This window comes from Neolewinella marina (assembly GCF_002631205.1).
Lineage (GTDB): Bacteria > Bacteroidota > Bacteroidia > Chitinophagales > Saprospiraceae > Neolewinella > Neolewinella marina.
Genome location: NZ_PDLO01000010.1, coordinates 57,181 through 114,851, shown reverse-complemented (window position 1 = coordinate 114,851; position 57,671 = coordinate 57,181). Strand labels below are relative to the sequence as shown.

The window sequence follows — 57,671 nt, the reverse complement described above, 5'->3', positions numbered from 1 at the left end:
TATTGGTGAAACGAGCAAGCTGCTAAAGGTAAGCATTTGCCCACACTGCCGCTCACCGAAGGTGAAGAAAGGTGGCTTTCCGCCCTGCGGCAGGCACAAGTGTACGCTTCCCCGGGGTGCAACCGCTTGAAAGTAGAGATCCTCGTTCGCTTTTCTCGTCTATCGCTACGCGACCGGCAAGTGGAGGGAGCCCTTACACACAACTGAAACGGGATGCTGACTCGGCTGACTTTCCTGTACCACGACCGGTGGCAGTTGGCCATGTGAGCCGGGCCCCACCAAAACCCCAATCATAAATGATCCTTGGATCGACTACAGTTTGCTAATACTATCCCGTAAATCCTTTAGGTGCTTCGTAGCAATAACATAAATTACCACATCATCGACCTCGTCGTATCCGTGGATTATCTTATTCCGGGTAGCTATTATTTTTCTTGCATCGGGTATTTTGATATCTGGGTATACTCTCAGGATTCGATTCATCGCCTCACCGATGATTTCAATCTCCCGTTCGATAGCCCTGCGAAGCATTTTGTGCTTAAGATATTCATCGAAGGAGTTCACCTCCTTCATGAACTCACCCACCGTTTCAATGGAATTTTCAATGTCAAATAGCGATTGCTTAATCTTGTTATCCATCAATCTTTTCTGAAAGTTGAAAGATACTTTGCTTCGTCCTATTCAGTTCCTCCTTGAAAAATGGATTTTTCAAGCTCCTTTTGGTCGTTATGTCGACGGGTCTGTCGAGAATATTTTCTAGCTCTGCGTGCAGGGCAAAATAGCAATCCGCATACCGCTCCAGGCTCATGTTACTTTCGTCGAAATCGACATACACATCCACGTCACTGCTGGCAGCAAACCGTTTTTCCTCGAGAACCGATCCAAAAACGGATAGCTCTTTGACAGCGTATTTTCTACACGCCGCGGCAATTTGACCAATGTTATCTTTTATCAGCGTATGCATGGTTAATGTCGGTGCGCCAATCGCTTGACGATGATGGTAGCTTTTTAGGTAACGCTTTTGACAAGAAAAAGGCTGTTTGCTGATGACTACCGTACGTCTCCCCTTAGCCGCAAACCGCTCGAAAGCTGATCCCCCGTTGACTTCCAGACCTCGGTAGCCAAGGCCCTTGTACCGCCGGCCGAATTTGCACACCACAACTGAAACGGGATCCTGACTCTGCTGGACATCCTGTACGACGACCGGTGGCGGCGGGGCGCGGGTGCCAAGGACCACTCTTAAATCCATCCCCCGATCAACTCCTGCCAAACTCCCGTCACCCCCTAGTTCAGCTTATACTTTTCCCGGTACTCCGAAGGGCTGACCCCCTCCTTCTTCTTGAACAGCCGGGAGAAATACTGGGGGTACTCAAACCCCAGTTCGTACGCCACCTCGGCGATGCTCTTGTTGGGCTGCAGGAGGATGTTCTTCGCCTCGTCGATTAGGTAGAGCTGCAGGTGCTCGGTGGTCGTTTTACCCGTTTCCTTCTTGAGGGTGTCGCTGAGGTAGCGCTGGGAGACCGACAGGTGGTCGGCCAGTTGTTCGATACTCGGGATGCCCTCATCCTGTAGCTTTCCGGACTCGAAGTATTCGTCCAGCAGTTGGTTGAACTGCTCCAGCAGGTCGTTGGAGAGTTCCTTCCGGTGCAGGAACTGCCTTTCGTAGAAGCGGTTTGCGTACTTCAGCAGGGTGCTCAGCTGGGATACGATGATGTCCTTGCTGAACGCGTCCTGGTTGTTGCGGTATTCAACGTCGATATTGTGGGCGATGGATTCGATGAGCCTTTCCTCGCTGGGCGAAAGGTGGAGGGCTTCGTTGGCGGAGTAGGAAAAGAAGCCATACTTCTTGATCTGCTGGGCCAGCTCCGTCCCCTTGAGGAAGTCCTCGTGGAAGTTGATGGAGAAGCCCTGTTGCTCGTACACGATGCTGCTGTCCCACTGTACCACCTGGCGGGGGGCCAGGAAGATCATCGCTCCGTTCGTGAAGTCGTACGCCGTGCGGCCATAGTTCAGGTTGCCCTCGACGATCTTCTTCAGGCTGATGGAGTAGCAGTCGGTGGAGATCGGCGGCGAGCTCTCCCGGGGGCACGGCAGGGGACTGTCGCCCAGGGCCAGCATGACGCTCAGCATGGGGTGCTCCGGGGCCGGCAGCTGCATGTAGTCCAGGTAGGCGGACAGGGTTTTGAAGTGTTGCATATCCGCTAGCTTTTGAGTTGTACCAGGGCCATCTCCAACTGCCCGTGGTACGCTTCGATCCGGGCGTGGGCGTTGGTGTCGATCAATAAAATTACCGCCATCATGGCAATGCAGGTGATGCTGATGGCCCGCCAGTTCGGCTGGTCGAGGAAGACGATCAACAGGGCCGCCACCACGATGATCAGGGGGATCACCTTCAGCACTACGAGCTGGTACTCCTTCAGGGTGCGCTCGGTCCGGGCAATTTCAGCCTCCACAAAGGCCGAGGCATCGCTGTCGTACGCCGCCGCGAAATTTGTGAGCCGGGACTGGTTCGTGAAGTACAGCCCCAGTCCGATGACCAGGAGCAGTACCCCCGCGACCAGCACAGGGACGACATACGCCCGGGCCAGGTCGGTTTTCCCCAGCTGCCAGAACCCCGCGCTGGCCAGCAGGAACAGGACGCCGAACAGGATGAAGAACTGGGCGGAGAAGACTTCGGCCTTCCCCCAGTCCGTTGCCGCTTTCAGGATATCCATGGCTTTATACTTTGTTGGTGGTCTGTAAATTACCGGTTCCCTGACTGGCAGCGCGGCGAATACTCCCCGGCTTGCCGACCGGCAAGTCCCACTGGCACCCGGTTTCCGCCTCGGAGACCTCCCATAGCCGGCGGGCAATATCCCGGTCCAGTACGAAGGGCTCCATGTCACACGCGCCCACCGGACCTACCCAGTTCATCCTGCCGGTCGGCCCGTAGTAGGCATCCTGCGGGAGCCCCTCCTCGGTGGCGCACATCACTTCCGGGTAGGCGCCCTTCTCCGCCGACTGCACCATGGGCGACAGCGCCATCAGGGAAAAGGTGATGCGAGTGAGCAGGGGAGTATTTTCGTTGATGAGGGAGGTATTGGAAGCTCCGGGGTGGCAAACGTACACCTCACCTTCCGGTTGGCCTCCGCGATCCGCCGTTGCAGTTCGTAGGCAAACATCATCTGGGCGAGCTTGCTGTGGCAGTAGGTCGTATTCGGGTGGTAGTTCGCGTCGAAGTTCATGTCGTCGAACTGGATGGTCTTCAGTCCCATCTTGTACCCCTCGCTCGATACGACCACGATGCGGCCCCGGGATTCCTCCACCCGCGCAAACAGCAGGTTGGTCAGGAGAAAGTGACCGTAATGGTTGATGCCCAACTGGCTCTCGAAGCCATCAACGGTAAAGGACTGCTTCGCCACCTGGGCCACCGCCGCGTTGCAAATCAAGGCGTCGATCCGGGGTACCGTCCGCAGGACCTCCGCGACCGCCTCGCGGACGGAGGAAAGATCGGCCAGGTCCATCCGGATAAAGGAAACCCTGGCGTTCGCGCCGAGCTCTTTCCGCAAATCCGCCATCGCCCACTCGGATTTCTGTCGGCTCCGGTTCAGCATCACCACCGCGGCACCCTTCCTCAGCAGTATCCGCGCCGCTGCAAAGCCCGCCCCCGTATTCGCTCCGGTGATGAGGTAGGTCTTACCGGCCAATTTTCCCAGCCCTTCGGGGGTCCACCCCTCCTTGCCAAATCCTGTAGTATTCATGGTTATTCCTGTTTGGTTTTAAGAACACCACAAAATTAGGCGGGCCTCCAGCCGGCCATCTTATACGGATTTTCGTATGGTGGATAGATTTTGGTTTGGGGGGTGGGGGGCTGTTGAGGATTTTGGTTTTCGTTTTCTTCACTGTGCTCGGGCAGTAGCGTTGATCACCTGCTCTTTTTTGTTTCGCGGGGCGTGACTGGCAGGTGGAACAAGCAATGGCACTACTGGACATGCAGTAATACTTAAGGTAAATTCGCTTATGACATAGGGGATCATCCTTTATAGTGCCCTATGAGGCTAGACTTATAGGCCAACCGCCCGCACCCTTCCCCTTCTTTTCTAGTCACTAACTCTAATAATAACCCTTGACACATCTAAAGCAATACTCCCTAAGCAACCGTAGTTAAACACCATATTTAGTACTCGTTGATTTTAGATTCAGCTTGGTCAATTCGCTTGTGGAACTTTGTTCTCTGATTATCAGAGTAGGGGTATTTGTCTCCAAACTTTTCTAAAAAATCTAAGGTTTTATAATATTCTCCATAATGATTTGTTAGCATAGTAATCTTGTCAATTGGAGGCACAAAAGTTTTGGCATTAACCCCCAATTGTTTTATCCTTTCATTATATAACACTATTTCATCACAAAGCTTTTCCAAATTGTTGAAATCTAAATAAGCTTTTGTTTCTTTGAAATGTTTATAGTTTGCATTAAACTCTTTTAGCTGCATTTTGATCTTTTCCTTATCAATAGATATTATTCTTATTTCTCTTAATTTATTTTTTTCATTCGCAAGCTCCTCTTTACTAAATCCTACATAAACTAAAATTTCCAATTTATATACTGGTCTTTTGTATTTCTGGCAATAATAGCCATTTACATATTTAATCGTTGCAAAATTGCAGGGGTTTTGATCTAAAGTTTTAATTAATTTCCTTTGGTTCTTTTCAATGTAGCCTAGCTTTACTCCTTCTTTTGTCTTGACAGCTAATGCATTTTCATCATAGGCATTGTCCGGTTCAAATTCCAGTATCAAGACATCGTTTTGATCAAGTTTATTAAAAGCTCTTATCCTAGCTTCTTCAGCCCATATACCCTTGACATCATAGCTTATTTTCGCAGACTTATATACACCTACATTTTTATAATTTCTTTTATTTCTACGCCTTACTGAACCATTCCAAGGGTGGCTCTGGTTCTTCTGATTTGTTTCTGGCTTTGACTTAGGCCTGCTCCTTGCGGATGAACCCACTTCTTGACAAAGCCCGGCAACAAAGACTACAATGATGATAACCACAAGAATTGACATTCGTATAGGTATTATTAATACACTATTTCCCGGGAACAACCCTATTGATTACATAATACTCCAGTGTTATCAAGCGTGCTTCGGAGTTGATCCGAGACGATAAGCATAGTTATTAGCCCATTTGAAACGGTGACTGAAGTGAGCAATATGATGGAATGGCGCCACAAGCCCGACCAACTACAAATGGAAAGTTCTACATCAATTTATGAAAGTAGAAGGAAATGTAAAAGGGAAATTGAGAAAGCTAGCCGCGAGAAAAGCGTTTCACCTCGGAAATGAGACTTCACCAGCCCAAGCTACATCACGAAAACCATCGAAGCCATCCATCTCTAATAGCCATCAGTGCTCTGCAAGGCAGCTTTTTCACCTCTCATGACCGTTGCAGGCAGTAGGGCATCTCACCTGCCGTTCTTCGTTTAGCGTGACGTGACCGGTGAGTAACGGAAGCCCATGCACAACTGGGCACGAAGTACTGCCCAGCAAACCTGGATCCTGGCCCAGCTGGTCATCCTCTACGACGACTGATTGCGCCTGGACTTCTGAGCCGGTGGCGCAAGCCTTCCCGGCCCTGGTTCTAGAACCAGGGCCGGGAAGGCTTGACTTCACTCTTATTTTCTCCTAATCTTTAATCCTAAGAATTACTCTTGACACTCTTTATTCAATACTCCCCTGATATGGTCAACCGGCGGCTGTGCGTTGTAGGCGGTGTTAGCGGCATTTATTTAAAGTATGTGCCTGCCATTCATAGATTCGTGTATAGCTTTTATAGATGATATCGCGACATGAACATACTCTTTGGATGTAGACTCGGAGATCTGCCATGCTGCTCCTATTGCTCCATCGATACCATGATCACACGCATTTCGAACATGCCCTAGATAGTTGACCATGTTCTTATGTTTGTCTGATAGGTGATTGGCTTGGGTAATACGATTAATCTTTGCATTAATACCATGTGCCCCTGCCATATTCACACCATAATGAGCTCCGACCGCGCTGAGATATGTTTCTACAGCGTTACCCGCATGGACGATAGGTGCCCTGAAATCGTTTTGTTGATTTCCCACTAGCATTAAAGCATCTACCAGCGGAATAAAAACATCTGGCCGATTCAGTGATTGGTATAACTCTTCTGATAGCCTAGTTATTAAGGAGTGTTCAACCACTTGTCTATCATCTGCAAGAGAGCGGATTACTCTGATGTCATCTTGACTTAACTTTGTTGAGCTTGTCAAATACTGACCGCCCCCCTGGGTCTGAAGGCTATTCGTATATGTTCCTAAGCTGATTAGAGTATTAGCAATCTCATTCCGATGCTGGGGAATACAGTAAATGGCTTTCACCTGATTAGCTGCATCTTGAAAAGTTGGCGCAATTGCTAAGCGGTATTTAAACAATGCGTAAGGATCGTACTCTTCGAGCACCATCCTTAAAATGCTAGCCCTTTGATCTAAAGAAGCAGTTACCAAGTAATTGGATAACAAACTGGCTTTAGAATATACATTATTAACATCTCTTTGGACTAAACCCAATTGCTCAGATAGAACCGCAGCATTTCCAGCATTCGCTAACGTTGTTCCAATAAAATCTGCAATTATTTGATCAGTGGCAGTACCATTTGACAACACAATGCAATCGGTCGCACCAACTATTTCTTCTGCTGTTGTTTGCGGTATAGTATGCGCCATTATTCATTTACCTCATCTATGATCTGTTTGATCCGTTTTCCTAATCCTTCAAGTTCTTCGGGGCCTGCCTTGATTAATAATTCAATCTTCAGCGATACTTGGCCTATTTCTTTCTTGTAGATTTGTTGTGTGTTTTTCTCATCGTAGTGCGGCTCAGTGATAATTTCGGGCTCTGTGACGTCTTCAGAGTTGTTTATGTTCGAACGACTTCCAGGATGTGGCGATTCATTAAGTCCTGGTACATGATCGTTTACAATAAGTTTCTCACCATCTTGAACAAGAGCTCCGGCCGATAAGAAAATATCAATAACGGCGCGAGCGCCAGTCATAACCTTGCTGTTCTTAGACTCACCTGAACTAAAAGCGATATGATTTTCAAGTTGAGCGTACTCCATTCCTCTTCTGACTTTGACTGCCTGAATCATTTTAGTCAAAAACTCATTATCAGAAATTATTTCCGACCATAGTTTCTGAACTTCAATAATGATCTCGTGCTCTATTGCTCTAGCTAGCCTTGACCCTGTTTCAGTTAAGGATTTCTTGTTGGCACCCTCTACTACTCCTATATATAATAGGAAAGCATTGTTACTACTAATTGTAGTCCGTGCCATACCTGTGGTTTGGGCCAGTTCTTGTAACCCAGATGGCTTACCAATATAATGATAACCCAGAATCAGCTTCCGTAGTTCTTCATAGCTGTTTCTAGGGAGCTTTACTTTTTCTGACATAGGAACAAGTTCAATTTTATCTAATGTACAAGTTAAATATTGAGTTGGCTATTTGATTGCCGCAATCACATAAAACCGCATTGCGTATAAATACACCGTAGTCCCGAACTACTAACTCAACCACCAAAGGTATCAGTCGCACGCTAACCAGATTGCGGAGGTGACCGCGCGCGTTGGTTGACGTGATTGTGCTCTCACGAGAGCCGTAAAACCGCTACACCATGACCGGCCTAAAATTCTTTACACATCATCAAGCGGAGGAATAGCACGCCCCATGCTTTGGTCTGGCATCAGGTGTAATTTTAGCTGGTTCCGTATCCACTTTGGGCCGGCAACTCCCGCACGTGATGCAGCTTCTCCTCTCTCGCCCCAGTATGAGGGTGACAGGGGGGTTACATACACAAGCGTGTAGAATAGCAGGACCCATCATGGTTCATAAATCTTCCGTAAGTATAATGATAAATATAATTCAAAAGCAGCTTAGCTTGACACCAATAAACATTTAAGTGCGGTTCATGATGGCCAGGTCAACCCGCCTGCTCTCCTGACCAAACCACCACACTCATCTCAATGTCAGACAGAATCTTCGGTGAAATCCCAGGAATAGCAGAAGGCCAAACCTTCGCCAACAGGATTGAGCTTTCCCTTTCATTGGTCCATCGCCCAAGGCAGGCAGGAATATCGGGTTCTCAGCTGGAGGGGGCGGACTGCATTGTTTTAAGTGGAGGCTACGAGGACGACGTGGATTATGAGAACGTCATTGTCTATACCGGGCACGGGGGCAGGGATATTTCGTCCGGAAAGCAAGTCACGGATCAGGATATGATTAGGGGTAATCTGGCACTGGCCCTCAGCTGTCAACGGGGGCTACCCGTGCGGGTGATTCGTGGGTATACCAATCTATCCAGTCATGCGCCTCAGGAAGGGTATCGGTACGATGGACTCTTCCGCGTAGAAGAATACTGGAAGGAGAAGGGGAGGAGCGGGGCTTGGTTTGGCGCTTCAGACTGAGGAAACTGGACTATTTCTCCGGCGCCAACTTCGAAATACAGGATAACGAACTGAGCGATCGTGAATCAACGTACGGCTCACCCAAGCGGGTACTGACACAGGTTTCCAGGATCATCCGGGATACGGTGGCTTCGCGAAAGCTAAAGGAACTGTACAGTTATGAGTGTCAGGTGTGCCGGACTAGCATTCAGACGAACGCGGGATTGTACATCGAGGCGGCCCACATCCAGCCCCTGGGTACACCCCACAACGGGCCGGATGTCATCTCCAATATTCTTTGCCTGTGCCCGAATCACCACGTGCGGTTTGACTATGGTGGGTTCACGGTATCCGATACCCTGGAGTTGATCGGAGAAAAGGGGAGGCTGTTCGTTCATCCGAAACACGCGCTGGGTCAGTCTTTTCTGGCGTACCATCGGGCGCATCGGTACGATGCGGGCTGGTAGCAACCCTTATTTGAGCTCGTACCGATTGAACTGATCATTGCTCATCTACTCATAAAACTCCAATTTATCCCCTTGGTAGAGGGCGATAGTACTGGTGGCTGTCCCTCTGGTTTACTCGTAGAAAATACGCCTACCGGGCTTAATCGGCTTCCACGGTCAAACCCCAGGCACCAGCGCCCCGCCGCCCGTCCACCCCTTGCGCCACCCCAATCCTCCCCCTACCTTAAGGATCAAGGCAGTGGCCAAGAACGTATCTACTACTTCAAACACGGGCCCACAGCAGAAGACGACACCCAAAGCAGCAAGAAATGAAGGATCCTCTACACCCCTATAGATACAAGGTCAACAATGATATACACTGGCTCTTCCGCGGAAGAGTGTATACAGCCGCACTCTGCCTCCTCCTGGTCAACATCCTAACCTGCCAGCGCCCAGAACCCCTGAAAGGCGACGTCCTGATCACCAACGTAAACGTAATCGACGTAGAAAGGGGAGTGGTAGTATCCTCCCAGCAAGTATTACTCCGGGGAGACACCATCCACGCCATCCTGGACGCCGATCAGGACCGGCCACTTGAGGCCACCACCGTCATCGAAGGGGAGGGGAGGTACCTCATGCCCGGCCTGTGGGACATGCACGTGCACAACACCGGTGACGAACTGATGCGGACGGCCTTCTTGCCGCTCTACATCGCCCACGGGATTACCGGGATACGGGAGATGTCGGGCCTGCCGGAGGATTTTCTGATGAAGGACAGCGTCGACCAGGAGCTCCTCGTAGGGCCCACCATCGTCATGGGCAGCCCCCTGGTGGACGGACTGAGCACCTGGAACGTGGGCGACCACCACCTGACCATCCCCGACGAAGCGGCGGCCCGCGCCATCGTCGACACCATCAAGGCCCAGGGCTACGACTTCGTCAAGACCTACTCCTTCCTCTCCCGCGACAACTATCTCGCGATAATGCAGCGCGCCCGCGAGCTGGACATCGAGGTCAACGGCCACATCCCCAATGAGGTGAGCGCCTTCGAAGCGATCGAGGCCGGCCACCGCACGATCGAGCACATGATCGGTCTGGAGCTGTCCGCCGCCAGCAACGAAGGCGAACTGCGGGAGCGATTGCAGCAAAGGATACGGGCCATCCAACCCGACTCCCCCGCAGACGTAAGCCGGGAAACCTTCCTGGCCATCGAATACGAACCCGTCCCCCACGTGGATCCCGCGAAGGAGGATTCCCTCTTTGCGCTGTTGGCCGACCGCGATACCTGGGTGGTCCCGACCCTGGTCCTCCAGCGGATAATTTCTTATCCGGAGGACGAGCAGTTCTGGGACGACGACTTCCAACGGTATATCGACATCCATAACCGGGATACCTTGCTCGAGCGCGACTATCAAGCGCGCGGTCGCCTGAAGCCCACCATCGACTACCGGATGCGCTCCCTCAAGCGACTGCATGACCGGGGCGGCAAGATCCTGGCCGGCTCCGACATGAATGGAGGCATACCGCTCCACGTGGAACTTCAGCTGATGGTCGAAAGCGGCCTCACTCCCGCCGCAGCCCTCAGGACCGCTACGCTCAATCCCGCTGAATATCTCGGCCATACCGCGGAAACGGGGACGGTGGAAGCCGGAAAGCGGGCCAACCTGGTCCTGTTGGAGGAGAATCCACTGGATGACATCCGGAATACCCTCACCATCGCAGCGGTGATCAACCGGGGCCGGGTATACGACCGCGCACAACTGGATGCGCTGAAATCCCGAGCGGTGGCGGTACTCGACCGGGTGGAAGCTCAGGTGCTTGCCGAAAATGGAGAGTAGATAGGGTAGGGGCTCAATGGAAAAACTCGAGGACGCCTTTTCCCCTCAGGAACCAACCGGCTCCGGACTGTCATCGTCCTCCCCGTCGTCGTTCTCCTCTTCCTCGTTGGCGCCGTCGTTCTGCTTGCCGATGACGGAGAAGCCGCCGTCGGATTCCAGGATGATGAGGTCGATGTCGCTCAGGTCGCGGTGGCCATGGGAGCGGGCTACGGCCAAGAGCTCGCGTTTGGTGAGGCGGGCGTCGTGGATGGCCTGGATGAGCATCTCGCCGTGACGCACCAGGAGGACGGGTTCGGAACGGACCAGTTTAGCGAACCAACGGGAGCGGACGGACAGGAAGGCCAGGGCGTACTGCAGAAAACACAGCAGGGCGATGGCCAGCATGCCTTCGGCCAGGGCCACGTCTTCCGAGAGCAGCATGGAAGCGAAGGTGGAGCCGAAGGCCACGGAGATGGCCAGGTCGAAGGCGTTGAGTTTGGAGAGGGTGCGGTTGCCGGAGATGCGCAGGGAGAAGACGATGAAGATGTACCCCAGCGTCCCCACGATAAGGGTGCGCAGCAGACCGGTCCAGTCCTGGTAGAACATCTCGGAGAAATCCATGGCTAGCGGTTGCTTTGTTGGGCATAACGCCCCGAGGAAATCGATGTTCCCCCCGAAACCGCGCGGCTCCCGTGGCCGTTCTCAGCCTATGGATACGGCCCGGCCCCCTTTACCCTACCACGACCTTTTGGCGCAGCAGCGTTCCCGGGCACCCGCGCTCGCCCGCAGCAGCGTGGACGAACGGAAGGCGAAGCTGGAAAGGATAGCCACCTACCTCGGGAACGACGACCACCGGCAGCGGCTCGTCCGGGCCCTGTCCAGCGACCTCGGCAAACCGGCGGTGGAGAGCCTCCTCAGCGAGGTCGGTGCCGTACACGGCCACATCAAGTACATCTGCCAACACCTCCAGCGGTGGATGGAGCCCCGCCGCGTGGCCACCCCCCTGAGCATGGCGGGCACGGTGAACTACATCTACTACGAGCCCAAGGGCTGCGTGCTGATCCTCTCGCCCTGGAACTACCCCTTCAACCTGGCCGTGGTACCCCTGCTCTACGCCATGGCGGCGGGCTGTCCGGTGGTACTGAAGCCTTCGGAGGCCAGTCCGGCCACCACGGCCTACCTGAAACGCATGGTGGAGGAACTCTACGACCCCCACGAGGTGACGGTAGTGGAGGGGGAGGCCGATACCGCCGCCGCCCTGACGCGGCTGCCCTTCGACCACATCTTCTTCACCGGCAGTCCGGCCGTGGGCAAGAAAGTGATGGCCGCCGCCGCGGAAAACCTGAGCAGCGTGACCCTGGAGCTCGGCGGCAAATCGCCCTGCGTGGTGGCCCCGGACGTGGACATCCATAAGTCGGCCCGCAACGTGGCCTGGGGCAAATTCTTCAACGCCGGACAGACCTGCACGGCCCCCGACTACCTGCTCGTCCACGAAAGCATCGCCGCCAACTACGTAAGGGCGCTTACGGAAGCCCTGCACGACTACTACGGCTCCGACCCCCGGGCCTCGAACAGCCTGGCCCGCATCGTTAACCGCAGGCAGCACGACCACCTGAGCGGTCTGCTCGCCGAAGCCCTCACCGCCGGCGCTACCACCGCGGCGGGCGGGCAGCACGACGCGGCCGACCGCTACTTTGCCCCCACCATCCTCACCCGGGTGACCCCGGCCATGCGCATCATGCGGGAGGAAATCTTCGGTCCCATCCTGCCCGTTCTCACCTACCGCACGCCGGAGGAGGCCCTGGCGGTCATCCACGGATTGCCGAAGCCGCTGGCCTTTTACCTCCAGGCGAACGACCGCAATTTCATCCGCCGCTTCCTCGCCGAGACCAGCGCCGGGGGCACCATGGTGAACGAATTCTTTCTTTCCCAGGGGAATCCTGCATTACCCTTCGGCGGGGTGAACAACAGTGGCATCGGGAAGAGTTTTGGGTATCATGGCTGGGTTGGTTTTTGCAACGAGCGCTCGGTACTGGAGCGGAAGTTCTTCGACCTCTCCGTAGTCTACCCGCCCTACACCGACCGGGTCCGCCGGCTCGTCGAAAGGCTGCACCGGTGGCTGTGAGTCTGCCGGGCGTCAGATAGTCTGCCCGAAAATTACACCGGTCGTTGCGCCGGGATTACCTTTGTACTATGGATTTCATCTTCACCATCGCCCTGATCTACTTCGCCTACCGCGGTTACCAGTGGTATTCCCGCATGCAGCAGCAGGTCGGCCGCGGGCCCAAGCCCCACGACAAGATCGACATCACCCCGAAGGAGGACCACGACGATTATATCGATTACGAGGAGGTGAAGTAGGGGGGCCGGCTAAGACATCCGATGATTCCCTCCTGCGTCGGTCAACATCGGATGACGGGCCGGCCTGGATAAGGAATTTCTCCGTGCACCTCAGTGCCTTTGTGGTGACAAAACAATCGGGCCTGGAGGCCCTCAGCCCGTTGGTGCGAGCGAAGCGAACAGAGAAATCCGCGGAATCTGCGAAACGAAATCTGCGCCATCCGCGGTAAAAACGAGCGGAGCGAGCGGCCACGCAAATGGTACATTGGAAATGGTACCTGGTAAATGGTAAATGCCACCGGCCGGCTAAGACATCAGATGATTCCCTCCTGCGTCGGTCAACATCTGATGACGGGCCGGCCTGGACCAGCAATTTCTCCGTGTACCTCTGCGCCTCTGTGGTGACAAAACAATCGGGCCTGGAGGCCCTCAGCCCGTTAATCCTGCGTCGGTCAACATCGGATGACGGGCCGGCCGTAGGGGCCTCGACCTACGAAGTACGTACCTTTGCAAAAAGCCACCGGCTTCCACAACTCCCCTTCCATGCCCGCCACTCCCAAGCAACATTTCCCCGGCCGCCCGGGCGACTGGGTTCTCTACAAGGACAACCAGCTGATCGCCTTCAACAAGCCCGCCGGACTGGCCGTGGTACCCGATAAGAAGGGGAGCGCCAACCTCCTGCAGATCGGCGCTGCCTACGCCCACCACGACCTGTACCCCATTCACCGCCTCGACCGGCCAGTTTCCGGGGTGGTGCTCTTCGGGAAGAAGCCGTCGGCCCAGGCCAGCGTGTCGGAGCAGTTCCAGGCGCGCACCATCGAGAAGACCTACCTGGCCATCGTGGGCGAGCGCCCCGCGGAGGACGAGGCCACCCTGGTCCACTTCATCCGGGAAGCGAAAGGCAACAGCTCTGAGGTCGTCGACCAGTCGGACCAGGCCGCCAAGCGGGCCGAACTCCGCTACCGTTACCTGGGGAGCAGCGACCGCTACCACCTCCTCGAGATCAAGCTCGTGACGGGCCGCAAACACCAGATCCGGGCCCAGCTGGGTGCCATCGGCAGTCCGCTGCGGGGCGACGAGAAGTACGGCTTCAAGCGCGGCAATCCAGACAAGACCATCGACCTCCACGCCTTCACCCTGGCCTTCGACCATCCCATCAGCGGTTCCCGCGTCACCCTGCAGGCGCCCCTGCCCGAGGAGCCCGTGTGGCAGGCCTTCACCGAAATCATCGACAAACTCCCCGCCAAGGCCTAGTGCGGCCGGCAGCTTCCCGATCTATGTCAGCAGACGTCATTTTTTCCTACTTTCCCAACCTCAGCGAGCGGCAGCGCGAGCAGTTTGCCGCCCTGGACGGCCTCTACCGCGACTGGAACGCCAAGATTAACGTCATCAGCCGCAAGGACATTGATAACCTCTACGTCCACCACGTGCTGCATTCCCTGGCCATCGCCAAGGTCATCCAGTTTCGCGCCGGAGCGCGGGTGCTGGACCTGGGTACCGGCGGCGGGTTCCCGGGCATCCCCCTGGCCATCCTGTTCCCCGAAGCCGATTTCCACCTCATCGACGGTACCGCCAAGAAGATCCGGGTGTGCCAGGAGGTCATCTCCGCCCTCGGCCTCAAGAACTGCCGCGCCGAACAGAAGCGCGCCGAGGAACTGAAACGCCCCGCCTACGATTTCGTGGTCACCCGCGCCGTGGCCAAAATCGATCAGCTTGCCGCCTGGAGCCTGCGCCTCATTGCCGACAAACAGCGCCACGGCCTGCCCAACGGCATCCTCGCCCTGAAAGGCCGCGGCCTCAAACAGGAACTCTCCGCCCTCCCCAAAGGCGCCTACGTCGAGGAATACCCCATCGATAAGTGGTTCTCCGAAGACTTCTTCTCCGAAAAGGAGGTGATGTACCTGCAGTATTAGGGATTATCCCCGCCACATAACGGCCCTGGAAGGGACGTCAAACCCCAAGCCATGTCTGTAGCGCGCAGCCCGCAGGGCATGGCGCGCAACGGGTTATGACGCACAGGGCATAGCGTAATCAAAAGTTCCGCGAAAACAACGGAGCCCCTCGGCCTACAAGGCCTCGACGTTACAGCGCAAATAATGAGGAGCAAACGGCCCTGGAAGGGACGTCAAACCCCAAGCCATGTCTGTAGCACGAAGTGCGAAGGGCATGGCGAGCATGGGTTATGACGCACAGGGCATAGCGTAAAGAAACGTTCCGCTAAACCACCGGAACCCCTCGGCCTGCAAGACCTCGACCTTAAAGCGCAAATAATGAGGAGCAAACGGCCCTGGAAGGGACGTTAAACCCCAAGCCATGTCTGTAGCGCGCAGCCCGCAGGGCATGGCGAGCGAAGGAAATCGCGAACGGATTAGGAACAGCCGGCCCTGGAAGGGACGTAAAACCCCAAGCCATGTCTGTAGCACGAAGTGCGAAGGGCATGGCGCGCCAAAACAACGGAGCCCCTCGGCCTAAAAGGCCTCGGCCTTACATATACCCCAGGGCCATGACCAGGAAGGTCAGCATGAAGGGCATGGCTACCCAGAACCACTGGTTCAGGAAGATGAGCATCAAAAAGAAGATCACCATCGAGATCAGGAAGTAGATCCAGTAGTTCTTGGTACTGGTGTGGGGCTGGTCGGTGGCGGAAACGGCCTTTTGGGAGGTCATGGGGTACAAATTTGTGGCACAAAGGTAGCGCAAACCGAAAAAAGAAAGGGCGGCTACGGGCATTATCCGTAACCGCCCGATCGGCGTATTGGTTTTTGGGGTGGATTACCCCGGGGGTAGGGTGGGACCTACTTCTTCACCGAGATCTTGCCGCAAGCTACGGGCAGGCTGGGGATGAAGTCACCGCCGAAGTTGCCGCCGTGGAGGACGATGGCCCGCTTCTGCAGCTGGCCGAGGTCGCCGGTGTACTCAAAGGTGTTGGTGTAGTCGATGTTGCCGCTGGCATCGGCGACCGGGAAGGGGGTCAGGGCAAGCAGGATGCCGCCGTAGAAGGGGGCCCCTTCACCTACCGAGATCATTCCGTCGTTGTTGGTGTCGGCGGCGGGGGGTGGGCATACGCTGGCCCGGGGGCTGTCCATGTGGCCGTGAATATGCTGGGCGTGGGCTACGTCGGGTACCATGCCCGAGGCTTCGATGTGGACGGTGAGCATGCCGTCCTCCAGAGTGAGGGTAGCCTGCCCCATAACGCCGGAACCGTTCAGGCTGGACAGGTCGGCTACGTAGCGGTCCTTGGATTTGTGGGCTTTGGCGAGGTCTCCGCCCTTCAGTGATTGCGATTGCGGCTCGGCAATGGTGTATTCTTCTTTTTCGCAGGCGGTGAACACCAGCAGCAGGGCAAACAGGGGGAGGAGTCGAAGTGTCTTTAGCATGGGATATCGGGTTAATATGGCTAGGAATGGCACCCGCCGTACCTGGGTGGCGGCGAGCTATTACACCCTAACCTACGGGCATTTACCCGGGTCGGTTTCCGTATATCCGTATTTATTGCTGCAAAAGGCCCTTTTAACCCAATATTTGTGGGGAGGAACAATATTTGTGGCGGAAATGGCCCAATACTTCTACTACTTCACCTCCTTTGCCGCGTCCCGGTCCATGAACCAGTGGAGATTGCCCGAGGTGGGGCGGATGTGAGCGGCCGGGAACTGTTCCCCTTCGGGGGTGTCGTTCAGGATCTGGGCTACCCGCTCCGTTTTGGAGCCGCCGGTGACCAGGAAGACCACCTCATCGGAGGCGTTGATTACGGGACCGGTAAGGGTAACCCGCAGCTGACCGCTTTCCGGGTGCTTGGCCACGGCGCAGACACGGTCGTCGGTGAGGAGCTCCATGCTGTCGGGGAAGATGGAGGCCGTGTGGCCGTCGCCGCCCATGCCCAGCATATTGATGTCGAAGATGGGCAGTCCGTCGGAGTTCTGGGGCAGCAGTTCGGTGATGGTGGCCGCGTATGCCTCGGCGGCTTCTTCGGCGGGCAGATCGGTGGGCACGGGGTGGATCTGGTCTTCCACTACCGCTACGTGGTCGAACAGCAGGCTCTTTACCTCGCCATAGTTGCTTTCGGGGTCGTTGTAGGGCACCATGCGGTCGTCGCCCCAGAAGAAGTGGAGGCGCGACCAGTCGATTTTCTCTCCGTACTCCTCCGCCAGCAGCTTGAACAGCAGCTTGGGGGTGGATCCACCGGACAGCGCCCAGAAGAGGGGGCCTTCGGGCTGCTGCCGCAGTTTCTCGACCAGGTGGTCGGCGAAGGCGCGGGCCACGGCCGGGCCGTCGTCGTATACGTGGAGGTGGGGTCGGGGGGTGGGTTTATCCATGCTTGATCAGGTCTAGGAGGTCATCGGCACTCAGGCTGCCGCTCTGTTCGGTACCGGCTAGCAGGCTGTCGGCCAGATCGCGTTTCTCGGCGTGCAATTTGACGATTTTTTCCTCGATGGTGTTCTCGGATACGAAGCGGTAGACCGTAACGGGTCGCTGCTGCCCGATCCGGTGGGCGCGGTCGCTGGCCTGGTCCTCCACGGCGGGGTTCCACCAGGGGTCGAGGTGGAGGACGTAGTCGGCCGCCGTAAGGGTTAGGCCGGTACCGCCCGCCTTGAGGCTGATGAGGAAGATGTCGCCCTCACCACGCTGGAAGGCCTGCACGGCCTCGTCGCGCTTGGCGCCGGGGGTGCTGCCGTCGAGGTACTGGTAGGGTACGTTGTTCTCGATGGCCCAGGCCTCCACAATCTTTAGGTGGCGTACGAACTGGCTGAAGATCAGTGCCTTGTGGCCGTTTTCCCGCAATTCCTGTACGGTTTCGGCGAGCAGTTCCAGCTTGCTGCTGGAGATGTCGACGTCGGGGTTCACCAGCTTGGGGTGGCAAGCGGCCTGCCGCAGCTTCATGAGCTCGGCCAGGATCTGGAAACGGCGGTTCGGCCCGTCGCTCTCGTCGATGCTTTCCAGGGCGTGTTGCCGCAGGGCTTCGTAGAAGGCGCGTTCGGGCTGGGAAAGCTCGACGGTGAGGGTGACCTCCGTTTTCGGGGGCAGCTCCTCCAGTACCTCTTCCTTGCGGCGGCGCAGAATGAAGGGCTGGATGAGGCGCCGCAGCTGCTGCCGGCGCTCGTTGTCGTTGTTCCGGGTGATCGGTACGGTGTACTTCTCGTTGAAGCGCTGGAAGGAGCCCAGCAGCCCCGGGTTCAGGAAGGTGAAGAGGTTCCAGAGCTCGCCCAGGTGGTTCTCGATGGGGGTACCGGTGGTGGCCACGCGGAAGTCGCCCTGCAGCTGCATGGCGATCTGGCTGCGTTTGGTACCGCGGTTCTTGATGGCCTGGGCTTCGTCCAGGACGATGGTGCCGAAGCGCTTCTGGGCCAGGGCCTCACCCTCGAAGGGCAGCAGGCCGTAGCTTACCACCAGCAGGTCGTAGGGACCTACGTTATCGATGATCTCCTGGCGGTCGGCACCAACCAGTAGGATGGGGTTCAGGGTGGGGGCGAAGCGGGAGGCTTCCCGCATCCAGTTCCGCGTCACGGAGGCCGGTGCGATGACCAGGGCCGGACCTTCTTCCGCCCGGGCCTGCATCATGGCCAGGGCCTGGATGGTCTTACCCAGTCCCATATCGTCCGCCAAACAGGCGCCTACGCCCCAGTCGGCCAGCCGCATCAGCCAGCGGAAACCGTCGAGCTGGTAGGGCCGCAGTTCCGCCCGGAAGGTAGAGGGTACGCGGGCGATGGTGTGGTTGACGCTCTGGATACGCTGCAGGCTTTCGCGCCAGGCGATGTCGGCCTCGAAGGCCCCGAGCTGGTCGGCCACGTCGTCGAGGATGCCCGTAGCGAGGGGGTGCAGCTGCATGCCGTCGCCCTTCTGGGTCATAAGTCCCTCCATTTCCCGCAGCTTGCGACGGAGTTGCTCGGTGAGGGCGACGTACTGCCCTTCGCTGAGCTGGATGAAGTTGCTCTGTTCGTTCTGGCTCACCTTGTCGATGAGCTCGCGGAAACTGATCACCTGGTTGTCGTCGACGGCCAGGGAGCCTTCCACGTCGAACCAGCCGGCGGATTCCTTGACGCCCAGGGAGAGGTCGGAGAAATCCACGCTGCCGATCAGCTTGATGCGTTCGCCGCGGGGGTGCTCCAGAATGATGCGGTCCAGGGCGCGCAGGGGCTGCAGCTCCAGCAGGATGTTGAGGCAGTCCTCTACTTCGTCGACCTGCCATTCGTAGTCGCGGTGGACGAGCTTCTGCAGGGTAGGGCAGTCCAGGATGACGCCCTCCGCCCGCTCGATCTCGCGGCTCAGGTCGCGCTCGGCCAGGCGGCGGTGGCCGTCTACGTCGCTGATTACCTTGTTACGGCCGCGGCCGGGCTTGAAGTACTGGTCCTCCTCCGGCAGGGGGCGCACGAAGAATTCCACCTTGAAGGTTTCCCCGATGGGCAGCAGGTGGACGTAGGTGCGGGAGTCGGCCTTCGTTTCGTCGAGGTCGTCGATCACCCCGGCCAGGGTATTCTGTACCTCGGTGAATTTGCTCAGGTTGCGGGCTACCTCCAGCAGGCGGTGGCGGGCCCGTTTGGGGATCTCCAGTCCGGCGCCGATCTGCCGGTGGATCAGGTTGTGGCCGTCATTTACCTCGATGACCTGGTAGCGGGTGGGGGTTTCCTTGACCACCTGGACGCCGGTACCGGTGAAGTCCTGGGCGAAGCGGAGGTGGAGGCGGTTGTTCGTCTCCTCGATGAGCAGCTGGGGGTTGCGGCGCACCAGCTCCACGCCGATGGCGGAGTTCTTGCTGAGGTAGAGGTGGGGGTGGCCGACCAGGGCCAGCAGGGCCTCCTCGTAGTTGATGGTGTAGCTGCCGTTGGGGTGGTAGCGGCTGTAGTCCTCCTCGATGGCCTTGGCTACGGCCACGTCCTGGGGGGTCATGCCCTCCACGTCGCCCTGTTTGACGCGCTTCAGGGCCACTTTACGGCCCTTGGACCAGCTGCCGCCCTTGCTCAGGGTCTGTTCGCGGGGTTCCAGCTCCCGCTTCTCGAAGTCGACGAACCAGACGAAGCGGCTGGTCTTCTTGCTGCGCTTTTCGTGGTTGCGGTCGGGGGTTCCCATGCCCACCAGTACCTCCAGGGCCCGTTCCCAGGGCTCGATGCGCGGCATGGCGTCGGCCAGGGAGTAGATCCGGAGCTGGTCGCTCAGTTGCTGGGCGCGGGTCGCGTAGGCTTCCCGGGCGTCGGTGTCGGGGTGGCGCAGGGAGAGTACGCGGGTGATCTCCATTTCCACCCACTGGTAGCCGCTGTCCTGGGCCTGCTCGCGGAAGGTCTCCAGCTCCTGGAGGTAGGCGTCGCTGGGCGCTTCGGTGCTGCTGTCGGTCCAGAGGCGGAACAGAGCGTGGAAGGTGCGGGCGAAGGCGTTGGCTTCCATGCGGTCGAGCCCCTGCTGGGCCACGGCCTGGGCGTCCTCGTCGTTGCGGAGGTAGGCGTGCAGGGCCTTGAAGACGAGGTAGGTGCCGCCGAGGCGCAGGTTCTGTACGGGGTCGAGGTTTTCCAGGTGGTGCCCGATGATCTCCGCGCTTTTCACCCCCCCGTTGCGGAGGAGGGAAAGCAGGTAGAGGTAACCGGCCAGGTGGGCGGGGTACTTGTTCTCGTACTCGCGGCGGTAGCCCTTGCGGACTTCCTCGATGAGGTCCTGGGCGATCTCGTCCTCGTCGCGGAGGACGTGGTAGATCAGGTGGTTGGCGCTGCTGCGCCACTCGGCCGTTTCCAGGTCGGCCCACAGCTGCAGGCGGCTCCAGGCGCCCTGGAGGACGAAGGCTTCGGCCAGCAACTCCCGCAGGGGGCCGGATTCGGGCTCGCGGATCTTCTCGTGCTGTTCCAGGAACTCCACCAGGGTATCCAGGGGCTCCATGGCCACCAGCGCGCGGCGGAAGGCGTTGCGCAGGTTGATCTCCTGCCAGGCGGGCAGCAGGTTCTCTACCCAGCGCGGGTCGAACTCGGCGAAGAGGGGATCGATGAACACCCCGGTACGGGCCTGGTCGGGGTAAAAGTTCTCCGTTTCCCGTTGCAGGCGGTCGAAGCCGGCCTCGTTCTGCAGGTAGAAGGCAATGCGGATCTCCCGCATCAGGGCGTGGGGACTGCTGGGTTGCCAGTAGGTCTTGTAGGGCAGCTCCCGGCGGATCTCGTTGACGAGTACGCTGAAGTCGGGCCGGCGGCTGGCCTGCCGCATGATGGCCTCGCTGTGGCGGGGATTGATCCGCCAGCCGTGGTCGCTCTGCTTGATCAGGATTCCCTGCTCGTACAGGCGGTGGACAATTTGTTCAGTATCTGCGTGGGTAAACCTGGACTCACCCGGGGGTGGGGCCATACCAATCTTGTTCAACAAGCGGGACAAGTCGAGCACGGAGCGTTCCTCGTACACTATACTCATTGCCGTCGCTACGTCGCGGTCGGTAGTACTAAGATTTTTCCAGGCGGCGCGAAGGGCTCCGTTCATTCAGCTTTCGATCAGGGTTAACTTGTTTTAAAGGTTCGAGCGCAATCGTTAGTTGTCCGGGGCACCATGTTTTTGTCCTTCTTTCCATTTCGGACTTCCGATTGCAGCCCGGCGGAACACCGTTTCCCGGCACCCGCGGCCGCGCCTAACCCTCCGCGGCCAGGTACTCCACCAGGTCCGCCATAAGCAGGCGGAGCTTGGGCTCCACGACCTGTACGGTGGCAATGACGTCCTCCACGGTGGTGGGCTGGATGTCGGCGATGGGGAAGCATTTGTTGCTTACCACCGAGGCCACAAATACCGGCAGATCGGCGTGGCGGGCCACCAAAACTTCCGGAACGGTCGACATGCCGATGACGTCGGCCCCGATGATGTTGGCCATGCGGTACTCGGCCGGGGTCTCCAGGTTGGGGCCGGGGAGGGCCAGGTATACCCCCTCATGGGTGGTCAGCCCGCGTTTCTTGGCCATTTCCATGGCTTTGGCGTTCAGCTCCCGGTTATAGGTATTCAGCATATCGGGAAAGCGGGGCCCCAGGCGGTCGTCGTTGTGGCCGCGCAGGGGGTTATCGGGCTGCATATTGATGTGGTCGTTGAGGAAGACCACGTCGCCGGCGCAGATGTCGGGATTAACGCTCCCGGACGCATTGGAAATGAGCAGGTGCTCGATGCCGAGAGCCTTCAGCACCCGCACCGGAAAGGTGAGCTGCTGCATGCTGTAGCCCTCGTAGTAGTGGAGGCGGCCGGCCATGGCCACCACGGGCACGCCCCGCAGCTTGCCCAGTACCAGTTTGCCCCGGTGACTGGCCACCGTAGACACCGAAAAGTAGGGGAGGAGGCCGTAGACAAATTCCTGCTCAATCTCGATCTCTTCCACCAGGGTACTCAGTCCCGTGCCCAGGATGATGCCCACCCGGGGCTCGGTACGGGCTCTTTGTTTGATGAATGCAACACACTCCTGGATTTGTTGGTAAAGGGTCATGGATACGGGACTAGTAAACTTTGGTAGCTAAGCTATCGGGAAAATAGGTTCCCCACTTGCGGTTGTAGGTATGCAGGCGGCGGGTGGGCCCGTCTTCGTCGACGAGGGGGTAACCGGCCAGCGCCCAGGCATAGATACTGCCGTAGAGGTTATACACCCGGCGGAAGCCGCGGCTGCGCAGCTCCTCGGCCATCCGCTCGCTGCGGTAACCGATGGTGCAGTACACCACCACGGGGCGGTCGCGGTCGACGCCCTCCAGCAAACCGTAACGGGCATCGTCGTAGCCGATGTTCTCCGCGCCTGGCAGGTGGCTGACGGCGTACTCCTCGGGCTCCCGGGCGTCGAGCAGCAGGGGGTGGGGGAGTCGCCGCACTTCCGCCGGACTCAGGCTCAGGGAATCGACCGTAACCATCCTTGACAGCCGCTCGTCGAGGGGCGGGTAGCCCGTGCGGAGGCGGGGAGGAAGTTCCTGGCTGCCGAGGCCGCAGGCGTAAACGAAGCAGGCGACCAGGGTGAGAAGGGAAACGTTGAGGTAGCGCATCACTACTTAAACAGCCTTCACGCCCCGGACGTTCCGTCGATCGCCAATTGGTGGGGTCCCTTGCCGACGTGGTCGGCGAGGTACTGCCGGTCCTCGCAGTAGTGCAGCAGGTGATCCGTTACGAAGATGGATACCTCCGCCGCAATCGCGTCCGGGTACATCAGGTGGACGTTTGGGCCGGCGTCCAGGGTGAAGTGGACGGGGTGGCCGGTTTCCCGCCGGAACTGCTGCAGGGTGGTGATAACCTTGAGCGTATTGGGCTCGATGAGGGTATACGAAGGCTGGCTGCTCATCATCAGTGCATGCAGGGTAAGTGCCTCACTTTCAAGTAGTTGCCCGAACCTTTCGGTGTCACCCCGCCGCAATACGTCCAGCATTTCCCGGGTGCGCTGATTGGCCTGGGCGTAGCGGGCCGGCGCGTAGGGATTTTGCTCCATGAGGCCGTGTCCGGCACGGCTGCTTACCGACTTCTCCGACCGGGAAACCAGCAGGATGTCGTCGTGGTAAGACTGGAAAACGGGGTGGAGGTGGTCGGCGATGCCGACGGCGTATTCGTCGCTGCTGTCCGCCAGCCCGGAGACCGTGCCCCACACCGCCGCCGTACCGTAGACCGACCGGCAGGCGCTGCCCGATCCCAGGCGGGAAAGGTAGCTGGCCTTGCGGAAGAAAGCAGCGGTATCGGGGAGCGGCTCAAAGAGCGCCTCTTCCAGGCTGACCAGACACAACGCCAGGGCACTCATGCCCGACGCCGAACTGGCGATGCCGGCCGAGTGGGGGAAGCTGTTCGTGGTATCGATCCGCAGCGAGAACTGCCGCAGGAAGGGGTAGATCGGCAGCAGGCCCTCCAGGAAGCGGCGGGTGCGGTCGGTGAATCCGGGGTGCAGCTCCCCGTCAAAGTAGAGGGCCACATCTACCCCCGCGCCGGCTTCCCGGCGCGGGTGATAGTGTAGGGTAGTATCGGTCGCCGCGGCGTCAAGGGTGAAGCTGACCGAGGCGTTCTGCGGCAGCTGGTTTCCGTGCTTGCCCCAGTACTTGACCAGGGCAATGTTGGAAGGGCTGCGCCAGCGCAGGGCCCCGGGGGTAACTTCGTCGCTGACGACGGTGAGCGCGGGATTGGTATAGGTCATGTGTGTAATCGGGCGCGACTTAGCGGCGCGAACCGGAGGCGTCCTGCTGTTCGGCCCGACGGTTGCGCTGCATGGGGTTTTCTCCGTTCCGCTCCCGGCTCTGGTAGAGGTCAAAGCGGTTGACGGCGGGCTTGGAGGGGTAGTAGTTATTGCTGGTATCCGTATCGGCGGTTTCCAGGAAGGGATCCAGGACGATCGACTTTACCTGCTGGGTGAAGGGAAAGACCTTGGTCACCTCCTCGGTGCCCATGCGCCAGATCTCGGCGGGGATGCGCAGCACCTCCTTGGTGCCGTCGGCGAAGGTGAACTCCAGAATGATCGGCATCACCAGTCCGCCGATGTTTTCGAAGGTCAGCTCGTAGTAGTACTTGTTGGCCTGGAGGACGGCGCGTTCGGCTTCGCTCAGTCCCTGCAGGTAATGGTGGTACTCGTCGCGGTCGATCACGGTCGCTTCGAAGGGATCGTAGTCGGTGTAGAAGTCGCGCAGGGTAGTATCGATCTCGTCGTAGGTCTGGGTGATCTCCTGCTCGTTGCGGATGCTGCTGATGTTGCGGGGGGCTTCCTCCTCGGCCTGCCGCTCCCGGGCCTTTTCGGCGACGGGGTCCATGCTGTTGATCCGGAACTCCTTCACGTCGGCCAGGGCGATGTCGACGTGGTCGGTGGTAAAGAACCAGCCGCGCCAGAACCAGTCAAGGTCAATGGCCGAGGCGTCCTCCATCGTCCGGAACAGGTCGGCCGGGGCGGGGTGCTTGAATTTCCAGCGGTTGGCGTAGGTCTTGAAGGCGTAGTCAAATGCCTCGCGGCCCATGATGGTTTCCCGGAGGATGTTCAGGGCGGTGGCCGGCTTGCCGTAGGCGTTGTTGCCGAACTGCCAGATCGACTCCGAGTTCGTCATGATGGGGGAGATGTAGCGCTTGTCGCCCTTCATGTAGTCGACGATCTTGTTGGCGGGTCCGCGGCGGCTGGGGTAGTCGCGCTCCCACTGCTGCTCGGCGAGGTACTGGAGGAAGGTGTTCAGGCCCTCGTCCATCCACGTCCACTGCCGCTCGTCGCTGTTTACGATCATCGGGAAGTAGTTGTGGCCTACCTCGTGGATGATCACGCCGATCATGCCGTACTTGGTACGGTCGCTGTAGGTGCCATCGGCCTCGGTGCGGCCGAAGTTGAAGCAGATCATGGGGTACTCCATGCCGATGTCGGCCGCGTTGATCGACCAGGCCACGGGGTAGGGGTAGTTGAAGGTGTAATGGGTGTACCACTTCAGGGTGTGAGCCACGGCCTTGGTCGAGAAGCGCTCCCAGAGGGGGTTGCCCTCCTTGGGGTACATCGACATGGCCATCACTACGCTGCCGTCTTCCTGCTCGACGCCCATGGCGTCCCAGATGAACTTCCGGGAGGAGGCGAAGGCGAAGTCGCGGACGTTCTCGGCCTTGAAGTGCCAGGTCTTTTCTTTCTTGACCTTCGTCTTTTCCCGCTCAATGGCTTCTTCCTGGCTGGCGATGATGACCGGCTGGACACGCTCCTTGCGGGCCTTTTCCAGTCGCTGCCGCTGCTCGCGGGTCAGCACCTCACTGTCGTTTTGCAGGGTACCGGTGGCGGCTACGAGGTGGTCGGCGGGTACGGTGATCTTCACATCGTAGTCGCCGAAGGTGAGGGTGAATTCCCCCCGTCCGAGGAACTGCTTGTTCTGCCAGCCCACGTTGTCGCTGTACAGGGCCATGCGGGGGTAGAACTGGGCGATGGTGTAGAGGTAGTTGTCGTCCTCCTCGAAGTACTCCGAGCCGGAGCGACCACCGCCGTCCTTCATCCGGTCGTTGATGTTGTACCAGTATTTGATCTGCAGCACGGTACTCTCGCCGGGCTTGAGGGTCTTCGGCAGGTCGACACGCATCATGGTTTTCTGGATGAAGTAGGCCATGTCCTTACCGGCGGCGTCACGCACCCAGTCGATCTTGAAGCCACCGTCGAAGGTGGGCTCCAGGCGGGAGAGCTGTCCGAGCGACATCCGCTCACCCATCTCGCTGGTGGAGGTGGAGTAGGTATCGGAATCCAGGGCCCGGACGTTCTGGTCCAGCTGCACCCACAAGTAGTCGAGGGGGTCGGGGGAGTTGTTGTGGTAGGTGATCTTCTCCGTGCCGTATACCCGCTGCTGCTCGTCGTCCAGACGGATGTCCATTTGGTAATCGGCCTTCTGCTGCCAGTACATATGGCCCGGGGCGCCGGCCGCGTTGCGGTAGACGTTCGGGGTGGGCAGTTCGTTTTCGAGCTGTTTGAAGGGGTTTTCGCCCGGCACCTGCGCCTGGACGGTCCCGGCGGCCAGCAACAGCAGGCACCAGATCAACGGTAATTTCATTTGGCTGAATTTTTGTTTTGCTAAGGTATCAAACTACCGCCGGAACACTTGCCGCAACAACGACTTAAAGCCGGATTATGGCGGAGCGGGTGCCGGATTCGTCGTGAAATCCCGACTCCGTATTCGATGTTCCACGTGGAACAATTGATCTCCGCTCCCCCAATTGTTCCACGTGGAACATTCCCCAGAGGCTATAAATTACCCTCCAGCCAAGACCGAAAATCCGTGTACTCGGTCGTCATGGGATCGGCCACCTTCTCGGCGTCGGCGAGTTGGGACAGCCGCTCGGGCACCGCTACCTCCTCACCGAGGATCCGCTCCATATCCGGCAAAAACTTGCTGGGGTGGGCTGTCTCCAGAATAACGCCGCGAGTAGCGGGGTGGCCTTGCTGCCATTCCCGCAAGGCCAGGTAACCCACCGCCCCGTGGGGGTCGATGGTGTAGCCGTACTTCGCTTTTACTTCCCTGACGGCCGCCTCGGTAGCCGCATCGTCGTAGGCGTAGCCGGATACCCGTCGGCCCAGTTCGGCGTGTACCTCGGGCAGGGGCTTTTCCTTTCCAAGGAGGTGGCCGAAGAGGTTGGTCATGCGCGCGAAGTTGCTGGGAGCACCGACGTCCATGGCATTCGACAGGGTAGGGACGGAGGGAGCGGGCTGGTAGTCCCCACTCTCCAAGTAGCGGGGCACTACGTCGTTGGCGTTCGTGGCCGCGATGAAGTGGTGAACCGGCAGCCCGAGCCGCTGGGCGATGAGTCCGGCTGTAAGGTTGCCGAAGTTGCCGCTCGGTACGCAGAAGGCCACCGGGGGTGTAGGTCCACCGGCCGCCAGCAGTTGCTTGTAGGCTTCGAAGTAGTAGAAGGTCTGGGGAATGAGCCGGGAGATGTTGATGCTGTTGGCCGAGCTGAGCCGGAACCGGCTGCGCAATTCATCATCCAGAAAGGCGCGCTTGACCAGGGCCTGGCAGTCGTCGAAGCTGCCGTCGACCTCCAGGGCGTGGATGTTTTTGCCGAGGGTAGTGAGCTGCTTCTCCTGAAGGTCGCTGACCTTTCCGCTGGGGTAGAGGATGACCACCTGGATGCCCGGTGTATCGTAAAAACCCGCGGCCACCGCCCCGCCGGTATCGCCGGAAGTAGCCACCAGGATGGTGAGGTCGCCGGAATCCGCCTCGTTAAAGTGGTGCATCAGCCGCGACATGAAGCGGGCCCCGAAGTCCTTAAAGGCGAGGGAAGGTCCGTGAAAGAGCTCCAGCACGTAGATCCGCTCGTCGAGCTCGACCACCGGGGCGGGAAAGTCGACGGTTTCCGCCACGATCCGGCGCAGGTCTGCTTCGGGCACGGCGTCGCCGAGCAATTGGCGGCTGACGCGGTAGCCAATTTCGGCAAAGCTGAGGGAAGGCAGTTCGTCAAAGAAGGCGGGGGGCAGGGGTTCGATCCGCTCCGGCATATAGAGTCCGTTATCGGCGGGCAGGCCGCGGAAGATGGCTTCCCGGAGGTCGACGCGGTGGTCGGGATCGTTGGTGCTGTAAAACTTCATGGCGGAGGGGATGGCCGCGGGGTGGGGTGGTTGCCGTCAGTCGGTGACCGACAGGATCTCCACGCCCCGCTGGTTGATGGGAGAAACATAAAGCTGGCTTTCGACGCCGTGCTGCTGGAAGGCGGCCTGCATCCCCTGGCCAACGGCCTGGGCGAGGTAGCCACTGTCGCAGAGGGCAAAGATGCTGGGGCCGGCACCACTGATGCTGCAGCCCAGGGCTCCGCGCTGCAGGGCGGCCGCCTTGACGTCGTCGAAGCCGGTGATCAGCTGCTTGCGCTGGGGCTCGATCATGTGGTCGTGCAGCGAGCGGCCCAGCAGGGAAATGTCGTTGGTGTACAGGGCGGTGATGAAGCTGGCCAGACTGCCCGTTTGCCGGATGGCCACCGACAGCGGCACCTGGTCGCTGAGTACCGCGCGGGCGTCGCGGGTGAGGATCTCTATTTCGGGGTGGACCACCGCTACGTGCAATCCGTTCGGTACGGGCAGGTGGTGGACGTCGAGGGAGTCGTTGGACCGGATCAAGGTGATGCCACCCACCAGGCAGGGGGCCACGTTGTCGGCGTGAAAGCTGCCGTCGGCAACTTCTTCCCCCAGGACGGTAAAGTACAGGAGGGCCTCCCGGGTCAGGGGGGCGCCCAGCAGTTCGTTCACGGCCACCGCCGCACCAGCGGCGCTGGCCGCTGAGGAGCCCAGGCCGGAGCCGAAGGGCATTTTTTTGTGAATTTCCAGTTCAACGCCGGTTTCCGGCTGCCCCAGGTGGTGCAACAGCCGCTGGGCCGAGACTCCGGCGGTATTCTTTTCGGTATCGAGGGGCAGAACCTTATCGCCCGTACCGGTGATGGCGGTGATGCGCACTCCGGAGAAGGCGGGATTCAGGCGGGCCACAATCTCGTCGCCGGGGCGGTTGATGGCAAAACCGAGGATGTCGAAGCCGACGGCGACGTTGGCTACGGTAGCCGGGGCAAATACTCTTACTTCTCGCATGCTGCTAACTTAGGGAAGAACCGATCTGGATGATTTCGGCGAAGACGCCCGCGGCGGTGACCTCCGCGCCCGCACCGGGGCCCCGGACCACCAGCGGGCGTACCCGGTAGCGGTCGGTGGTGAAGACGATCATATTGTCGCTGCCGCTGAGGGTGTAGAAGGGATTGTCCGGCCCTACCGCCTGTACGCCTACGGTGGCGGTTTCCCCTTCCAGGGTGGCGATCATCCGCAGTACTTTTTGCTCGCGGGCCGCCTTCGCGTACATCTCGGCGAAGTAATCCGCCCGCTCCTCCAGGGTCGTAAAGAATTCGTCCACCGATTCCGCCGCCATGGCTTCGTCGGGCAGGAAGCCACTGACGTTTACGTCCTCGGCGTTCAGGGCTACCCCGGTCTCCCGGGCGAGGATGAGGATTTTGCGGGCCACGTCCTTGCCGGAGAGGTCAATACGCGGGTCGGGCTCGGTAAAGCCCTTTTCCTTCGCTTCGCGGACGATCTCGCTGAAGGGACGCTCGCCGTCCAGGTTATTGAAGATGTAGCTGAGGGAGCCACTCAGTACCCCCTCAATCTTGTTGATGCGGTCACCGCTGTCGATCAGGTCGCGCAGGGTAGAGATGACGGGCAGGCCGGCACCGACGTTCGTTTCGTAGCGGAATTGTACCCCGCGCTTGTCGGCGATGTTTTTCAGTCGCTGGTACTGGAGGTAGCCGGAGGAGGTGGCGATCTTGTTCGGGGTAGAGATGCTGATGCTCTCGTCGAGGATCGCCTCGTAGAAGGTGGCGATCTTGCTGTCGGCGGTATTGTCGATGAAGATGCTGTTGCTCAGGTTCAGGTCGCGCATCCGGCCCACGAATACGGCCAGGTCGATAGGGGTGGTGGATTCGCTCAATGACTCCTTCCAGCGGCTCAGATCGATGCCCCCTGCATCGAAGAGCATCTTCTTTGAGTTGGCCAGGCCGACCACCTTCAATTCCATGCCCCGGCGTTCGCGGAGGTAGTCGTTCTGCTGGTCGATCTGCTTGAGCAGGGTACCGCCGATCAGACCCACCCCGACAATGAAGAGGTGGAGGGTCTTGTAATCGGAAAGGAAGAAGGCTTCGTGCAGGGCGTTCAGCGCCTTGGTTTCGTCGTCGCGGCTAATGACTACAGAGACGTTCAGTTCACTCGAACCCTGGGCGATGGCCACGGCGTTGATGCCGTTCTTGCCGAGGGCACGGAAGAGGCGACCGGAGATGCCGGGCTGGTAGCGCATGTTCTCGCCGATGATGGCCACGACGCTGAGGTCGCGCTCGACCTTCACGGCGTTGACCACTCCCCGCTCGATTTCGAAGGCGAAAGCCTCCTCTACGGCCTCCCGCGCGCGCTCGGCGGCGGAAGGCTGAACAGCAAAACTGATTGCATGTTCGCTGGAGCCCTGGGTGATCAGGATGACGTTGATGTCGGCGGTAGCCAGGGAACCAAAGATCCGGCCCGCGATACCGGGAACGCCAAACATGCCCGTACCGGAGACGGTACAGAGGGCCACGTTATTGATCGAACTGATGCCCCGTACAGCCTCGCCGTCGGGATCGCTTTCCTCGCTCACTTTGGTACCGGGGAAGTCGGGCTCAAAGGTGTTCTTGATATATAGCGGAATGCGCTTCTGCAGCGCCGGCATCAGGGTAGGCGGGTAGATCACCTTGGCGCCGAAGTGGGACATTTCCATAGCCTCGGCGTAGGTCATCTTCGGGATGGTGAAGGCCTTGGCCACCCGTCGCGGATCGGCGGTGAGTACGCCGCTGACGTCGGTCCAAATCTCGATCACGTCTGCGTCGAGGCCGGCGGCCAGCAGGGAGGCGGTGTAGTCCGAGCCACCCCGGCCAAGGGTTGTAGTAAGTCCGCCCTTGGCCGAAGCGATAAAGCCCGTAACTACCTGAACCTTAGGGTGTTCCAGGTAGTGTTCCTTGATCCTGGCGTAGGTTTTCTCGAAGGCTACCTTGGCGTTGCCGAAGGTCTTGTCGGTCTTGATGATGCGGCGGGCATCGAGGAATTCGGCGGGTACCCCGGCCTGCTGCAGCACCTGGGAAATGATGTAGGAAGAGGAACGTTCTCCAAAGCTCAACACGTAGTCCATCGTGCGGGGAGAGGCTTCGCGGACCAGGAAAATGCCGTAGAGGAGGTTCTTGAGCACTTCGTGGCTCCGCCGCATCTGCTGGGCGGTCTCCTGCTGCAGTTTTTCGTCGGTGAGCAGCTCCCGGATGGCGCGCTGGTGGCGGTCGGCGAAGTCCTGGAACAACTGCCCGTAGCGGTCGTCGCCGCGGGCGGCCAGCTCACTCATTTCGATCAGGCCGTCCGTGACGCCGCCAAAGGCGGAAAAGACCACCGTGAAGTGGTCGCCGGCGGCGTAGTACCCCTTCAGGATGTCGACGATGCCCCGGATCCGGTCGGGCTGGGCGACGGAAGAGCCTCCGAATTTTAAAACTTTCATCTGCGGTATACCTGATTCAACCCCAAAGATGCCTTAAATGGCTGGTTCGGGAGTGGCTTCGCCGCACAATTGAAATGCCGTTTTACGACGGACGGGGCAGCAGGGTGGGGGGGCGCTGCCCCAGGGCCCATTGTTCGAGTTCGCGCATGCCGGAGGCCTCACTCTCGCTCTTGTCGCCCTGCCCGCAGAGGTGGAGGATGCCGTGGATCATCACCCGGTGGAGCTCGTCGGCGTATTGCTCCCCGAATTCCCGGGCATTATCCGCGATGCGGTCGGTGGAGATGAACAGGTCACCCGACACCAGCGGAAAGTCGGCGTAGGGGAAGGTGATGATGTCCGTGAGGGTATCGTGCTGCAGGTACTCCACATTGATCTGGTGGAGGTAGTCGTCGGAGCAGAATATGTAGTTGATCTCGCCGGGCGTTCCGCCCCGGGCAGCAATGATCGACCGGATCCAGTCGGTGATCGCGGTCTCGGGAGCTGCGGGCAGCTGCCCGCCCTCCTCGTGGAAGGAAATGGAAGGTGAAGGGGTCAGAGCCGGAACTGCATTTCTACCGTGGAACCACCGTCGATGAATCGCATCCGGTCGCACAGTTGGGTCATGAGGAATACCCCCCGGCCACCGCATTCGCAAATGCGCTCGGGACAGGTGGGGTCGGGCAGACTTTGGTAATTGAAGCCGCGGCCCTGGTCGGAGACGCGGATCGATAGGCCGTCGCTGATCCGATCCATGCAGATGCTAACCGTCTTGGAACGATCCTGCTTGTTGCCGTGGATGATCGCGTTGTTGACGGCTTCCGTCAGGCTGATGAGGAGATTGTCGTGTTTTTCCTGGTCAAGTTTAAACCGATTGGCTATTTGGTTGACCAATTGCTCAACCTGGGAGATGTTACTGGGATCGGAAGCGAGAGTGAGCATGAATTGAGGTTGTTCAGAGTTTCAATAGGGGATTAGGGGTAGGCCGAAAATAAAATAACATCATAGACACGGGCAATAGTTCATAACGGACTGGTAGACAGGGAACGGAAATATTCGTCGACTAATCCCTGATAATAGGGTTTTAACTCCGGAGTGACCCGTTTAAACTGTTCCACTTCGGCACGCCGCTGCCGGATATAGTCTTCCAGGCTGGGGGGCAATTCGCGCCGCTGCTGCTCGGCGGTTTCAGATTTACGTTTTTCATCCAGCTTCTGTTCACGTTCGGCGCGTTCGTGTTCCAGCATCCGCGTCAGGATATCCTGTTGACGCATGAGGGTCTCATTGGTCAACCTTTTGTTGACCATATCTTCCTCGGCGGCGTTCATCTGCTCGATCAGGTGCTCCAGTTCGCCGTCCTTGCCCTGACCGTTCTGCTGCCGTTCGCGCTGCTTTTCCTCCAGGGCGCGGCGCAGGGCCGCCTGCCGGGCCGCCATTTCGGCGAATTCCTTGCTGCTGCCGCCTTCGCCCTTCTCCAGCCCCTCCTTGAGTTCGCGGAGTTGTTCCCCTACTTCCTTCTGTCCGTCGCTGCCGGGGTTCTCGCTCGGCTGCCCCGTCTGCTGCCCCTGCTGACCGTCGCGGGGGTTCTGGCACTGCTGCTGCCCCTTCATCTGCCCGGCCATCTGCTGCTGCATCTGTTCCATGCTTTCGCTCAGCATCAGGGCCAGGTCGTTCAGGCCCGTCATGGCGCGCTGCTGCAGGTTGGCGGCCTGGGGCATGCGCCGTTCTTCGAGTTCGTCGACCGTCCCGCTGAGGTTGGACCGGATCTCGGTCACCTTCTCGGTGATGAAGGATTCGATCTGAAAGTTCCGCTTGGCCAGGGCCTGGAGGGAGTCGCGTACCAGCTCGAAGTCGTTGTTGATCTGGAATTGCTGCTGCACCAGTTCCACGTAGCGGGGGGTATTTACGGTGGTCAGGTTCAGCTGGTCCATCGTTTCCTCCTGGTCAAAACTCAGGTCCACGAGGTTCTCCAGCAGTTGGCGGATGGCCGCCATGTCTTCCCGGTTGCTCTCCATCTGCATGCTTTCCATGGACTCCTGCATCTGCTGGGCCATCTGCTGCATCTTCTTGGCGGCGTCTTGCTGCTTCTGGGCGCCGTTCTGGGGCTTTTGCTGCTGGTTCTGCTGCTGTTGCTGCTGTTGGGGTTGTTCTCCCTCCTGCTGTTCTTGCTCGCCCGCCTCTGACTGTTCCTGCGGTTGCTCACCCTGCTGCTGCTCCTGGTTTTCCTGTTGCTCCTGCAGTTGCTTTTCGGCCTCCTGCATGTCCTGCTTCACGGCTTCCTGCTGCTTCTGCTTCGTATCGAGGTTCATGGGGCGTTCCAGGGCTTCGTTCTTTTGTTCGGCCTGCTCCAGCTTCTCCTGCAGCTTCTCGAACTGCTCGCGCAGGGCTTCCTGCTCCCGCTGCAGTTCCTCGGGCGTCTTCTCCCCCTCGGCGTTCTGCCGGGCCAGTTCCTCCTGCTCCTCGGCCAGTTCCTCGAGTTGCTCGATGGCGTCCTGCATCTCCTTCTCGACCTCCAGTTGCTTGAACAATTCGAGCATACGGTCGAGCTCGGCTTCGGCTTCCTCGTCGGACATCTCGATGTCTTCCATCTTCTCCAGGGTAGCGTCCTTGTTCAGTTCCTCCATCAGTCGCTGGATTTCCTGCATCAGCTCCTGCAGTTCCTGGGAGACCGATTTCTCGAACATCTCCTGGAGCTTCTGCTCCTTCTGGCGGATCTGCTCGTTCTCCTGGGGCTGGTTCTCGAGATTTTCCTCGAAGGCCTGCCGGGCTTCCTCGATCTGCCGCTGGATCTCTTCCTGCCGTTCGGCGAGCTTCTCTACTTCCTTGCGCAGTTTCCAGTCCACCTCCTTTTCCTGGAGCATCTTGTCGCGGACCTTCTTCGTTTCGTCCTGCAGTTCGCGGGTGGCCTTCAGCGCCTGCTGCAGTTGTTCCTTCACCTTGCTGTCGTTGGCTTCGGCCCGGGCGTCCATCTCCTCGCGGGTGGGTACGCGGTAGCTCATCACGGCGGTCTTGGCGCTCTTGCGGCCGTTGACGGCGTCGTTGTCGTAGACTTCAAAGTAGTAGGTGAGGGCGTCACCGGCTTCCAGGGGCAGGTCGCTACGCAGGTCGAGTACGTGGTCGTAGCGGATCTGCCGGTTGGATGGCGTGGTGATTGGCTGTCGGCCTTCGCGAGCTTCCCCTTCGGCGGGCTGGATGCGGTAGACGAAGTCGAGCTGAGTGAGCCCGTAATCGTCGGAAGCTTCCCCGACGAAGAAGAGCAGCTGCTCATCGGTGCTGTCCTGGAAGGATTCCACGCTGATGCGGGGGTACTGGTCGGGAATTACGGCCAGGGTGTAGGTGATGGAGTCGGCCAGGGGCAGGTATTCGTTGCCGATGTAGAGGCTGTAGCGGTCGCTGCGCAGGGCGCGCTTTTCGAAGCTGTACAGGTCGCGGCCGTCGCGGCGCAGCTCGGCCGTGCTGTCCTCCGCGGCGAAGCGCAGTCCGATGGACTCCGTGTTTTCCGTATCGAAGGACCATTTCAGGCGGGTGCCCGCGGGTACCGTGAGGTCACCGATATTGGTGGTTACTTCGTCCTGCCGCCCCAGGTACGCCGGGTAATCCAGGGCCACGGAGAAGCCGGCAATGGTGGGCTTGGGCATCACGCTCAGCAGGTATTCGGGGGTGGATACCTCCCCGGCGGAAATGCGGAAGGGGGTATCCTCCTGCACGTTATTGAAGGCGTAGCTGAAGGTGTTGCCATCCTCCCGGATGAGTCGGTAGCGGTAGCCGTCTACCTCGATGAAGGCCTCGGCGGGCACCACGTCGCCCACGGCGCGGACGGTCAGGGGGTAGCTGCCGTACTGGATGACCTGGGGATTGGTTTCCGACAGCACGAAGCGGAAGGGGGCGGGGCGGTCGAAGTGCTCGGAGTTGCGGATGAGGCGGCTGGTACTGTCGCGGATCAGGCTGGGCGCGGCCACCAGCAGCACGAGCAGCAGCAACAGTGGCGGCAGGGCGTACTTGAGGTAGCGGCTGTTCTGGGTCAGGTCGATGGCCGAACGGAAGGGTACCGGCGATATTTCGGAAGACTTCTGGTCGATGGAAGCCAGCAAGAGCGCATCCTGCTCGCGGTCGGCCTGGCGGCGGAGCTGGAGTACGTTGAGCAGTTTATCCTGCACGTTGCTGAAGTGGGCCCCGATGATCTGGGCCGCCCGCTCGTGGGAGATGGTGGACCCCAGGCGGAAATAGCGGGCCAGGGGGAGGCCAACGCCGATGGCCAAAGCGGTACCGCTGAGGAGCAGAAAGCCGTACCAGAGCAGTTTGCGGGTCCCTCCGCTGAAGTAAAACTGGGATTCCAGCAGGCTAACGACCAGAAAAAGCAATAAAATCAGCCCCGTACAGTACAAAAGGCCCCGTATTGCACTATTTATGTAGTACTTACGGATGAATTCATCCAGCTTGGTGATCAGCAGTTCATAGTTATTCGTTGGGACCATAGCAACAGAGACTTGGGGACAGCCAAGGCCGGCGTACAAAACTAAGTTTGGCTTTCCCTAAGGTACAACGTATAAATGGGGGAAAGTATTTATGGACTACGGGCTTACCGGAATAATGTGTGAAAACATTTACCTTTGTTTACTGTAAAGCAATTGCACTGACCTTTAACAACTGCCCACTCACCTGCCTTTTTACGCGCCGCCCTGCCCCCGTGGACAGTGAGCGGTTGGCTGTGGTCGGGACCCTCGTGATGAGTGCTTCGCTTTAAATCCCGAAACTATGCAGCCCCTTACGCCCCCCCAGATTATGGCCCTCGCCAACCGAGTGGTGGGACACGGTGAGCCAAGCCTCCTCTGCCATAACCTGGCCGGGCGGGTCCGCTACGCCAACCCGGCGGCCTGCAACACCCTCGGCTACGCCTACGAGGAAATGATGGAAAAATCCATCTCCGACTATACCCCCGACTGGACGCAGGCGACCTGGAGCGCCCACTGCCAGCGCACCATCGACCAGGGCAGCGACCAGGTATTCAGCCACCACCGTAACTGCTCCGGCACCTGCTACCCCGTGGCGGTGTACAGCGTGCCTCACCTCATCCACGAGACCAACGAACAGCTGATCTGTTCCATGATCCGCTCCGTGGAACACAGCAAGCGCTACATCAACATGCTGGGCAGCGTGGAAAGCGCCTACCGCATCGGCAGTTTCGACCTGGACATCACCAACGACAGCATGATCGCCAGCCAGAACCTGAAGGCGATGCTGGGCGTAAAGGACGCAGACGAGTTGCGGCCGCGGGCCATCGTCAGCCGCCTGGGCAAGGAGGACACCAAGCGCTGGACCGACCACCTCGAGCATTTCCGCCGGGGATTCTACCGCATGGACGAGAACTACCTGATGCGGGCCGCCGCCGACCAGCAGGTACTCATGCGGGTAGTGATGTGGTCGCGCCTCGAAGGCGGCGCCGTCACCGGCATCACCGGTCACTACGAGATCGTCGAGGAAGCCGGCAAGGAAACGATGATCAGCCTGGAAGAAAGCCAGCGCCGCCACATCATCCGTGCCCTGCGGTACACCAACGGGCGGGTCACCGGCCCCAACGGCGCCGGCCGCCTGCTGAAGATCAACGGCAAGACGCTCTTCGCCCGGATGAAGAAGCTCAACATCAACCGGGAAGACTACGCCCAGCGTTAGCCTGGCACCCGCGTTCAGCGCCCCGCAATCAGACCGAAAAAGAAGACCGCCGTCTGGTAGGTCAGAAAGGCCAGCACGGCCACGGCAATGGCGTTCTGCCACCAGCTATTGACCTCCTCGCCCAGCAGGGAGCGGCGGTTGGCCAGCAGCAGCACCACCGCGGCGATGAAGGGCAGCAACAGGCCATTGAAGATCTGCGCCAGCAGGATGACGCCCACGATGTCCAGCCCCAGCAGGGCTACCGCCAATCCGACGCCCAGTACCACCGCCCAGGTGATCCGGAAGGCCCGCCCGTTGGTTTCCCATCCCGGACCGCTCCCGATCAGTCCCCGGCCGGCCATGGCCGCGGCGAAGGGCGCCGTAGTGGCCGAGCTGAACCCGGCGGCAAAGAGCCCCACGGCCAGCACCAGGCGGCCGTATTCCCCTAGAGTAAGCTGTAGCCCGGTGGCCAGGTCGCCGAAGGAAGCAAAGGCGTCCGTAGTGGAGCCCACGACCACGATGGCGGCGGTGATCAACCAGCCCAGTCCGAATGAAACCAGCAAGCCTCGTCGCATTTCGGGCAGCTCCCCTCCGTCGCCCAGTCCGGCCGCCAGGAAGAAATTGTAGGGAACGATGGTAGTCCCGACCAGGCCCAGCAGGACGGTAGCGTCGAGGGGAGTGTACGCCCGCTCCGCCGGCGCCTCCCCGAACAGGATAAGGGCCGCGGCCACGACGAAGAGCACCCCCATCAGGGCCACCACCAGGGCCATGACGCGGCCGATCCGGTCGGCGCTACCCGTCCACATCAGTCCGACGATGGCCCCGGCCAGGGGCAATAGCCAGCCGCGGTCGAAGGGGTAGAGGAGTTGCAGGCCGCCGAGGGCCCCCGACAGGTTGCCCGCCTGATAGGCCATACAGCCGAACGCCACGGCCCCGAACACCAGGGTGGGCAGCCAGCGGGCCGTCTTGTGGAGGTGGACGCCCAGGGATTGTCCGCTCACGATGGTGACGCGGGCGGCCATCTCCATGAATACGAAACCGGCTACCGCGGCCAGCAGGACGAAGGGCAGGTAGGCCAGTCCCCCCTGGGTACCGGCGCGGGTAGCCGTGGCTACCGTCCCGGGGCCGATGAAGGCGGCGGCGATGAGCGTCCAGACGAGGGCCCGGCCCCAGGAAGATGCGCTGATGGTCAGTTGACTTTAGTGAGCCACAGTTTACGGAGTTCGCGGCGAATGTGGACGTCCTGGCTCAGGTCGATGTAGCTGTGCAGGGGGTATTCGCAGTCGCCACAGCGGTGGTAGATGGCGAAATCGCCGCAGCCGTTGATGTAGATGCGGTAGTCGCCCGCGGCGGGGTCCTCATTGCGGCAGCGGTTGCAGCGGGCCATCTTGCGGGCGTAGTGCCAGAGGAAGTCGTGGTGGCCACGGAGGTGGAGGGCCAGCTCCCGCTGGGTAATCCGGATTTCGGTGGTCCGGGTAAGGGGCTTGGTAAAGTTCATGAGGGGTTGAAAATTCGGCCGCCAAAGGGTGACCACGTCAATAACATTATCCACCCACAATAACGCCATTCTTATGCTATCCATTATGGATAAGCACGAAATAAAATTGGGTGCTTTTCCAATGCGCGGCTGCCCGACAGTGGGCAACTCCCCGCCGCAAAAGCGTTTCAGGGGTATGATTCTGTTACTGCACACGCTGATCCAGGCCGTCGTCGCCTTCCTCTTCCTCTTTTATCCCGAAGCCGGCGACCTGGTTCCGGGCTTCGGGACTTCCGAAGGCCCGAGCTTCCAGCTGCTGATGAAGATGTACGGATTATCCGCCCTTTATACGGCCGGCCTGAGCCTGTGGGCCTTCTTCCGCCGCCGGGATACACCCACCTTCCTGCTGGTGACCCTGAGCCTGAGCCTATTTCACTACCTGATGATCCTGGTCCAGAGTATGTACAACCCGGATTCGCGGGCGGCCCTGCTCCATTTCCTGCTGGCAATCTTCCTCACCGCCCAGTACCTGGGACGGCGCCGCGAGGGCTGGTCGGAGCACCTTCCGGGAGCCCATTAGACCGCCAAACTTTTTTTCCGATTGTTTTCCACCACTTTTTCCACAGGCCGTAAGGGCCTCCCGGGGCGGAACAAATAGTTGAGGTATACGACCGTCGCCACCACCGCGATGGCGGTGAACTGATGGGCTACTCCCAGGCCTACGGGTACCTGTCCTACACTGTTCACCAGGGTCAAAATCCCCAGGATAGCCTGGGTTATCAACAGGGTTATCAACAGGGTGTTGGTAACCCGCAATCGGGTGTTTTGGAAGGTCTTGTAGCAGCGGTACACGAAGTATAAAGCAATGAGGATCAGCGCATAGGCCGTCATGCGGTGGAGGAATTGAAAGAGGGCCGGCTGGAAGAGACTGGCTTCGTACTGGACGAGGTTTTCCACCGTCCACGCGGAAGCGTCCTTCAGCACCGGAGCGACGAAGTCCCCGTTCATGTCCGGCCAGGTGGGGTAGGGCAGGGCGGCCCGCGCTCCGCTCATCACGCCGCCCAAAAGCAGCTGGAGGGCGAGCACGAAATTCAGTCCCCAGCGTACTTTATCCACCGGCGAATGTGGAAAACCTGCGGTCCGCGGCTGAATTACCTTCAGCGTCACCCAGAGGAGGTAGGCGAAGAGCGTGATGCCCAGCGCCAGGTGGAGGGTGAGCTTGTAGGCGTTCACCCAGGGACGGTCGATGAGGCCACTGGCCACCATGATCCAGCCGAAGCTGGCCGCCAGGGCCGCCAGGAGCACCACCACGCCCAGACGGCGCATCAGGGGCCCGTCCAGGTAGCCCCGCCGCCAGAAGATGACGAAGCCCACCGCGAAGACCAGCCCCATGGTGCGGGCCCACTGCCGGTGGAACCACTCCCAGAAGTAGATGAACTTGAAGTCGGCCAGGGTGATGTCCGCGAAGATCTTGGCGTATTGCGGCGACTGCTGGTACTTCTCGAACTCCACCTGCCAGTCGGCGGCGTTGAGCGGCGGAATGGCCCCGCTGAGCACCTCCCACTCCGTAATCGAGAGCCCCGACTCGGTGAGCCGGGTGATGCCGCCAATGACAATTTGTCCGACGACCATCACGAGCCCGACCAGCAGCCAGATTTTGACGGATCGGGGGTAGCCGCGCAACGATTTTTCCATGCTCTTAATAGTTATAAACCTTTAAAAAAATTTAATCCCTTTATCGTCATTAGGGGTGTGGAAAGGAGGAGAACGAATCCGGCAAAGGTTTGGAATTTCCGGAATCCACGCGGGCAAACACGTTTTCCACCGTCATTCCACACCCTAACAAGCCGATAATCAAAGGGATTCGCCGGTTATCCACATTTTTGTGGAAAGACGGGCGTAAATAACTTTTATGACGCTGGGCTGGGGAATACGGCGGCCGCCCGGTGAAAAGTGAGTGGAGAGGGAATGTGGAAAGCTGTGGAAATGTGGATAACCGCGGCAAAATTTGGATTTTTTGGCCTACCCTGTGGATAACTCCCCTGTTTTACACCGTTTTCCACCGTTGGGTGGGGAAAACCTCCGCGCGTAACGGGTTGCTGGACAGCGACTTTACGGATCGGTGATTTTGCCGTGTTAGGAAAGGGGGCGGGCTATTCGCCCACCAGTTCCATCCATTCCAGCTCCTTTTCCTCGATCTGCTCGTTCACTTCGGCGAGTTCCCGGCCCAGGTCGGCGATCTTTTCCGGCGTCAGGCCTGCCATATTGTTGAACTGCTCGTTGATGGCCGCCTTGCGGGCCTCGAGCTTGCCGATTTGTCCTTCTACGCGACGGATGGCCTTGCGCTGCTCCTGGCTCAGCTGGTTTTCGGAAGGGGCCGAGGAGGAGGAGGCTGCGGCGGGCGCGGGTGCCGCGGAAGGGCTGGGGGCCTGCTGGCTTTCCAGCTTCAGCTGCTCGCGGTATTCGGAGTAGAGGCCGTTCCAGTCGCGGATCTTGCCCTCCCCCTCGAAGATGAAGAGGTGGTGGGCCAGTTTGTCGAGGAAGAAGCGGTCGTGGCTGACGATGAGTACGCAGCCGGGGAAGTCGAGCAGGAAGTCCTCGAGCACGTTCAGCGTCATGATGTCGAGGTCGTTGGTGGGTTCGTCCAGGATGAGGAAGTTGGGGTTCTTCATCAGGATGGTGAGCAGGTAGAGGCGGCGGCGTTCGCCCCCGCTGAGCTGGCTGACGTACACCTGCTGCTGCTTGCTGTTGAACATGAAGCGTTCGAGGAGGCCGCGGGCGGTGAGCTTCAGCCCCTTTTCCAGGGGGATGAACTCGGCGATCTCCCGTACCACGTCGATGACGCGCATGTCCTGGCTCAGGTTGATGCCCTCCTGGGTGTAGTAGCCGAAGTGGGTGTTGGTGCCGTGGACCACCTTGCCGGTGTCGGGCTCCAGTTCCTTGGTGAGCATGTGCAGGAGGGTCGACTTGCCGGCGCCGTTGCGGCCCACGATGCCCACCCGTTCTCCTTTCTGGAACTTGTAGCTGAAGCCCTTGACCAGCTGCTTGTCGCCGTAGGACTTGCTGATGTTGTGGGCCTCCAGGATCTTGCTGCCGAGGCGCTGCCCCTTGATCTCCAGGGTGAGCTCCTCTTCCTGGCGGAAGCTGCCCACCTTGTTCTTCAGTTCGCTGAAGGCGCTCAGGCGGCTCTTCGCCTTGGTGCCGCGGCCACTGGGCATCCGGCGCACCCACTCGAGTTCCTGCTTCATGCGCTTGCGGTCCTTGTCCAGTTCGGCGGATTCGGTTTCCTCCCGGGTGGCCTTCTTGTTCAGGAAGTCGGAGTAGTTGCCGGTATAGTGGTAGATGTTGCCGCCGTCGAGCTCGATGATCCGGTTGCACACCCGTTCCAAGAAGTAGCGGTCGTGGGTCACCATCAGCAGGGTGAGGTTGGGCGACTGCAGCCACTCCTCCAGCCACTCGATCATGTCGAGGTCGAGGTGGTTGGTGGGTTCGTCCAGGATGATCAGGTCGGGCTCGTCGATGATGAGCTTGGCCAGGGCCACCCGCTTGCGCTGTCCGCCGGAGAGGGTATCCACCCGCTGGTTGACGTCGTGGATGTTGAGTTTGCTCAGTACCTCCTTGATGCGGGCCTCGATGTCCCAGGCCTGCAGCTGGTCCATGCGGGCCAGGGCGTCCTGCAGCAGCTGGGGCTGATCGGTGCGGTAGAGGGCCGATTCGTAGTCGCGGACCGCCCGCACCAGTTCGCTGTCGCTGTCGAAGACCGCGTCCATGACGGTGGCGTTTTTGCCAAAGTCGGGTTCCTGGGGCAGGTAGGCCAGGCGGGCGTCCTTGTGTACGTAGACGCTGGAGCCGACGCCTTCGGGCTGGTCGATGCCGGCGGCTACCCGCAGCAGGGTCGACTTGCCGGTTCCGTTCTTGGCCACCAGGGCCACTTTCGTGTTTTGGGCGACCTGCAGATCGACCTGGTCAAAGAGTACTTTTTCGCCGTAGATCTTGGAGACCCGTTCGAGTTCGAGGTATACCATGGGGAGGGGTTTTGGGCTGCAAAGATGCGGATATACGCGGCACGTGGTGGTTTGAAGATTTAGGTCGCAGCTATCTGTGTTCAGGTCAAGGCGGCAAACGCAGGCAAACTCAAACGTGGGACCCGGGAACCCACGTTTGAGTAAGTGTCGGTGAGGCTTGCCAACGCTGAGTTGGACACAGAGAGCTAGAGATAAACGCCCAAGCCACTTCGTAACGGGTATAGATGCAGTCGCCCCCCGGCGGCTCAGAGGTTGTCGTAGACCCAGCCCAGGGTATTCTCCATCTCGTGGTAGTAGGCTGAGGGGCTCACCATCACGTTGTTGTGGAGGAAGCTGAAGGAGAGCCAGCGGCCGGAGCGGGAGCGCAGCAGTCCGCTCACGCAAATTACCCCACTGAGGGATCCCGTTTTGGCCCATACGTAGGGTTCGGGGCGGTTGTCAAACCGCTTTTCCAGGGTGCCGTTGACGCCGCCGGTGGGCAGCAGGTCGAGCAGGCGGTCGCGGCCCACGGCCCGGTCCAGGGCGGTGAGGAGCTGGGTAAACTGCCGTGGCTTCACCAGGTTGTAGCGGCTCAGGCCGCTGCCGTCGGCGTAGCGGATCTCCCCGAGTTGCATGTCCACGAAAAGGGTATCGGTGAGGTAGGAGAAGAAGGTCTCCTCGTCGGGCCAACCGTAGCGTTCGGTGGCCGCCAGCAGGATGAGCTGTTCGGCCAGGAAGTTGTCGCTGACCTGCAGCATCTTGCGCAGCAGGGTGTCGGGCAGGGGAGTGGTCACCTGCTGCAGGGTGGCCCGGGGCGGGCGGGGGGCATCGCCCAGGGAGACGGCCACGTCGGGGAAGGCGGCATCCAGTTGTTCGACGGTAAATTCGGGGGACACGCTCAGCGAGCGCTCCAGGGGGAAGTTGCCGGGGTGGTAGAAGTTGCGACCGACGGTGAACTGGTTGCTGCCCTCCCGGCGGGAGATGGCCCGGGGCTGACGGGCGTTCTGGATGAGGGCCGCCGCCACGGTGGGCGGGGAACCGAAGAGTCCGGATACCTCGCCATCCACGGCCTCGGGGCGGAAGTCCAGATAGAGGCGGTTGCCGTAGACGGGCAGGGCGGAGCGTTCGTAGACGTAGCCGTAATTGTAGTCGTCCCAGCTCCAGCCGGCCCCGTAGCGGGGTACTTCCTCCCCGGCGGGAATATGGTAGACGAGGTGGCCGCGGCGGTCGGCCAGCCACCCCCCCAGGGTATCGTGGGCGTAAAAAGAGGGGTGGAGCAACAGGGGGTAGCCCGTCCCCCAGATGTCGGTGGTATCGCCGTGCGCGCGGTAGAATACGGCCGGGGCCTCCTCCCCGAGCATCTGCTGGGCGACGAAGAAGGTGAGCAACTTCACGTTGCTGGCCGGCACGAAGTAGCGCTCGGCGTTATAGCCGTAGAGGGCTTCGCCGCTGTCCAGATCAGAGAGAGAAAAGCCCGTGTGCCCCTCGGAGTAGACGGTGTTCCACCGCACGAGGTTGTCCAGGGAATTGCCCAGGGAGCGGTGGCTGATGACCTGGGCGGAGCTGCTGAAGCCCAGAAAGGCGAGGAAGGAAAGGGAGAGGAGCAGGCGCATGGTCATAGCTACAACAAAAAAAGCCGAAGCCCGGAGGCTTCGGCTACTAAAATTATAATCCCAAAAACTAAACGGTGTAACGACGGAGTGTCGTTGTCAAATATCCGCCGGGGCGTCAACCGCGGCGGTAGGTTCTCATACCGAGACAAAACATTTATTCGTCCCGGATAGGTATTCAGAACAAATGCTTTAACAAGCTAGCTTTCCTGCTCATCGCGCACGAGCAGCTGGAAGCCGTTGCCGTGGATGTTGACGATCTCGATGGAGTCGTCAAGCTTGAGGTACTTGCGCAGCTTGGTCACGAATACGTCCATGGACCTGGCGGTGAAGTAATTGTCTTCTCCCCAGATTTTGGTCAGGGCTTCGCTGCGGCTCAGGATGTCGTTCTTGTTGATGGCGAACAACCGCAGGAGCTGGGCTTCCTTGGGGCTAAGCTTTTCCTTGGTTTTCTCTCCCTTCTCGTCGGTGAAGGTGAGGATGCGCAGCGGGAAGTTGAAGTGGAAATTGCCGAAACTGAACTCGGTCTGCTCCTCCTTGGGGTCGGTGGGCGTCTGGCTGCGGCGCAGGATCACGTTGATGCGGGCCAGCAGTTCCTCGCTGTTGAAGGGCTTGGTGATGTAGTCGTCGGCCCCGAGCTCAAAGCCATTGAGGACGTCGTCCTTCATGGCCTTGGCCGTCAGGAAGATGATGGGGGTCTGTGAATCGTTCTCCCGGATCTTCTTGGCCAGTTCAAATCCGCTCAGGCGGGGCATCATCACGTCGAAGATGCACAGGTCCCAGTCTCCGCGGCGGTAGGCCTCCAGGCCGGCAACCCCGTCGGTGGCGAGGGTTACGTCGTAGTCGTGGGCTTCCAGGTAAGACCGCAGTACGTCACCAAAGTTCCGGTCGTCCTCGACGAGGAGTAGTTTGGCTTCGATGGGGTTGCTATCACTCATTGTTCGGGTGCTTTAAAATAGAATATATCGCGGGACGCGTTAATCGGGCTGACGATAAGGAAAAGTGACGATAAAACTGCTGCCTTTGCCCAGTTCGCTTTTGACTTCAATACTACCGCCGTGTACTTCAGTGATGGTTTTTACGTAGGAAAGGCCCAGGCCAAAACCCTTTACGTCGTGGCGATCACCCGTATGTACCCGATAAAAACGGTCAAAAATGTTTTTTCGTGCTTCGCGGGTCATTCCCAGTCCCTGATCGGCCACCGTCACCTGCACCCCGCGGGCCACATTTGCGGTGGTTACGGTGATGCGGGGGGCCTCCGGGGAGTACTTGTTGGCGTTGTCGAGGAGGTTGTTGATGAGGCTGGAAAGGTGGGTCAGGTCGCCCTCCACCACCGAGGGATCGGCGTTTAGCTTCATGGTCACGGTACCGCCGCGGGGTTCCACCTGCAGGCAGATGTATTCCACGGCGCTCTGCACGACTTCGTTCAGGTCGACGGCGGTCAGGTTAAGGTTGAGGCGTGATTTATCGAGTTTTGCCATCTGCAGGACCTTTTCTACCTGGTCGTTCATCCGCTTGTTCTCCTGCTTGATGATGCGGGCGAAGCGTTGCACCTTGGCGGGGTCGCCACTGATGCGCGGACTTACGATGCTGTCCGTGGCCAGGGAGATGGTGGCGATGGGGGTTTTGAACTCGTGGGTCATGTTGTTGATGAAGTCGGTCTTCATCTCCGAAACCTTCTTCTGCATCAGGATGACGTAGATGGTATAGATGAAACAGCCCAGGATGATGAGTACGAAGAGGAGGCTGGCGGCGAAGTTTTCGTAGAGCGAGCTGTAGATGACACTGTCCTTGTCGGGGCTGTAGGCGCGGATTTCACCGGGTACCGTGGCGTCGTCGTCGAATAGGCTGACTACGTATTCGCCGTTCATCAAATCCTGGTGGCGGGAGGTATCGGAGCCGGCGGGGGAGAGCAGGCGGCCGTTGCGCGACAGGAAGCGCTGCTGGCGGGTATCGTAGATGCCGTATTCCAGGGGGTCTTCAATGCCCGCGTTGCGCAGTTCCTTGGTGAGCTTCTGGTGAATCGCCTCCCGGTCGATTCGCTCCTCCAGGTTGCGGTTGGCGAACTGGGCCCGCAGGCGGAAGGAGTTCGGGCTGATGCGGATGGAGGTGGCCCCGAGCAGGCCGGGGGAGTGGGGCCCGATGCGCAGTTCGCCGTAGAGCCCGTCGGGCACCCCGCCGGCGTAGCCGTTGTTGAGCGTCAGGCGGATTTCGTCCTCCTCATTGTCCTCTACCTCGTCGGCCACCTTCTTCAGGGCGCTCTGGATGGCCCGGTCGTAGCGTTCCTTGTTCACCTCCAGGCCGGTCTGGAGGAGGCGAAGCTGGAGGATGATCAGCCCGACGATGGCGGTCACGATCAGGCCGATGATGAGGTATATCGATTTTTTGCTCATGGGGCAGGGGAGGCTGCGGCGGAAAAAGGGTGAAAAATAGTACGCGCGGGAGCCTCGCTAGTATACACAACGTTCTTGCCTTTAAAGGTTTAGTAACTTCGCCCCCTACGCCCCGATGCCGTCCGTCACCATCCATACCCCCCAGAACGTCGAGATCGACTACGAAACCGCGCGGCTGGGGTCGCGGATCGGGGCCTGGTTCATCGACGCCATCGTGCTGCTGCTCAGCTACCTCTGCTGCCTTTACGCGGTGGAGCAACTCGGGGCGGGATTGAACGACGACGTGGCCCTGCGGCTGGGGCCCGTCTTCTGGGTGGTCCTCTACTTTTTCACGGCGGAATGGCTGTGGCGGGGGCACACGGTAGGCAAGCGACTGCTCAACCTGCGGGTGATCCGGCTGGACGGCGAGGATCCCACTCCGGCCGACTTCCTGCTGCGGGCCGTTTTTCTGCTGCCCGACGTCCTCTTTACCGCCGGCACCCTGGCCGTACTGTTCATCACCACCGGGCAGCGGGGGCAGCGGCTGGGCGACCTCGTGGCCCGCACCGTGGTCATCCAGACCGACCCGCCGGCGGGGGTGACCCTGGTCGACCTGCTGAAGATCCGCCACCGCGACCATCATCCCGTGCGCTACCCCGCCGTGCAGCGCCTCAGTGAGGCCGATATGCTGACCGTGCAGCAGTGCCTGCTGCGCTACCGCCGCTACCCCAACCGCGCCCACCGGGAAGCCCTGGCCCTGGCCCGCGCCCGCCTGCTGGAGGTACTGGCCCTCGACGCGGCGGCGGTGGAACCGGAAGCCGAGGCCTTCCTGGAAACCTTATTACTGGACTATATCGTACTGACCCGTTGATGGCCGATTACCTCATTGCCCTGGTTGGCTCCTTTCTGGCAGGGGGCATTAATACCCTGTCCGGCAACGGATCGGCGATCACCCTGACCATCCTGATGGAGGTACTAGGCCTGCCGGCCGACGTGGCCAACGCTACCAACCGCGTCGGGATCGTGACCCAGAGCGGGGCGGGCACCTGGGCCTTCCAGCGGGGCGGGCGGCTGACCCTCTCCGACGATCACCGCCGGGAGATGTGGGGCATCATCATGATCACCACCCTGGGGGCCGCGGTCGGCATCTGGCTGAGCCTGGTGGTGGACAACGATACCTACCGCTCAATCTTCCGCTACCTGCTGGTGGTCATGCTGCTGGTCGTGCTGGTCAACCCCAAGCGCTGGCTGCGCACCGAGCCGGCGGAGACCCCGCTGGCGAAGTGGATCGGCGTGCCGGCCTTCTTTGCCCTGGGCATCTACGGTGGGTTCATCCAGATGGGGATGGGCATTTTCTTCCTGGCCCTTATGGTGCTGGTGGCGAAGTACGAGATCATCCAGGCCAACGTGGTCAAGGGGATCGTGGTGCTGATCTACACCCTGCTGGCCGTGGTGATCTTCGCCTGGCGCGGCCTGATCGACTGGGAGATCGGCCTGCTCATGGCCGTGGGGCAAACGGTGGGGGGCTACCTCACCGCCCGCTACGCCGCCAATCATCCCCGGGCGGGGGTTTGGGCCTACCGATTGCTTATCTTAGTAATTGTAGGTGCCCTGGCCAAGGCGTTCTGGCCCTTCTGACGCCCGCGGCACCCGCGGCCGCGCCCGCTTATTTCCGTATTGATACACCGGTTGCAACCCAACGCTGATCTGCCGGTTACCTTCCTATTCTTCCGGTTACCCCAACAAAGCAGTATGAAAAACAAGACCGTAAAGAACATCCTCAAGTTCCTGCTGGGAGCCGGCATCATTGCCCTGGGCTTTTTTGGCATGCGATACCTCTCGTCGCTGAAGGAGGAAGCCCCCCGCCGCCCGGTCGAAAAGCGGGTGCGTACCGTGGAGACCCGGACCATCAACAACGCGGACCTGGCCACCACCCTCGACGTACAGGGGCGGCTGCAGGCCTACAACAAGATTGAACTCTACAGCGAGGTGGGGGGAGCGGTGGAAGAAACCGGCCGCCCCCTGAAGGAGGGCACCTACTTCCCCAAGGGAGCGGTGATCCTGCGCATCGACGACGACGAGGCCCGGCTGAACCTCCAGGCCCAGAAAGCTACCCTGCTGAACTCGATCGCCCAGATCATGCCCGACCTGAAGATCGACTACCCGGCCAGCTTCCCCGCCTGGGAGGCCTACCTGAACGGCTTCAACGTGGACGAGCCCCTGCCGCCCCTGCCCACCGCCGCCGACCAGCGCGAAAAGCTGTTCGTGGCCGGCCGCAACCTCTACACCCAGTACTACAACATCAAAAGCCAGGAGGAACGGCTGAGCAAATACCTCATCCGCGCCCCCTTCGCCGGCGTACTTACCGCGGTGAACATCGACCGTGGGGCGGTAGTCCGCGCCGGACAGGCCCTGGGCGAACTCATGGCTACCGGCTACTACGAAATGGTGGCCACCGTACCGCTCTCCGACCTGGGCTACCTCTCCACCGGCGGGAAGGTGAGGCTCTACAGTGAGGACATCGACGGGGAGTGGACCGGCACCATCAACCGCATCAGCGACCAGATCGACGAAGGGTCGCAGACCGTGGAAGTCTACATCGGCGTGAACGGCCGGGAACTGCGCGAGGGCATGTACATGCGGGGCGAGGCCGCGGCCCGTACCCTGGAGGACGTAGTAGAAATCGACCGCACCCTGCTGATCGACGAGCGGGAGGTGTACGTAGTGCGCGACGATACCCTGCTCATCCTGCAGCCGGTGACCGTACGGAAAACCAACCGGCGCACGGCCATCGTGAGCGGGCTGCCCGACGGCACCCAGCTGCTCACCAGCACCGTGCCGGGGGCCTTCGACGGGATGCGGGTGCGCATCAAGGAACAGGAACAGACTACGGAGATCACGACCGCGGATACCGGCGGCGAAACCGCAGGGGACAACGGCACCCTCAAGTAAGCAGCAGCCATGAGAGGATTCATACACTACTTTATCAAGTACCCGGTCGCGGCCAACCTCATCATGTTCGGGCTGCTCCTCATGGGGGGCGTGAGCCTGATGCAGATGAAGTCCACCTTCTTTCCGGAATTCGCCAGCCGCACGATCTCCATCCAGGTCATCTACCCCGGCGCCAGCCCCGAGGAAGTGGAGGAAGGCATCGTCAACAAGATCGAGGAAAACCTGAAGGGCCTGACCGGCATCGAGCGATACACCAGCGTGAGCTCGGAAAACAGCGGCAACATCACCGTCGAGGTCCTGAAGGGATACGACACCGACCTGGTGCTCCAGGAAGTGAAGAACGAGGTGGACCGCATCAACAGCTTCCCCGTGGGGATGGAGCCGCCGGTCATCTTCAAGCAGGAACGGCTGGGGCGGGCCATCACCTTCGCCCTGTCGGGTGAGGGCGTCAGCCTGGGCGCCCTGAAGGCCGCCGCCCGCCAGGTGGAGGATGACCTGCTGGCCATGGACGGTATCTCCAAGGTGGAGCTGTCGGGCTTCCCCAACGAGGAGATCGAAATCGCCTTCCGGGAGCCGGACCTCCAGGCCTACGGCCTCACCTTCCAGGAGGCGGCGGACGCCGTGCGGCGCACCAACGTGGACATCACCGGCGGTACGGTCAAGGGCGTCAAGGAAGAACTGCTGCTGCGCGCCCGCAACAAGGAATACTACGCCGACGGCCTCAAGGACATCGTGGTGAAAACCACCCCCGAGGGCGGCACCGTGCGCCTGAGCCAGGTGGCCACCGTGCGCGACCGCTGGGCCGACCAGCCCAACCGCACCTACCTGGACGGTACGCCCAGCGTGAGCATCGACGTGCAGAACACCCTGGAAGAGGACATGCTCACCATCACCGACATGGTGAAGGAGTACATCGAACGCTTCAACGAGGAAAACCTGACCATCCAGGCCACCATCATCAGCGACGCCAGCGTGACGCTGCGGCAACGCATGAATACCCTGCAGACCAACGGCATCCAGGGCTTCATCATCGTGGCCCTGCTGCTGGCCATTTTCCTCCACTGGCGGTTGGCCTTCTGGGTGGCCCTGTCGATCCCGATCAGCTTCGCGGGCATGTTCATCATTGCCAACGCCCTGGACGTGACGCTGAACGTCATCTCCCTCTTCGGCATGATCATCGTGATCGGTATCCTGGTCGATGACGGCATCGTGATCGGGGAAAACATCTACAGCTACCACGAAAAGGGATTGCCCAGGGTGAAGGCGGCCCTGAACGGCACGATGGACGTGCTCGGGGCGGTATTCGCCGCCATCGTGACCACCGTCATTGCCTTCTCGAGCTTCTTCTTCCTGGACGGCAGCCTCGGGGATTTCTTCCTCGAAATGGCCATCGTGGTCATTTTCTCCCTCATTTTCTCCCTGGTGGAGGGGGCCATCATCCTGCCCACCCACATCGCCCACTCCAAGGCCCTGGACAAGGACAACAAGCCCAATTGGCTGCAGCGGCAGTTCGACCGCCTCATGAACCTGCTGCGCGACCGCATGTACGCCCCGGTACTGGCCTGGACCATGCGCTTCAAGTTCCTCACCCTGGCGATCTGCGTGGCCGTCCTCTTCCTCAGTGTCGGCTTGGTCGGGGGCGGGTTCGTCAAGACCACCTTCTTTCCCATCATCGAGAGCGACGACGTGGCGGTAACCCTGCAGATGCCCGCCGGCACGCCGGAGGACAGGACGCGGTCGGTGCTGGAACGCATCGAGGCCGCCGCTGAGCGCGTGAACGAGCGGATGAGCGCCGAGGTCTTCGGCGACGGGCGCGAGATCGTGGAACGCATCGAAATCCGCCTCGGCCCCACCACCTACCAGGGGTCGGCCACCATCGCCCTGCTGCCCGGTGAGGAGCGCGGCGACGTGGCCCTGCGGGACGTACAGAACGCCATCCGCGAAGAGGTGGGCCCCATCGAAGAGGCCGAGATCCTCAGCTACGGCGGCCGCTCCTTCTTCGGCAAGCCCGTCAGCGTGAGCCTCGTCGGCAACAACATCGAGGAGCTGGAAAAGGCCACCGAGGACGTCAAGGCCGAACTGGAGCAGATGGCCGAACTGACCGACGTGGTCGACAACGACCAGGAAGGGCTGCGGGAGATCAACATCACCCTGAAGGACAAGGCCCGCTACCTGGGGCTGGACCTGCAGGACATCGTCGGACAGGTACGCTCCGCCTTCTTCGGCGCCGAGGCCCAGCGGCTGCAACGCGGGGAGGACGAAGTGCGGGTGTGGCTCCGCTACGGAGAGGACAGCCGCCGCAGCCTGGCCGACCTGAACAATATGCGCATCCGGGTAGCCGGCGGCGGGGAGTACCCGGTCTCCGAGATCGTCAACCTGGAACCCCAGCGCGGCGTCATCGCCATCAACCATACGGACGGCAAGCGGGAGGTGAAGGTAGAGGCCGACATCGCCGATAACTCCGTTTCCGTAACCGACATCAACGCCCTGGTCTCGGAGGAGATCATCCCCCGGGTACTGCGCAACTACCCCGGTGTTTCCACCGTAGCCGACGGTCAGGTACGCAACCAGCAGAAGACGGCGGCCTCCCTGCAGATCGTCCTGCCGGTGGTGCTGGGACTGATGTTCTTCGTGGTGGCCCTTACCTTCCGGTCCATCGGGCAGGCGGCCATCCTGTTCTTCCTGCTGCCCTTCGGACTTATCGGCGTCATCCTGGGCCACTGGCTGATGGGCAAGCCCATCTCGCTGTTCTCCGGCCTGGGCATCATTGCTTTGGTTGGCATCATCGTCAACGACGGTCTGGTGTTCATTGCTACCTACAACGACAACATCCGCGCCGGCATGAGCATGATGGAGGCCCTCAACGACGCCGGCCGCAGTCGCTTCCGGCCCATCCTGCTCACGTCGGTGACTACCTTTGCCGGCCTGGCCCCCCTGTTGCTGGAGAAGAGCCGGCAGGCCCAGTTCCTCATTCCCATGGCCATCTCGGTGGCCTTCGGGTTGCTGGCGGCTACGGTCGTGCTGCTCCTGTTACTGCCCTCCCTGGTGGTGCTCCTCAACCGCTGGCGGGTCAGCTTCAAACGGATCACCACCGGGAAACGCCCCGAATATCACGAGGTGGAGCCGGCCTACCGGGAGCTGGAAGACGGCCACGACCCGGATCGCCCCATCGGCATCACCAGAGTTGAGCAATAGCTCCGAAACCAGTTTTTAATGCGCATTTGTATCGACATGGACGAGGTGATGGTAGACAACTACCAGGAGTACCACCGTCTCTTTGAAAAGCACTTCGGCCGCAAGGTCGACCCCCAGGAGTACTACGGCAAGAAGATCTACGAACTGCCGGGCATCGAGTCGCTCCGCGACGAGCTCCACCGCCCCGGTTTCTTCCGCCACCTGCCCGTGATGAAGGACGCCCGAGAGGTGGTGGAGGAATTGTACGAGAACTACGAGGTATACGTAGTGACCGCCGCCACCGAATTCAAGCACTGCTTCACCGACAAGTGGGAGTGGCTGGAGGAACACATGCCCTTCATCCACTGGGAGCGGATCGTGTTCTGCGGCAACAAGAGCATCGTCCACGGCGACTACATGATCGACGACAAGGTGAGCAACCTGAACACCTTCAACGGACAGGGGCTGCTTTTCACCGCCAGCCACAACACCCTGGACGACGGGGGCTACCCCCGCTTCGACAACTGGCTGGAGATCCGGGATTACTTCCGCGAACTGCGCGCGGGAGAGATCGCCGGCGAAGGATGAAACCCGAAGTCCGCAAAGTCTGGGACTTCGGCTGGGAAAAGCTCCCCTTTGCCCTCACGGGACTGGTGGCCACGGGCATCAACTACGGCCTCTACCTCCTGCTCGTAGACCGCTACCTGCCCCCCGTACCCGCCACCCTGATCGCCTACTCGAGCAGCGTGGTACTGAATTTCTTCCTGCAGCGCTACTTCGTCTTCGAACTGCGGCGGTCGCTGCGCTCGGCCTTCGCCCTGAGCATGCTCGTCAGCCTCGGTGGCCTCCTGCTGGATGCCGCCATCGTGTTCGGCCTCCACTACTTCCCCCTCCTCGGCGACCGCGAATGGCTGATCAAAGGCGTGGCCACCGGGGTGGTCTTCTTCTATAATTATTACGGGAAACGGCGGGTCTTCGAGGGGCGCTGATGGTTCGCGAGCTAAGCTCGCGGTTATACACGAACCACCCACGCCCGGCCCTAGAAGGGACGGCTTTAAATAGCGGGGTCAATTCCGAGTGCAACGAGGAATGGTCCTCGCGATCCTACCCCTAAAGCTGCGTCCGGAAAAACGCCACGAACTCCGCCACCGTCATCGCGCCCCGGTCGCCTTCGCCCTGTACTCGGACGGCCACCTGGCCGTTCTCCACTTCCTTCTCACCGACGATGAGCATGAAGGGTACGCGTTTGAGCTCGGTGTCGCGGATCTTGCGGCCGATGGTTTCGTTGCGGTCGTCGACCGAGCCGCGGATGTCGTGGCGGGCCAGTTCGGCGAGTACTTCCTGGCTGTAGGCGTTGAACTTCTCGCTGATGGGCAGGATGGTGAGCTGCTCCGGGGTGAGCCACAGGGGGAACTTGCCGCCGGTGTGCTCGATCAGGATAGAGGTGAAGCGTTCCAGGGAGCCGAAGGGGGCTCGGTGGATCATCACCGGCCGGTGGGCCTGGTTGTCGGCGCCGATGTATTCCAGCTCGAAGCGTTCGGGCAGGTTGTAGTCCACCTGTACGGTGCCCAGCTGCCACTGCCGGCCGAGGGCGTCGCGCACCATGAAGTCGAGTTTGGGGCCGTAGAAGGCCGCTTCCCCGTAGGCGGTGACGGTCTGCATGTCGATCTCGGCGCAGGCGTCGATGATGGCCTGCTCGGCCGAGGCCCAGTTCTTTTCCGAGCCGATGTACTTCTCCGGGGTGGCGGGGTCGCGCAGGGAGATCTGGGCCGTGACGTCGTCGAAGCCGATCATGCTCAGCACTTCCTTCACGATGTCGACCACGGCCAGGAATTCACCCTTCACCTGCTCGGGCATGCAAAAGATGTGGGCGTCGTCCTGGGTGAAGCCGCGTACCCGGCTCAGGCCGTGGAGCTCGCCGGTCTGCTCGTAGCGGTATACGGTACCGAACTCCGCCAGCCGCAGGGGCAGTTCGCGGTAGCTGCGGGGGCGGAACTTGTACATCTCGCAGTGGTGAGGGCAGTTCATGGGCTTGAGCATGAACTCCTCACCCTCCCGGGGGGTCTTGATGGGCTGGAAGCTGTCGGCCCCGTACTTGTCCCAGTGGCCACTGGTCACGTAGAGGTCCTTCTTGCCGATGTGGGGGGTGGTCACCTGCTGGTAGCCGGCGTTCTCTTGCCGGTCCTTCAGGTAGTTGACCAGCCGCTCCCGCAGCTGGGTGCCCTTCGGCAGCCACATGGGCAGGCCCGCGCCGACCTTCTCGCTGAACATGAAGAGCTCGAGCTCCTGACCGAGCTTGCGGTGGTCGCGCTTCTTGGCTTCCTCCAGCAGTTCCAGGTACTCCTTGAGTTCCTTGGCCTTGGGGAAGGAGATGCCGTAGATGCGGGTCAGCTGCTTGCGCTTTTCGTCGCCGAGCCAGTAGGCACCGGCCACCTTCATCAGCTTAACGGCCTTGATGGCGCCGGAGTTGGCAATGTGGGGCCCCCGGCACAGGTCGGTAAAGTTGCCCTGGGTGTAGAAGGTGATATTGCCGTCTTCCAGTCGCTCCAGCAGCTCCAGCTTGTAGGGGTCCTCCTTTTCGGTGTAGTAGGCCACCGCGTCGGCCTTGCTGATGGGCCGGCGTACGTAGTCCACCTTGCGGCGGGCCAGTTCCAGCATCTTTTCCTCGATGCGGGGCAGGTCTTCGGAGCTGATCGTGCGGTCGTCGCCGGTGTCCACGTCGTAGTAGAAGCCGTTCTCCACGGCCGGCCCGATGCCGAGCTTCACGCCGGGGTAGAGCTCCTCCAGAGCCTCGGCCATGAGGTGGGCGGTGGAGTGCCAGAAGGTTTCCTTGCCCCCCTGGTCGTTCCAGGTCAGCAGCGCCACGGTGGCGTCCTCCTCGATAGGGCGGTTGGCGTCGACCACGGTGCCGTTGACGCGGGCACTGAGCACGTTGCGGGCCAGGCCGGAGCTGATGCTCTGGGCGATTTCGAGGGGGGTAATGCCGGCTTCGTACTGGCGTACGCTGCCGTCGGGAAGGGTGATGTTGATCATCATACAAGGATTTTGGCCTTCTTACGGACGAAGGGTGAACGGGGCCGCAAAGCTAATCAGTAAGCCGCTATCTTTAATATTCACTGAAACATTGGTGTTTGGGCGAACGCCCCCTCCTTACCTAATCCCTGCCCATGCGCTCTACGCTCGCCCTCCTCATCCTCCTCGTCCTCGGCACCGCCGCCTGCGGTACCTCCCGCCGGGGCAGCAGCGATGCGGAAACCGCCCACCGCGCCATCCACAACGCCCGGGGCAGCAACTCCGTCGAGGTCGACGCGGGCTCCACCGGCAACGACCTCACCTCCTACCTCCGCCAGGTGGCCGGGGTGATCGTGCGCGGCAGCGGGGCCGACGCTACGGTGCGCATCCGGGGCGACGTGAACTTCAACGCGGATGCCACCCCCCTCTTCGTGGTCAACGGCACCATCCTGGGCAACAACTTCGCCTCCGTTTACAATACCATCGACATCAACGAGATCGCCCGCGTCACCGTTCTGAAGAACGTGAGCGACACCAACCGCTACGGCATGCAGGGGGCCAACGGGGTGATCGAAATCCGATTGAAAAAGTAAGAGCTATCCGGCAGGCTCCGGCAACGGTGTCCCTTCCTCCACCACCAGCTCGTAGCCCGCGGCGCCGGCCAGGTAGGCGATGCCGGCAATTACGGAGTTCCCCTGCTCCCGCGCCCGCGCCATCAGCTCGCTCTTCAGGGCCGCGTCGTGCAGCCGCTCCTTGGCCCGGCGGTTGAGGCGGCTGTAGTCCTCGGCGCTGAAGGTGTTGAACCAGCTCTCGTCGAGGTTGCGGTACACCAGGTCGTGGTCGATGGCCAGGATCTCCGGTTCCGGCAGGTTGCGGATGGTCATCACGCGGCGGTCGGGGTCCAGGGAGACGTCGAGCTGCTCCAGGTCGTAGCCCACCAGCACCGTGCCCCTCACTTCCACCGTGGCCTTCTTGTCGAAGGAAAACTGGGAGGGCAGGGGCAGGTATAGCGTCACGTTCCGCGAGGAGGTGGTGTGGAAGATCTCACTCACGTCGCCCTCCACGGTGACCAGTTTCATCACGTTGCGCACCCGTTCCAGCAGGATGGTGGCTTCCTCCTGTACCCGCTGTTCCTGCCGGTGGCTTTGCCACAGGCTCAGCGCGGCCACCCCGAGGAGGAAGGACAGGGCAACTACGAGGAGGGTGAGTACGATGCGGTTCATTCTTCTCCGACCTTGGCTTCCATGGGGTAGCGCAGCCCCTTGTAGGATTTGAGTACGGCCTTGACGCTGCCCACCGTTACCGGAGATTCGATCATTACGGGGATCTTGTTCCGGTCGTTGCTCACGTAGATCTTCATTTCGTCGCCCTCCTTGAAGAGCTCACCGGTGATGAGCTGCGGACTGAAGCGCAGGGTGTTGAAGCGGCCGCTGCCCTTCACCTTCACGTCGGGTTCGGGGCCGAGGTAGCGGATCTTCAGGGGGTGCATCTCCTGGTCCATCAGGATCTTGATGGGGATCTCCTGCTTCGGTTGCAGGGAGGCGTAGTCGAGGTTGCGGGCGAAGTAGATGATGGAGATCAGGTCGTGCATGCAGGGGTCCACGTCCATGTACTTCGGCTTGGTATCCTGCCGGGTCTTGCCGCGGTGACTCACGATGCGCTGTTCGTCCTGGTAGAAGGTGGTGCGGTCGTAACGCTGGTAGCCGCCCTCCTGGATGTCCTTGATGTGGATCTGGGGCAGCAGGGTCTCCTTGTCGAGGTAGCTGGTGTAGTTGTCGGTCACTTTATAGAACCACTCGTAACTGGGGTAGGTGCGGCCGCGGACGGTGATGCGGTACTGGTTCTCCAGGTCGTGGACGTTGAAGGTCACCTCGCCGGCGGGCAGCCAGACGAAGTTCCAGTTGTAGTACAGTTTGTAGACGATCTGCTCCCCGGCGCGGAAGGTGGTGTTGTCGATCCCGCAG

At 60.0% G+C, this 57,671-nt stretch carries 48 protein-coding genes and 1 pseudogene (1 of these 49 running past the window's edge); 16 read left to right on the top strand and 33 right to left on the bottom strand.

The window, feature by feature from the left end; all coding sequences use genetic code 11:
• Positions 1-312: 312 nt before the first annotated feature.
• The 8 genes and pseudogenes from CGL56_RS17095 to CGL56_RS18145 form a co-directional block, all read right to left on the bottom strand.
• On the bottom strand, positions 313-639 hold the full coding sequence (locus CGL56_RS17095; RefSeq protein WP_099107802.1) for a HepT-like ribonuclease domain-containing protein: 327 nt from the start codon (positions 637-639) through the stop codon (positions 313-315).
• Positions 632-1,249: a nucleotidyltransferase family protein gene (locus CGL56_RS18155; RefSeq protein ID WP_143470775.1), complete on the bottom strand. Its 618-nt coding sequence runs from the start codon at positions 1,247-1,249 to the stop codon at positions 632-634. The genes CGL56_RS17095 and CGL56_RS18155 overlap by 8 nt, the downstream gene beginning before the upstream one ends.
• A gap of 35 nt (positions 1,250-1,284) precedes the next feature.
• Complete coding sequence (locus CGL56_RS17085) at positions 1,285-2,196, bottom strand: helix-turn-helix domain-containing protein (RefSeq protein ID WP_099107800.1); 912 nt, start codon at positions 2,194-2,196, stop codon at positions 1,285-1,287.
• A 5-nt stretch (positions 2,197-2,201) separates the two neighbouring features.
• The gene (locus CGL56_RS17080; RefSeq protein ID WP_099107799.1) at positions 2,202-2,714 is read right to left on the bottom strand and encodes a hypothetical protein; all 513 of its coding nucleotides are present in this window, start codon (positions 2,712-2,714) and stop codon (positions 2,202-2,204) included.
• A gap of 82 nt (positions 2,715-2,796) precedes the next feature.
• Positions 2,797-3,740 (bottom strand): annotated as a pseudogene (locus tag CGL56_RS17075) (SDR family oxidoreductase); the annotation flags it as partial.
• Positions 3,741-4,156: 416 nt separating this feature from the next.
• Positions 4,157-5,050: an HIRAN domain-containing protein gene (locus CGL56_RS17070; protein WP_099107798.1), complete on the bottom strand. Its 894-nt coding sequence runs from the start codon at positions 5,048-5,050 to the stop codon at positions 4,157-4,159.
• 722 nt (positions 5,051-5,772) lie between these two features.
• Positions 5,773-6,738 carry a hypothetical protein gene (locus CGL56_RS18150; RefSeq protein WP_143470774.1) on the bottom strand — a complete coding sequence of 322 codons (966 nt, stop codon included), beginning with the start codon at positions 6,736-6,738 and terminating at the stop codon, positions 5,773-5,775.
• Positions 6,738-7,466: a hypothetical protein gene (locus CGL56_RS18145; RefSeq protein ID WP_143470773.1), complete on the bottom strand. Its 729-nt coding sequence runs from the start codon at positions 7,464-7,466 to the stop codon at positions 6,738-6,740. Before CGL56_RS18145 ends, CGL56_RS18150 begins: the two co-directional genes overlap by 1 nt.
• Positions 7,467-8,036: 570 nt before the next feature.
• On the opposite strand from CGL56_RS18145, the gene CGL56_RS18655 reads away from it, so the two are divergent.
• The 3 genes from CGL56_RS18655 to CGL56_RS17055 all read left to right on the top strand — a co-directional run bounded on the left by CGL56_RS18655 (position 8,037) and on the right by CGL56_RS17055 (position 10,740).
• Entirely contained in the window at positions 8,037-8,477 is a 441-nt protein-coding gene (locus CGL56_RS18655) for a YDG/SRA domain-containing protein (protein WP_209280411.1), read from the top strand.
• A 125-nt stretch (positions 8,478-8,602) separates the two neighbouring features.
• On the top strand, positions 8,603-8,923 hold the full coding sequence (locus CGL56_RS18650) for an HNH endonuclease (protein WP_406603295.1): 321 nt from the start codon (positions 8,603-8,605) through the stop codon (positions 8,921-8,923).
• Positions 8,924-9,300: 377 nt separating this feature from the next.
• The gene (locus CGL56_RS17055; RefSeq protein ID WP_167641708.1) at positions 9,301-10,740 is read left to right on the top strand and encodes an amidohydrolase family protein; all 1,440 of its coding nucleotides are present in this window, start codon (positions 9,301-9,303) and stop codon (positions 10,738-10,740) included.
• 45 nt (positions 10,741-10,785) lie between these two features.
• On the opposite strand, the gene CGL56_RS17050 is transcribed toward CGL56_RS17055, so the two are convergent.
• A complete protein-coding gene (locus CGL56_RS17050) occupies positions 10,786-11,340 on the bottom strand; it encodes a DUF421 domain-containing protein (protein ID WP_099107795.1) in 555 nt (184 codons plus the stop codon).
• Positions 11,341-11,467: 127 nt separating this feature from the next.
• Between CGL56_RS17050 and CGL56_RS17045 the strand changes: the two genes are divergently transcribed.
• From CGL56_RS17045 to rsmG, 4 genes are all read left to right on the top strand, one after another.
• Entirely contained in the window at positions 11,468-12,844 is a 1,377-nt protein-coding gene (locus CGL56_RS17045) for an aldehyde dehydrogenase family protein (protein ID WP_209280409.1), read from the top strand.
• A gap of 68 nt (positions 12,845-12,912) precedes the next feature.
• Entirely contained in the window at positions 12,913-13,080 is a 168-nt protein-coding gene (locus CGL56_RS18295; protein ID WP_167641707.1) for a hypothetical protein, read from the top strand.
• A 522-nt stretch (positions 13,081-13,602) separates the two neighbouring features.
• Positions 13,603-14,313, top strand: coding sequence for an RluA family pseudouridine synthase (locus CGL56_RS17040; RefSeq protein ID WP_143470772.1), 711 nt, complete (start codon positions 13,603-13,605; stop codon positions 14,311-14,313).
• Between the two features lie 23 nt (positions 14,314-14,336).
• The gene (rsmG, locus tag CGL56_RS17035; protein WP_099107792.1) at positions 14,337-14,972 is read left to right on the top strand and encodes a 16S rRNA (guanine(527)-N(7))-methyltransferase RsmG; all 636 of its coding nucleotides are present in this window, start codon (positions 14,337-14,339) and stop codon (positions 14,970-14,972) included.
• A 571-nt stretch (positions 14,973-15,543) separates the two neighbouring features.
• Here the strand turns inward: rsmG and CGL56_RS17030 are convergent.
• From CGL56_RS17030 to CGL56_RS18140, 14 genes are all read right to left on the bottom strand, one after another.
• Positions 15,544-15,726 carry a hypothetical protein gene (locus tag CGL56_RS17030; RefSeq protein WP_099107791.1) on the bottom strand — a complete coding sequence of 61 codons (183 nt, stop codon included), beginning with the start codon at positions 15,724-15,726 and terminating at the stop codon, positions 15,544-15,546.
• Between the two features lie 128 nt (positions 15,727-15,854).
• Complete coding sequence (locus CGL56_RS17025; protein ID WP_099107790.1) at positions 15,855-16,436, bottom strand: hypothetical protein; 582 nt, start codon at positions 16,434-16,436, stop codon at positions 15,855-15,857.
• A gap of 192 nt (positions 16,437-16,628) precedes the next feature.
• Positions 16,629-17,372 (bottom strand): 6-phosphogluconolactonase, encoded by a 744-nt coding sequence (pgl, locus tag CGL56_RS17020; RefSeq protein ID WP_099107789.1) that lies wholly within the window; start codon positions 17,370-17,372, stop codon positions 16,629-16,631.
• Positions 17,365-21,501 (bottom strand): DEAD/DEAH box helicase, encoded by a 4,137-nt coding sequence (locus CGL56_RS17015; protein WP_143470771.1) that lies wholly within the window; start codon positions 21,499-21,501, stop codon positions 17,365-17,367. Before CGL56_RS17015 ends, pgl begins: the two co-directional genes overlap by 8 nt.
• Before the next feature lie 145 nt (positions 21,502-21,646).
• The gene (locus tag CGL56_RS17010; protein WP_099107787.1) at positions 21,647-22,480 is read right to left on the bottom strand and encodes a purine-nucleoside phosphorylase; all 834 of its coding nucleotides are present in this window, start codon (positions 22,478-22,480) and stop codon (positions 21,647-21,649) included.
• A 10-nt stretch (positions 22,481-22,490) separates the two neighbouring features.
• Positions 22,491-23,021 (bottom strand): rhodanese-like domain-containing protein, encoded by a 531-nt coding sequence (locus tag CGL56_RS17005; RefSeq protein ID WP_099107786.1) that lies wholly within the window; start codon positions 23,019-23,021, stop codon positions 22,491-22,493.
• Between the two features lie 17 nt (positions 23,022-23,038).
• A complete protein-coding gene (locus tag CGL56_RS17000) occupies positions 23,039-24,148 on the bottom strand; it encodes a diphosphomevalonate/mevalonate 3,5-bisphosphate decarboxylase family protein (protein ID WP_099107785.1) in 1,110 nt (369 codons plus the stop codon).
• A 19-nt stretch (positions 24,149-24,167) separates the two neighbouring features.
• Positions 24,168-26,501 (bottom strand): M1 family metallopeptidase, encoded by a 2,334-nt coding sequence (locus tag CGL56_RS16995; protein WP_143470770.1) that lies wholly within the window; start codon positions 26,499-26,501, stop codon positions 24,168-24,170.
• A gap of 191 nt (positions 26,502-26,692) precedes the next feature.
• Complete coding sequence (thrC, locus tag CGL56_RS16990) at positions 26,693-28,033, bottom strand: threonine synthase (RefSeq protein WP_099107784.1); 1,341 nt, start codon at positions 28,031-28,033, stop codon at positions 26,693-26,695.
• 36 nt (positions 28,034-28,069) lie between these two features.
• A complete protein-coding gene (locus tag CGL56_RS16985) occupies positions 28,070-29,017 on the bottom strand; it encodes a homoserine kinase (protein WP_099107783.1) in 948 nt (315 codons plus the stop codon).
• 4 nt (positions 29,018-29,021) lie between these two features.
• The gene (gene thrA / locus CGL56_RS16980; protein WP_099107782.1) at positions 29,022-31,481 is read right to left on the bottom strand and encodes a bifunctional aspartate kinase/homoserine dehydrogenase I; all 2,460 of its coding nucleotides are present in this window, start codon (positions 31,479-31,481) and stop codon (positions 29,022-29,024) included.
• An 82-nt stretch (positions 31,482-31,563) separates the two neighbouring features.
• On the bottom strand, positions 31,564-32,073 hold the full coding sequence (gene ybeY / locus CGL56_RS16975; RefSeq protein WP_245852006.1) for an rRNA maturation RNase YbeY: 510 nt from the start codon (positions 32,071-32,073) through the stop codon (positions 31,564-31,566).
• Positions 32,013-32,399 (bottom strand): ATP-binding protein, encoded by a 387-nt coding sequence (locus CGL56_RS16970; protein WP_099107780.1) that lies wholly within the window; start codon positions 32,397-32,399, stop codon positions 32,013-32,015. The genes ybeY and CGL56_RS16970 overlap by 61 nt, the downstream gene beginning before the upstream one ends.
• Positions 32,400-32,479: 80 nt before the next feature.
• Positions 32,480-35,932, bottom strand: coding sequence for a DUF4175 family protein (locus CGL56_RS18140; RefSeq protein ID WP_143470769.1), 3,453 nt, complete (start codon positions 35,930-35,932; stop codon positions 32,480-32,482).
• Positions 35,933-36,212: 280 nt separating this feature from the next.
• Here CGL56_RS18140 and CGL56_RS16960 point away from each other — a divergent pair, with 280 nt between their 5' ends.
• Complete coding sequence (locus CGL56_RS16960) at positions 36,213-37,127, top strand: PAS domain-containing protein (RefSeq protein WP_099107779.1); 915 nt, start codon at positions 36,213-36,215, stop codon at positions 37,125-37,127.
• Between the two features lie 14 nt (positions 37,128-37,141).
• On the opposite strand, the gene CGL56_RS16955 is transcribed toward CGL56_RS16960, so the two are convergent.
• Positions 37,142-38,236, bottom strand: coding sequence for an NRAMP family divalent metal transporter (locus CGL56_RS16955; RefSeq protein ID WP_262490639.1), 1,095 nt, complete (start codon positions 38,234-38,236; stop codon positions 37,142-37,144).
• 59 nt (positions 38,237-38,295) lie between these two features.
• Positions 38,296-38,604, bottom strand: a complete 309-nt coding sequence (locus CGL56_RS16950; RefSeq protein WP_099107777.1) for a hypothetical protein — start codon at positions 38,602-38,604, stop codon at positions 38,296-38,298.
• 175 nt (positions 38,605-38,779) lie between these two features.
• Between CGL56_RS16950 and CGL56_RS16945 the strand changes: the two genes are divergently transcribed.
• Positions 38,780-39,163 (top strand): hypothetical protein, encoded by a 384-nt coding sequence (locus CGL56_RS16945; RefSeq protein ID WP_099107776.1) that lies wholly within the window; start codon positions 38,780-38,782, stop codon positions 39,161-39,163.
• Here CGL56_RS16945 and CGL56_RS16940 read toward each other — a convergent pair.
• The 5 genes from CGL56_RS16940 to CGL56_RS16920 all read right to left on the bottom strand — a co-directional run bounded on the left by CGL56_RS16940 (position 39,160) and on the right by CGL56_RS16920 (position 46,590).
• A complete protein-coding gene (locus CGL56_RS16940; RefSeq protein ID WP_099107775.1) occupies positions 39,160-40,278 on the bottom strand; it encodes a COX15/CtaA family protein in 1,119 nt (372 codons plus the stop codon). The genes CGL56_RS16945 and CGL56_RS16940 overlap by 4 nt on opposite strands.
• A gap of 458 nt (positions 40,279-40,736) precedes the next feature.
• Positions 40,737-42,608, bottom strand: coding sequence for an ABC-F family ATP-binding cassette domain-containing protein (locus tag CGL56_RS16935; RefSeq protein WP_099107774.1), 1,872 nt, complete (start codon positions 42,606-42,608; stop codon positions 40,737-40,739).
• Between the two features lie 245 nt (positions 42,609-42,853).
• Positions 42,854-44,200: a D-alanyl-D-alanine carboxypeptidase/D-alanyl-D-alanine-endopeptidase gene (locus tag CGL56_RS16930; RefSeq protein WP_167641706.1), complete on the bottom strand. Its 1,347-nt coding sequence runs from the start codon at positions 44,198-44,200 to the stop codon at positions 42,854-42,856.
• A gap of 197 nt (positions 44,201-44,397) precedes the next feature.
• Positions 44,398-45,135 carry a response regulator transcription factor gene (locus CGL56_RS16925; protein ID WP_099107772.1) on the bottom strand — a complete coding sequence of 246 codons (738 nt, stop codon included), beginning with the start codon at positions 45,133-45,135 and terminating at the stop codon, positions 44,398-44,400.
• A 39-nt stretch (positions 45,136-45,174) separates the two neighbouring features.
• Positions 45,175-46,590 carry a sensor histidine kinase gene (locus CGL56_RS16920; protein WP_099107771.1) on the bottom strand — a complete coding sequence of 472 codons (1,416 nt, stop codon included), beginning with the start codon at positions 46,588-46,590 and terminating at the stop codon, positions 45,175-45,177.
• Between the two features lie 115 nt (positions 46,591-46,705).
• Here CGL56_RS16920 and CGL56_RS16915 point away from each other — a divergent pair, with 115 nt between their 5' ends.
• The 6 genes from CGL56_RS16915 (at position 46,706) to CGL56_RS16890 (ending at position 53,684) form a co-directional block, all read left to right on the top strand.
• Entirely contained in the window at positions 46,706-47,440 is a 735-nt protein-coding gene (locus CGL56_RS16915) for an RDD family protein (protein WP_099107770.1), read from the top strand.
• Positions 47,440-48,207: a sulfite exporter TauE/SafE family protein gene (locus CGL56_RS16910; protein WP_099107769.1), complete on the top strand. Its 768-nt coding sequence runs from the start codon at positions 47,440-47,442 to the stop codon at positions 48,205-48,207. The genes CGL56_RS16915 and CGL56_RS16910 overlap by 1 nt, the downstream gene beginning before the upstream one ends.
• A gap of 114 nt (positions 48,208-48,321) precedes the next feature.
• Positions 48,322-49,521, top strand: a complete 1,200-nt coding sequence (locus CGL56_RS16905; RefSeq protein WP_099107768.1) for an efflux RND transporter periplasmic adaptor subunit — start codon at positions 48,322-48,324, stop codon at positions 49,519-49,521.
• A 9-nt stretch (positions 49,522-49,530) separates the two neighbouring features.
• A complete protein-coding gene (locus CGL56_RS16900) occupies positions 49,531-52,716 on the top strand; it encodes an efflux RND transporter permease subunit (RefSeq protein ID WP_099107767.1) in 3,186 nt (1,061 codons plus the stop codon).
• Between the two features lie 18 nt (positions 52,717-52,734).
• The gene (locus CGL56_RS16895; protein WP_099107766.1) at positions 52,735-53,283 is read left to right on the top strand and encodes a 5' nucleotidase, NT5C type; all 549 of its coding nucleotides are present in this window, start codon (positions 52,735-52,737) and stop codon (positions 53,281-53,283) included.
• The gene (locus CGL56_RS16890) at positions 53,280-53,684 is read left to right on the top strand and encodes a GtrA family protein (RefSeq protein ID WP_099107765.1); all 405 of its coding nucleotides are present in this window, start codon (positions 53,280-53,282) and stop codon (positions 53,682-53,684) included. Before CGL56_RS16895 ends, CGL56_RS16890 begins: the two co-directional genes overlap by 4 nt.
• 121 nt (positions 53,685-53,805) lie before the next feature.
• Here the strand turns inward: CGL56_RS16890 and thrS are convergent, their stop codons facing one another.
• Positions 53,806-55,728 (bottom strand): threonine--tRNA ligase, encoded by a 1,923-nt coding sequence (gene thrS, locus CGL56_RS16885; RefSeq protein ID WP_099107764.1) that lies wholly within the window; start codon positions 55,726-55,728, stop codon positions 53,806-53,808.
• 134 nt (positions 55,729-55,862) lie between these two features.
• Here thrS and CGL56_RS16880 point away from each other — a divergent pair, with 134 nt between their 5' ends.
• A complete protein-coding gene (locus CGL56_RS16880) occupies positions 55,863-56,300 on the top strand; it encodes a TonB-dependent receptor plug domain-containing protein (protein ID WP_099107763.1) in 438 nt (145 codons plus the stop codon).
• A gap of 3 nt (positions 56,301-56,303) precedes the next feature.
• On the opposite strand, the gene CGL56_RS16875 is transcribed toward CGL56_RS16880, so the two are convergent.
• Complete coding sequence (locus tag CGL56_RS16875) at positions 56,304-56,930, bottom strand: DUF4230 domain-containing protein (protein WP_099107762.1); 627 nt, start codon at positions 56,928-56,930, stop codon at positions 56,304-56,306.
• A protein-coding gene (locus CGL56_RS16870; RefSeq protein ID WP_099107761.1) for a DUF3108 domain-containing protein crosses the window boundary here: on the bottom strand, positions 56,927-57,671 show its 3' portion. It continues 122 nt past the right edge of the window; 745 of the gene's 867 nt are visible here — the last part of the coding sequence; its start codon lies beyond the right edge, outside the window — the gene reads right to left on this strand; it ends in the stop codon at positions 56,927-56,929. Before CGL56_RS16870 ends, CGL56_RS16875 begins: the two co-directional genes overlap by 4 nt.

Coding starts and splice junctions, on each gene's coding strand:
- CGL56_RS17095 (WP_099107802.1), bottom strand. CDS start 639: ATGGATAACAAGATTAAGCAATCGCTATTTGACATTGAAAATTCCATT.
- CGL56_RS18155 (WP_143470775.1), bottom strand. CDS start 1,249: ATGGATTTAAGAGTGGTCCTTGGCACCCGCGCCCCGCCGCCACCGGTC.
- CGL56_RS17085 (WP_099107800.1), bottom strand. CDS start 2,196: ATGCAACACTTCAAAACCCTGTCCGCCTACCTGGACTACATGCAGCTG.
- CGL56_RS17080 (WP_099107799.1), bottom strand. CDS start 2,714: ATGGATATCCTGAAAGCGGCAACGGACTGGGGGAAGGCCGAAGTCTTC.
- CGL56_RS17070 (WP_099107798.1), bottom strand. CDS start 5,050: ATGTCAATTCTTGTGGTTATCATCATTGTAGTCTTTGTTGCCGGGCTT.
- CGL56_RS18150 (WP_143470774.1), bottom strand. CDS start 6,738: ATGGCGCATACTATACCGCAAACAACAGCAGAAGAAATAGTTGGTGCG.
- CGL56_RS18145 (WP_143470773.1), bottom strand. CDS start 7,466: ATGTCAGAAAAAGTAAAGCTCCCTAGAAACAGCTATGAAGAACTACGG.
- CGL56_RS18655 (WP_209280411.1), top strand. CDS start 8,037: ATGTCAGACAGAATCTTCGGTGAAATCCCAGGAATAGCAGAAGGCCAA.
- CGL56_RS17050 (WP_099107795.1), bottom strand. CDS start 11,340: ATGGATTTCTCCGAGATGTTCTACCAGGACTGGACCGGTCTGCTGCGC.
- CGL56_RS18295 (WP_167641707.1), top strand. CDS start 12,913: ATGGATTTCATCTTCACCATCGCCCTGATCTACTTCGCCTACCGCGGT.
- CGL56_RS17040 (WP_143470772.1), top strand. CDS start 13,603: ATGCCCGCCACTCCCAAGCAACATTTCCCCGGCCGCCCGGGCGACTGG.
- rsmG (WP_099107792.1), top strand. CDS start 14,337: ATGTCAGCAGACGTCATTTTTTCCTACTTTCCCAACCTCAGCGAGCGG.
- CGL56_RS17030 (WP_099107791.1), bottom strand. CDS start 15,726: ATGACCTCCCAAAAGGCCGTTTCCGCCACCGACCAGCCCCACACCAGT.
- CGL56_RS17025 (WP_099107790.1), bottom strand. CDS start 16,436: ATGCTAAAGACACTTCGACTCCTCCCCCTGTTTGCCCTGCTGCTGGTG.
- pgl (WP_099107789.1), bottom strand. CDS start 17,372: ATGGATAAACCCACCCCCCGACCCCACCTCCACGTATACGACGACGGC.
- CGL56_RS17015 (WP_143470771.1), bottom strand. CDS start 21,501: ATGAACGGAGCCCTTCGCGCCGCCTGGAAAAATCTTAGTACTACCGAC.
- CGL56_RS17010 (WP_099107787.1), bottom strand. CDS start 22,480: ATGACCCTTTACCAACAAATCCAGGAGTGTGTTGCATTCATCAAACAA.
- CGL56_RS17005 (WP_099107786.1), bottom strand. CDS start 23,021: ATGCGCTACCTCAACGTTTCCCTTCTCACCCTGGTCGCCTGCTTCGTT.
- CGL56_RS17000 (WP_099107785.1), bottom strand. CDS start 24,148: ATGACCTATACCAATCCCGCGCTCACCGTCGTCAGCGACGAAGTTACC.
- CGL56_RS16995 (WP_143470770.1), bottom strand. CDS start 26,501: ATGAAATTACCGTTGATCTGGTGCCTGCTGTTGCTGGCCGCCGGGACC.
- thrC (WP_099107784.1), bottom strand. CDS start 28,033: ATGAAGTTTTACAGCACCAACGATCCCGACCACCGCGTCGACCTCCGG.
- CGL56_RS16985 (WP_099107783.1), bottom strand. CDS start 29,017: ATGCGAGAAGTAAGAGTATTTGCCCCGGCTACCGTAGCCAACGTCGCC.
- thrA (WP_099107782.1), bottom strand. CDS start 31,481: ATGAAAGTTTTAAAATTCGGAGGCTCTTCCGTCGCCCAGCCCGACCGG.
- CGL56_RS16970 (WP_099107780.1), bottom strand. CDS start 32,399: ATGCTCACTCTCGCTTCCGATCCCAGTAACATCTCCCAGGTTGAGCAA.
- CGL56_RS18140 (WP_143470769.1), bottom strand. CDS start 35,932: ATGGTCCCAACGAATAACTATGAACTGCTGATCACCAAGCTGGATGAA.
- CGL56_RS16960 (WP_099107779.1), top strand. CDS start 36,213: ATGCAGCCCCTTACGCCCCCCCAGATTATGGCCCTCGCCAACCGAGTG.
- CGL56_RS16950 (WP_099107777.1), bottom strand. CDS start 38,604: ATGAACTTTACCAAGCCCCTTACCCGGACCACCGAAATCCGGATTACC.
- CGL56_RS16945 (WP_099107776.1), top strand. CDS start 38,780: ATGATTCTGTTACTGCACACGCTGATCCAGGCCGTCGTCGCCTTCCTC.
- CGL56_RS16940 (WP_099107775.1), bottom strand. CDS start 40,278: ATGGAAAAATCGTTGCGCGGCTACCCCCGATCCGTCAAAATCTGGCTG.
- CGL56_RS16935 (WP_099107774.1), bottom strand. CDS start 42,608: ATGGTATACCTCGAACTCGAACGGGTCTCCAAGATCTACGGCGAAAAA.
- CGL56_RS16930 (WP_167641706.1), bottom strand. CDS start 44,200: ATGCGCCTGCTCCTCTCCCTTTCCTTCCTCGCCTTTCTGGGCTTCAGC.
- CGL56_RS16925 (WP_099107772.1), bottom strand. CDS start 45,135: ATGAGTGATAGCAACCCCATCGAAGCCAAACTACTCCTCGTCGAGGAC.
- CGL56_RS16920 (WP_099107771.1), bottom strand. CDS start 46,590: ATGAGCAAAAAATCGATATACCTCATCATCGGCCTGATCGTGACCGCC.
- CGL56_RS16915 (WP_099107770.1), top strand. CDS start 46,706: ATGCCGTCCGTCACCATCCATACCCCCCAGAACGTCGAGATCGACTAC.
- CGL56_RS16910 (WP_099107769.1), top strand. CDS start 47,440: ATGGCCGATTACCTCATTGCCCTGGTTGGCTCCTTTCTGGCAGGGGGC.
- CGL56_RS16905 (WP_099107768.1), top strand. CDS start 48,322: ATGAAAAACAAGACCGTAAAGAACATCCTCAAGTTCCTGCTGGGAGCC.
- CGL56_RS16900 (WP_099107767.1), top strand. CDS start 49,531: ATGAGAGGATTCATACACTACTTTATCAAGTACCCGGTCGCGGCCAAC.
- CGL56_RS16895 (WP_099107766.1), top strand. CDS start 52,735: ATGCGCATTTGTATCGACATGGACGAGGTGATGGTAGACAACTACCAG.
- CGL56_RS16890 (WP_099107765.1), top strand. CDS start 53,280: ATGAAACCCGAAGTCCGCAAAGTCTGGGACTTCGGCTGGGAAAAGCTC.
- thrS (WP_099107764.1), bottom strand. CDS start 55,728: ATGATCAACATCACCCTTCCCGACGGCAGCGTACGCCAGTACGAAGCC.
- CGL56_RS16880 (WP_099107763.1), top strand. CDS start 55,863: ATGCGCTCTACGCTCGCCCTCCTCATCCTCCTCGTCCTCGGCACCGCC.
- CGL56_RS16875 (WP_099107762.1), bottom strand. CDS start 56,930: ATGAACCGCATCGTACTCACCCTCCTCGTAGTTGCCCTGTCCTTCCTC.